Below are 55027 nucleotides of genomic sequence, written 5' to 3'. Positions count from 1 at the left end.
GCTTTTTGCTTCTTGTGTTTTTTTTCCTCTCAGGAAGTTTGATATTTCTATTGATACCTTGGTTGATATTCCTAAGTCTTTCGATATGGCTTTTGCCATGTTCTCTTTCATTCCTTGAAATGCGTATTTTGTTTTCATGTTATGACCTTTATCGTTTGGTTGCTCCTGAGGATGATCTTGTTGCTCCTACTCCTGGTCCTGTGTGTGCTACTCTTTTTCTTGTTTGAGCTAATTCTCCTAGGTAGTATCCTATCATTTCTTCTTGTATTATTATTGGTATGAATTCTTTTCCTGTGTGTATTTTGATTGTTTTTCCTATCATTTCAGGAAGCACTATCATATCTCTTAAGTGTGTTTTAACTCCGTTTTTAGTTTTTAGTTTTTGTAGTAATCCTTTTTCGTTATCTGATAGTCCTCTTTTGATTTTTCTTCTTTGTTTTGAAGGGAAAATTTCTGCTATTTCATTAATGGAAAGTTTTTGTAGTTCCTCTAATGTTTTTCCTCTGTATGTGAATATTTTTTTTGCCATGTTTTACACTCTCATTTAGTTCTTCTTCCTGACCTTCTTGGTCTTATCATTCCCACGTTTCTTCCTGGTGGGGCGTTTCTTGGTGCAGGCCTTGCTTTTGATTTTCTTGATGATCTCTTATTACCGAATGGGTGTGCTACTGCGTTCATTGCTGAGCCTGACACTATAGGGTAATATTGGTTCTTTGATTTTGCTATGTGATGTTTTTTTCCTGCTTTTAGTAATGGTTTTTCTACTCTTCCTCCTCCTGCAACTATGCCTATCATTGCTCTACAGTTTGGATTGAAGTTTTTTTGTTTTTTTGATGGTAATAATATGCTTATTGTTGTTGGTGTTTTACCTACAACTTTTGCGAATGATCCTGATCCTCTAACGAATTTTCCTCCGTCGCCTGGTTTTAGTTCTATGCAAAAAATATTGGTTCCTTCAGGTATATCTTTTAGTGGAATTATGTTTCCTGGTTTTATTTCTTGTGAAGTTAAATCTATTTTGTCTCCTATTGCTATGCCTTCTGGGGCTATTAATAGACTTGTTGATTTGTCTTCGTATTCTGCTTCTATTAGTGGTGCGCTGTGTCCTGGGCATCTTATTAAGTTTTTAACTGTGTATGAAGATTTGTTTAGCATTTTGATTTCTCCTTTGTACCTGAAATCTGGTGCTCTAAATCTTCCGGAGCCTTTTCCACGTCTTTGTTGTATTAAGTTTTTTCCCATTTTTTAACCTTACATTAAGCCTAGTTTGGTTGCTACGTCTATTGCCGGTGTTTCCGGTGAAAATGTTACGTATGCTTTTTTTCTTCCTTTTGTATCTATTAATGTTCTTACTTTAGTTATTTTTACGTTGAATTCATCTTCTATTGCTTTTGTTATTTCTGGTTTTTTTGCGCTTGTTCCTACTATGAAGATTAGTTTGTTTTCTGATTCCATTAGTCTTATGCTTTTTTCTGTTGCTAATGGGTATTTGATTACTGGGTGATTACTCATTTTTTATCTCCTGATTCTTTTTTTGTTACTTTCTTAGTTGTTTTCTTAGTGATTGTTTTTTTTGTTTCTGTTTTTTCTTCTTTTGTTGATTTTGTTGTTTTCATAAATAGTGAGTCTTCTTTTATTTTTTTTAGTGCGGATTCTGTGAATAGTGTTAATCTTCCTGGTACTGTTCCTGGTGCTAATATTTCTGCGTTTAGTTCTTTAACTTTGATTACTTCACATCCTGGCAGGTTTCTTGCTGATTTTGTTAATTCTGAGTCTTGTGATACTACGAACAGTATGCTTTTTTTTGTTCTGTGTTTTCTTCCTCTTGCTTTACCTTTTCCAGCTCTTACTTTTTTTGTTGTTGCTCTTTCTATGTCTTCAATTAGTCCTAATGTTTTTAGTGATTTTTTTAATTCTGATGTTTTGTTTATTGTGTTGTATTCGTCTGATATTGCGAAAGGGTATGTTTGAGGTATTATGTGTCCTCTTGCTTTTACTAATTCTGGAATCATTGTTGCGGATAATGCGCTTCTGATTGCTTTTCTGTTTTCTGTTGTGTTTATTTTCTGAGTCCATATCTTTGATGCTTTTGGTGGGTGTGCTCTTCTTCCTCCTACTGTTTGTGGTACGAATGCTCCTACCCAGTTCATTCTGGTTCCGCTTCTTGATAATACTTTTCTTGGTGTTCTTGATTGTCCTATTCCATACGTGGTTTTGTATGCTCTTCTTCTTTTTGATACATATGCAGATGCTCTTTTACCTGCTTCTGGACTAGCTCCGTATCTTTGTCTATTACTTGCTTGTATTACTAGTACTGCTCTTTTTACTAGATCTGTTCTTACTTGTTCTTTGAATTGATCAGGCAATTTTATTTTGCTTGTTTCTTTCGCTTCTTTGTTTAGTATTTTGAGTTCCATTACTAATCCCTTTATCTTCCTTGATGTGATTCTTTACTCACATATTTTATCATGTCTGTTGTGAAATTTATTTTTCTTGATGGTTTCCTTATTGGTTCTGCTAAGAATAATAGTCTTTTCTTATGACCTTGAAGTGAACCTTTTATCATTATGTACGGTGCTTTTACTAATCCGTAATTTATGAATCCTCCTTTAGGATTTATTTCGTCTGGTTTGTCACTTATTTTCATTATTAGATTGTTATGTTGTGTTCTTACGTGGTAACCTGTTTGTCCTGCTCTTGCAACTCTGTGAGCTACGTGTGCTTGTCCTATCCAGCTTCCTACGGATCCTGGTGCTCTTTGTCCTTTTTCAGATTTATGATTCTTTAATCCTATGCCGAATCTTTTTACTGGTCCTTGGAATCCTTTTCCTCTGGTTACTCCATGTGCATCTATTAATTGTCCTTCTTTTAGTACTTCGTTTACCGTTATTGTTTTGTCTATTTTATTTTTTACAAATTCTAATTTTTCTTGTATTGATCCGCCTAATTCTAATTCGAATAGTTCTGGTGTTTTTTTCAGTTCTGCTTGTTTAGGCATCGTGTATGCTTGAACTGTTAGGTCTGAGTAATCTTCTATTTTTATTGATTCTAAGTCTTTAGAAGATGATATTTTTTCTTCGTTTATTTTTGATATTTTTCTTGATAATTCTTTATCTGTTTTGAAATTGATTTGTGTTGATACTATTTTTTTGTTGTTGGATTTTTTGTATAATCTCATGCTCGCGATTTTTATTGGTGGGCATTCAAGGATTGTTACTGCTTGTGATTCTTCTATTCCAAAGTTTGTTTTGTTTTTGTCCATTCCTAGTACGCCTATTCTTGTCATTCCTGCTTTGTATGCTGGGAAAAATAGTGGTTTGGCTTCTTTTATTTCTGGAAAGGATCTTATTCTAGCATAGGGGCGTGCTGCTCTTTTTCTTGGCCATACACCCATACTTCCATATCTTGGTCTTCCTTTTTTTGCCATTTTAGTCTAATTCTCTTATGTTTTTTTTCAGCTATTGGCTGATTTCTTTTTTTAATGGGCCTATTGTTGAAGTTTTTGTGTAGAAATCACTTGTGATTTCAAAAACCTCTTTTCAGGTCCTGTTTTTCTACGAATCAGTTTTTGTTTTTTGATTTCGTTAAATTCTTGGAAATACTAGTTGATTTAAAAAGGTTTTGTATGTTTTTAGTGCTGTTTTTATTATGTTAGATTAATTATTATGTGTATTTTTGAGCACGTTCGAATAACTGAAGGAGCACTTTTAGAATAAAGGTGCGGGGGAAGGGATTCGAACCCTCGAACCCACTAAGGGACTAGATTCCTCAAACTTTTTGCTTGTTAGCAAAATTTTTTCTTAGTGGAATAAAGCTTGTTGCTTTTTTTTTCATTGTCTTTTTTTGGACTCTTCACTCAAGTTATTATTATTTTAGTTACTTGAGTCTAGCGCATTTGACCAGGCTTTGCTACCCCCGCGTATTTTTTTTTAGGAGTTGTTTTTTGTTTATAAATTTTTATTCTTAGAATTTTTTTAGTTTCTTTTTATGTCTGCTAATTTTTTTTCTATGTTTTGTAGTGTGTATTCGAAGTCTAATAAGTCTAGGGTTCTTGTTTTTGTTATGTTTCTTTTTAGTTCTTCGTTTATTTTTTTTGGTTTGATTGTTTCTTCGTAGTCGTATTCTTTTTTTGTTGTTCTTTGTTCTCTTTCTATTGATTGTTTTATTCCTTGTGTTAGTTCGTCTGGTGTTAGTATTTGTTCTAGTGCTTTTGTTAGTTCTTCTAGTTCTTTTGATGATTTTGTTATTTCATTAAACAAGTCTTTTTTTGCTTGTCTTATTAGTACTAATTTTTCGTGTTCTCCTTGTAATAATAAGCATTCTTTTATACTGCTGATTACACTATATCTGAATTCTTCTGGTTTTTTTATTTCGTAATAGTATCCCATTTTTTTATTCTTTGTCTAGTAGTCTTCTTGCGTCTTCCATGTATGTGTCTGCTCTGTTTAGTGATTCTTCGAAGTCTTCTAGTAGTGATTTTTCTTTTATCATTAGTTTTTTCATTAATTCTATTTTTTGTCTAGTTTGTTCTTTTGTTCTTTCTATTCTGTGGAATAAGTCGTTGACTTCTTTGTATTTTTCTAGTTTTATAAATAAGGATTTTTCTTCCATTTTTTCACCTTTTTTTTATTCGAATAATATTTTGTCTGTGTTTATTAGACTTTCTCGTATTGTGTTCATGTCTTTTTCTGCGTCTTGGAATTGTCTTTTTATCATCACGTCTATTTTTGGGAATTCTGTTTGTTTATCTCTCATTAATTGTGTTTCTTTTCTTGTTAGCATTACTGATGATAGTATTTGTTTGTATTCTTTTTTGGATATGAACCTATAATTATTTTCTGTTGTTACTTTAAATATAGGTAGTTCTTCTTTTTCTTTTGGTTGCTGTTCTGTTGGGTCTTCGTCGAATGGTTCTTCTTCGTATTGTTGTTCTTCTATTTCAAATTCTGGTAATTCGTCATCTGATTCTTCTTGTTCGTTTATTAATACTGTTTTTTGTTCTTCTATTTCTTTATATTTTGGTTTTTCTTGTTCTTCGCTTAGATCTATGCTTAAGTCTAGTTCTTCTTCTGTGAAGTCTGGTATTTCGAATGATACTTCTTGATTTTCTTTTTGTTCTTTGTTTATTGTTGGTTCTTGTGGTTGTTGTTCTTGTTGCATCATGTTTTGATTTGGTTTATCAGGAATTGGTTGTTGAAATGGTTGTTGATTGTTAAATTGTTGTGGGCTTGATTGGTTTGTTTGTTGTTCTTGTTGCATCATGTTTTGATTTGACTGGTCAAGACTTGATTGTGGTGGTTGTTGATTGTTTTGATTGATTACTGGTGGTTTTGGTGGTGCTTTAAATCCTTGTGAGCTAAAATCTTTGTTTTTTGGTTGGTTTTCAGGGTCTTCTGTTTTATTAGACTCTTCTTTTTTCTTATGTAAGAAATCAAACATTAATTTTACCTCTTTTTATTTAATCTTTTTTTCGCGTATACTATTCGATTATTCTCTTTGTTTTTAAATCTTTTACACTCTTCGCGAGGAGTAAAAAGTTTTTTTGTTGTTTTTGCTCGTGTTAAAATGCTTTTTTATTGTATTTCGTGTTGTTCTGTAACTTTTGGTGCGTAGTTGTTTCCTCCTACTTCTTTATCAGCCCATTCTTTTAAGCATAATACTGATTCTTCATCTCCATGTTGAAAAAACACGTGTTTAGGTTTTAATTCTGTTACTAATCTTCGTATTCCGTGATGATCTGTATGTCCTGAAAAATCGTATTTTTCAACTTCGCATTTTACGTACGTTTTCCACCCGTCTAAATATATGTATCCTTCGTCTATTAAGTGTCTTCCGTTCGTTCTTTTACATTGAAAACCCATTAATATTATTTTGTTTTTTTCATCATGCCACATTTCTTTTATGTAACTCATCACAGGTCCTCCTTGTATCATTCCTGAAGTTGTTATGAATATTCCTTGGTTTTTCATTGCGTCTTTTCTTCTTTTTTCAGAATGTATCCATTCTACTTCGTTGTAAAACGCGTCGTTTAATATTTCTTTGTTTCTTAAGTACTTTGAAGGTGATTCTAATATTTGTCGTGTTAGTTTATTGCATAATCCGTCAAAATATATTTTGGTATTAAGTTCTGCTTTTGCTAACATTATTAGTATTTGTTGTGCTCTTCCTAGTGCGAAGGTTGGGATTATTATTGATCCTCCTTTTGCTAGTGTTTGTTTTATTGATTCTATGAATTTTGTTTCTAATTCTTTATTATTTGGTAATTCTCTGTGTCCGTAAGTTGATTCGGTTATTAGTACATCTAATTGTTTTTCTTTTAAAACAGGGTTTATTATTTCATGTTCCATTAAGGCTGTGTCTCTATTGTTAAAATCTCCTGTGTATAGTAATCTTTTGTTGTCTGCTTCTATTAGTATCATCGCGCTTCCTGGTATGTGTCCTGCGTTTAGAAACATGAATTTTATGTCTTTTTGATTGTACCATTTATCAAAATCTATTATTTGTGCATCTTTTTGTACTTCTTTAAGGTCTGAATTGTTATATGCTGGGTGTAAGTGTTTTATTCTTGCTACTTTGTATGAGTCTCTTAGTAGTATTTTTGTTGCTGATAATGTTTGTGCTGTGCAGAATATTGGTCCGTGTAATTGTTTATGTTCGAATAAAGGTAATCCTCCTGAATGATCTAGGTGTGCGTGCGTTATGAATGTTCCGTCTATGTGTGGAACATCTAATACTTTTTCAGGAAAAATTAAGCCGTGTTCTCCGAATTTGATACCTATATCTAATAAGAACCTACTGCCTTGCGTAGTTGTTAGTTCTATGCAACTACGTCCCACTTCTCTCGCGGCGCCGTGAAATTCTAAGCGCATATGAAAATTTATCTTGTGTGTAAGTATATAAAGGTTTTGTTAAGAAAAAAAGGCGCCACGACCCGGATTCGAACCGGGAACTCCCGAAGGAACTGGCTCTCAAGGCCAGCGCAATACCAGGTTATGCGATCGTGGCAGGAACGCTTGTAAGTGAAACGAACGCGACCGAAAATACTTTGATTTTCGTGTGTGTATTCGTGGTGTATTATGTGGTAGACTCTGGTTTTTTTTAAATATGTTTATTTTTTTTTAGTATCTTTTTTATACTTGTTTGTTTTTCTTTGGTTATGGTTCGTAAGTCTCGTAAGGGTCGTGAGGAGTGGAAGATTTTTAAGAATGTTTTTGATTCTTTTACTAATCGGGTTATTTTTGATTTGTCTAATCAGGGTTATTTTGTGGAGTTGACTCAGCCTGTTGCTCTTGGTAAGGAGGCTAATGTTTTTTTGGCTTCTCGCGAGGATGGTTCTTTGGTTGCTGTGAAGATTTATCGTTTGGAGAATTGTAATTTTAATAAGATGTATTCTTATATTAGGTCTGATCCTCGTTTTGTTGGTTTGGAGAATCAGAAGCGTAAGGTTGTTTTTAGTTGGGTTCAGCGTGAGTATCGTAATTTGTTGGTTGCTCGTTCTAAGGTTAGAGTTCCTTCTCCTATTGTTTTTAGGGATAATGTTATTGTTATGGATTTTATTGGTGGTGATGGTGTTCCTTCTCCTATGTTGAAGGATTCTTTTCCTGTTGATGCTATGGCTTTTTTTGATAAGGTTATTGAAGGTGTTATTGGTTTGTTAGAGGTTGGTTTGGTTCATGGTGATTTGTCTGATTTTAATATTCTTAATTTTGAGGAGAATCCTGTTTTTATTGATTTTAGTCAGGCTACTGTTTTGAATGATAGGGATTCTGAGGAGTTGCTTCGTAGGGATTTGAAGAATGTTTTTAGGGCTTTTCGTTCTTTGAGTATTGATGAGGATGTTGTTGTGAAGCGTGTTATTGATAAGTTTTTGGTTGAGAAGAATAAGAAGTAATTGTTTTTTTTGGGAAAAGTTTAAAAAAAGTAGGTGTTATTGTTTTTGTTGAGGTGGAATTTTTTTGTCTTATAATACTTTAAAGAAATTTGTTAAGGAGCAGGCTATTCGTGGTGAGGATCCTTCTCGTTTGAAGCAGGGTTTGCTTCTTAATGGTTGGGATCGTGCGGATGTTGATCGTGTTATTTCTGAGGTTTATGGTTTTAAGAGGAAGGTTTTGAGGACTGGTTTGATTGTTGTTGTTTTGTTAATTGTTGTTTTGTCTCTTAGTTTGTTGTTGATTTATAATGATTTTTCTGGTGTTTCTGTTGATGATTCTTCTGTTGTTGTGCCTAGTGTTGATGTTGTTGATGATTCTTGTTTGTCTTTACGGGAGATTTCTTTGAAGGAAGCTTGTTATTTGGAAGAGATTAAGAATGGTTTTTATTGTGAGGATTTGGATGAGATTGAGTCTTTTTTTTGTAGTCGTGTTTTAGAGAATTATATTATTGAGGAGTATAGTGATTCTTTCTTGTATTAGTTTACCAGTTTAGGGCTTCTTTTTCTTTCATGTTTCTTCTGTTTTTTTCTAGCCATTTATATACGTTTGCGTGTGGACTTCCTAATAGTAAGTTTTCGACTGCTTTTTTGCTTATTATTACGTCTTCTGCTCTTCCTAAGATTCCTATTGTTTTTCCGTACACTGATATATATGTTAGGGTTAGGTTTTCTATTGTTTCTCTGGATTTGCCGTTTGCTCCTATTACTCGTCCTTTTATTCGTTCGAAGTGTCCTTTGTGTTTTACGTAGTCTAGTAGTGATATTATTTCTAGTATGTAATCTTGTTTGAATAGTAGTTTTGCTATTTCTGGGTTAAATCCTCTTCCTATTGCTCTTATTACTTCTTTTGCTGAGTACATTTTTAAGGAGTCAAGACCTGTTATTTTTACGTCACCTTCTTTTGAGTCAATATCTATTTTTGCTTGTGTGTAGTCTTCTAATTCTTTTTTTGTTTCTCCGTTTTTTCCTATTAGAACTGCGACTCTTTCTTTTGGGATTTTTAATTCTAGGCTGTATTCCATTGTTTTTAAGGAATACTTGTTCTTTTTTAAAAGTTGTCTGTGTTTTTAGAATATTTGTTGTTTGAATTCTTCTAATTTGTGTTCGTGCATCATTTGTAGTATCATGTATTTGAATTCTTTGTTTCTGAATTCTTCTGATATTACTTTTTTTATGAATTCTTCAAAGTTTAGTTCGTGAACTGTTATTTTTTCTCCTGCGTCTAATTGGGTTTGGTGTGTTTTTTCGCAGTTTTTTGCTGTATAATAGTATGTGTTCCATTCTATTTTTGTTGAGAATCTTGTTTTTTTCCATAATTTAAATTTTTTTGTTGTGAGTCCTGTTTCTTCTTGTAATTCTCGTTTCGCGTCTTCTTCTGGGTTGTTTGTTTCGCATACTCCTCCTGGTAGTGCTAAGAATTTTCCTGTGAATGGTTGTTCTTCTTCTAGTAATATTATTTTGTTGTTTTTTGTTGCTATTATTTGTACGCTTTCTTTTCTTTTTATTGCTTCGAATGTTTTGGTTGTACCGTTAAATTGTTCTTGTTCCCATTGGTATACGTCGAACATTATTCCTTGAAATACTTTTTTTGCGTTTTTTGGTATTGCCATGTTTGTTTTTGTATTTTTTGTATTTAAAGGTTTTTTGTTTTTGGTGGGTGAAGGAAAGTTTTTTAAATATCTTGGTGGTTCTTTTTGTTGCGCGGAGTTGCCGGAGTGGTCAAACGGGACAGGCTTAGGATCAGGTATGATGAACCTTTTTGGTGATGAATGATAGGATACCTGTTAGCTTAGTGCTTACGCAGGTTCGAATCCTGCACTCCGCACCATTTTTTTGTGTTTTTTTCATCTTTTTTCTTGAGATTAAGTATCTTAAGAGTAATGTTTATATATTAGTATAGCTTTTTGATATACCATGATTGAGGCCCCCGTCACACCAGGAAATAAGGAACATGACATTTTTGAGATGTTATTTGATAAAGACGAGATTACTTGGCAAGATATTATTTATGATTTGATTAAGACTGAAAAAATGGATCCTTGGGATGTTGATGTTTCTGTTTTAGCTGAGAAATTTGTTTCTTTACTTAAAGAAATGAAGAAAATGGATTTTCGTTTATCTGGTAAAATTATTCTTGCCGCCGCTTTCTTTTTGAAAATTAAATCTGATAAGCTTCTTAAAGAAGACATTGTGTTTTTAAATAATCTTATTACTCCTCAAGACGATGATGTTCTGGATTTTTTGGATGATTCTTCTTTTGATGTTGTTGTTCAAAAAGAAAAACCTGTTTTGAAGTATAGGACTCCTCAACCTAGGAAACGAAAAGTTTCTGTTTATGACTTAGTGGAAGCTTTAGAAAAAGCTCTTGAGGGTGATCAGAAACGCCATATAAGAAAGTTAAGTAATGTTGCTAAAAAAGTTAAGGTTCCTAAGAAAGATAAAGATATGACTGTTGTAATTAATGATTTGTATAAGAAGATTCAGAAAACTTTAGAAACTGTTAAGCACGTTCAATTTTCTCAATTATTAAAATCAGAGGATAAAGAAGAGAAGATTTATACTTTTATTCCTCTTTTATATTTGGATACTCAGCGCAGAATTGATTTAGAGCAGGAAGCTCATTTTGAGGATATTACTATTTGTTTGGCTAAATTAAAAAAAGGATTGGTTTCTGCGGAGTGATTATTTGTATTTTTTCTTGATTTTTATTTAAAATTCAAAAATTATTTAAATAAAGCCCCGCTATCTTTTGTTTTAAGGGTTGGAAAATTATTTTATTTGTGTTTCTTTTAGACCTGGAGAAAAAAGGTTCTAATAACAAAAGCAAAGCATGACATATTGTTCGTAAGGATAATCAAAACAAAAAAAGAAAAAAAATTTTTTGAGGTAATGAAATTATGACGGGAGAAAATCTTAAGACAGGTACAACAACCATCGGTATTATTTGTAAGGACGCAGTAGTTTTAGCTGCTGATAAGAGAGCTACTGCTGGTCATTTAATTGCTAATAAGGATATTGAAAAAGTTATTGAGATTATGCCTAATATGGCTTTGACTACTGCTGGTACTGTTTCTGATATTCAGTTATTGGTTAAATATTTGAAGGCTGAGCTTAAGCTTAAAGAAGTTCGTACTAATAGAAAGCCTAATGTGAAGGAAGCTGCTAATTTATTGGCTAATTTTAATTACAGTAATATTCGTAGTTACGGCGGTTTTGGCGGTGTTTGTCATTTCTTGTTTGGTGGTTATGATGTTGAAAATGGTTTTCAGCTTTATGATATTTATCCAGATGGTGCTTTAACCGGCGTTAACAGTAATAGTAAAGCTAAGGGTTATTTAGCTTCAGGTTCTGGTTCTACTTTCGCTATGGGTTTATTAGAGGATGCGTGGCAGTCTGATTTAAGTGTTGAGAATGGTGTTTCTCTTGCTTATCGTGCGATTAATGCTGCTCTTCAAAGAGATTCTGCTAGTGGGGAAGGAGTGGATGTTTTTGTTATTGGTAAAGATGGCATTAAGAAGCATAACAAAATGATTAGTGGTTCTTTGAACTAATTGTTTTTATTTTAATTTTTTTTAATAAAATAATTTTATAAAAAATAATGGAACAACATATAAATGAAAAAAAAATTTTTTGAGAGGTAATTCTATTGACTACAGATATTTTAAAAGAAATCCTTAAGGATATCCCGGATGGGAAGATTAGTGATGCTGTTTTTGAGGGTGCTAATATTGTTTTGTATACTAAGAACAAAGATTTTGTTTTTGATGGTGTTAGTATTATTAAGAGTATTGTTAATAAGATTAAGAAACGTATTGAGTTGAGGCCTGATCCTGAGCTTTGTATTGATCAGGAAAAAGCTGAGAAAATCATTAGGGATATTATTGGGGAAGAGGCCGCGGTTGATCAGGTTTTGTTTGATCCTCAGCGTTCTGTTGTTATTGTTGAAGCTGAAAGGCCTGGTTTGGCTATAGGTAAAAATGGTGAATATTTGCATAGGATTAAAGCTGAGACTTTTTGGGTTCCTGTTATTAAGAGGAATCCTTTGATTAGAAGTCAAATCATTGAGAATATTCGTTCTGTTCTTTATCAGAATAGTGATTACCGTCGGAAGTTTTTACATAAAACTGGTGAGCGTATTTATAATGGTTGGATTCGTGAGAAGAGAAATCAGTGGATTCGTATTAGTTATTTAGGTGGTGGTCGGCAGGTTGGTAGGAGTTGTATGCTTCTTCAAACGCCTGAGTCCAGAGTTTTGTTGGATTGTGGTATTGATGTTTCTTCTCAGGATGAGGCTTATCCTTTTCTTGAGGCTCCTGAGCTTAAGATTTCTGAGTTAGACGCGATTATTGTTAGTCACGCTCATGTTGATCATTCTGGTCTTGTTCCTTATTTGTTTAAGTTTGGTTATCGTGGTCCTGTTTATTGTACGCATCCTACTCGCGACATTATGAGTTTGCTTCAGTTGGATGTTGTAAAAATTCAGCGCGGCGAGGGTAAGGATCCTATTTATACTAGTGATGAAGTTAAAGAAATGGTTAAACATAGTATTTCTTTGGATTATGAAGAAGTTACGGATATTACTCCTGATGTAAGGATTACTTTATATAATGCAGGTCATACTCTTGGTAGTGCCATGGTTCATATTCATATTGGTAATGGTTTGCATAATTTGCTTTATACAGGAGATATTAAGTTTGCGAAGACTCGTTTGTTGAGTCCTGCGGCTACTCAGTTTCCTCGTTTAGAGACTGTTATGGTAGAAGCGACTTATGGTGGTAGAGATAATATTGCTGCTTCTATTCGTGATCAGGATAAGATTTTGGAGCAAATTATTGTTGATACTGTTAAGCGAGGGGGTAAGGTTTTGATTCCCACTCTTGGTACTGGTCGTGGTCAAGAAATCATTGTAATGGTTGAGAAGCTTGTTCAGGACGGGGTTATTCCTAGTATTCCTATTTATATTGATGGTATGGTTTGGGATATTACTGCTATTCACACCGCGTATCCTGAGTATTTGAATAGTACTATTAGGCAACAAGTTTTTCATAGGGAGAATAATCCTTTTTTGAATGAGAAAATTAAGCAAGTTGGTAGTTCTAAGGAAAGAACTTATATCATTGAGGAAGAGGGTTCTTGTGTTATTCTTGCTACTAGTGGTATGCTTCAAGGAGGTCCTTCTGTTGAGTATTTGAAACAGCTTGGTGGTGATAAGCGTCATAGCTTAGTTTTTAGTTGTTATCAGGGCGAGGGTACTCTTGGTCGTAGGATTCAACGTGGTGAACGTGAAATTATTTTCCGTGAAGGTCAAAGAGAGGAAGTTCTTAATATTAAGATGGAAGTTCTTAAGATCGAGATTTCGGGTCACGCTGATCGTCGTGAATTGATGAGTTTCTTGCAGAAGCTTAATCCTAGGCCTAAGCGTGTTTTGGTGAATCATGGCGAGAGTAGTCGTTGTACTGATTTGGCGAGTTCTATTCATAAGCAGTTCAGGATTGAAACTGATGCTCCTAGGAATTTAGAAGTGGTTCGTCTTAAGTAATTTTTCATAGTAATATTGTCGCTAATCCTAGGAATGAGAAGAATCCGAATATGTCTGTTGCTGTGATGATGAACATTATTGCGGATGACGCGGGGTCTTTTCCTAATTTTTTTATTATTAATGGTATTAGTGAGCCAAATAATCCTGCGATGAATAAGTTGAATATCATTGCTAGTCCTATTACTACGCCGAACATGATTGTTTGGTTTAGTATTGCTGATATTATTCCTACTATTATTCCTACTATCATTCCGTTTATTATTCCCGCGGTTATTTCTTTTAGTATTATTTTTTTGGCGTTTTTGGAATTGATTTGATTTAGTGTTAGTCCTCTTATTACTACTGCTAGTGTTTGTGTCGCTGCATTTCCTCCCATCATTGCTACGATTGGTAAGTATATTGCTAGTAGTACCATGTTTTCTATTGTTTTTTCGAAGGGTATTATTGTTGCTGCTACGACGAAGGATGCTATTAGGCTTACTATTAGCCATTTGTATCTGTATTTTACTTTTTCTTTTATTGTGTCGTTGATTGTTTCTTCTCTTTTTAGTCCTGCGAATGAATATAGGCTTTTGTCTGGTTCATCTTGTATTAGTCTTAGTATGTCGTCTGAATAAATTATTCCTAGTACGAAGTCAGTGTCGTCCATCACTATTATTTTATCGTGTCTTGTTTCTCTGAATTTTTTTATTACTTCTTGTTGTGACTCGTCATATTTGGTTGTGTGTATTTTTATTAAGTGATTTTTTATTTTTTCTTTTGGTTTTTTTGTTGTTAAGAAGTGTCCTGGTAGTTCCCCTATTATTTCTCCGTTTTCTTCTACTAATATTGTTGGGAATTTTCCTGTTCTTTTTTCGTGTTTTACTACTAATTTGTTAACGGTTAATAGTGTTTGTTTGCTTGATGCTACTACATAATCTAAGCTCATCAGCCCTGCTGCTGTTTCTGGGTGGAATCTTAATAAGAATTCTACTTTGTGTTTTGTTTCTTCTTGTAATTCTTCTAATATTTTTTTTCTTTTTGTTTCTTCTGATACTCTTTGTAAGACATCTGTTACTTCGTCAGGATCCATGTATTTTAGTAAATCTAGTATTTCTTCTTTTTTTAGTAAGAATAGTATTTCTTTTTGTGTTGTTACGTGAAGTCTTAAAAATACTCTTGATTTTATTTTTTCGTTTATTTGTAATAATTTATTTTTTTTATTTTCTGTGTTTGTTTCTTTTTCTATTTCTTGATATAATAAGTGTTCTGATTCTTTATTGTTCATAAATAATGTTTTTGTGGTATGAGTTTTTATATTTTGTCATCTTTTTTTATGGGGTCGGGAGGATTTGAACCCCCGATCACGTGCGCCCCGGGCACGTATCATACCAAGCTAGACCACGACCCCTTCTTTTTTTGTTGTAGACTTTTAGTTAATAAATAAGTTTATGAAGTTGGTGAACCATATCTTTACATATCCTAAGTAAGGTATTCTTGCGTATGCTTTTCCTATTATTAAGTCTCTTGTTATGTTTTCTTCGTTTAGTTCCGAGTCCATTATTAGTCCTGCGTTATTATCTCCTTTTGTTTTTATCATTTCGTTTTTTTCTATTATTCTGTGTATTATAGGGTATGGTTTTTTTGATTCGAATACTATTATGTCGCCTACACTTAATTTTTTTGTTCCTCTTAGAAGTATTATATCTCCTTTGTTAAAACCATTTTTTAGTGGAAACTTTTCAAAGTCTTGTAGTGTTATTTCTGTGTTTATTTCGTACCAGCTCCCACATTCAATCCACCAATCTTCTAAGTTTAATTTTCCTTGTTTGTCTGTTGGTCCTCCGCATATTATGGGAGTGCTTGTTTCTGTTGAGACGCGGTGTTCCATGCTAGGACTTATTACTGCTACTAAGGGAAGTGGTGTTCCCGTAATTATGCTTAGTCCAGGGTAAAATATGAATTTTACTATTAAGAAAGCCAGTATTACGTTTACTATCCAACTTATTATTGAGTCGTCATGCCATATGAAGTACCATATTTTTTGTGGTATTGTGTCTCGTTTAGGTTTTTTCTTTTTCATCTTTAGTATTGAATCCGTGTTACATTTATATATTCTTTTATATTTCTGTGTTATTATGAATAAGTTTTGTCCTAAGTGTGGAATTAGTATTAGTAAGGGAGTGTTTTGTAATGATTGTGATCCTGTTACTTTGGAATTTAAGCCTATTAATATTAAGCTTTGTCCTAGTGGTAAATATTTTTTTAAAGGTAAATGGTCTTTTTTTGATGATTTAAGAAAGGTTTCTGAATTAGTTGTTAGTAAATCTTTAAAGAAAAAAGTGCGTGTTTTGAAGGGTCTGGATGAGTATGATGATATTATCGGTAAAACTGGTATGAAGAAGGATTTTGATGTTGTTGTTCTTGTTGATGATAATGAATTTGTTATTCCTGTTAGTGTTGAGATTACTTCTTCTCCTGGTTTTAGTAAGGTTGGTTCTAATTATTTTGAAGGTATCCTTCAGTTAAGAAATGCTGATAAAAGCGTTAAGATTTTTGTTAATAATTTGATTGATTCTATGAGTGAAGTTTACGTTAATAAAATAATTGATAAGAAAGATAGTGTTGATTATTATTTTGTTAGTAAGAAGTTTCTTGGTAGAGTCGCTGAGAAAATTGTTGAGGAATACGGTGCTTTTATGGATTCTAATGCTCAGTTATTTACGCAGGATAAAATTAGTAGTAAAGAATTGTTCAGAGTTAATGTTGTTGTTCATATTCCTCCTTTTAAGAAATTTGATGTTGTTGTGTTTATTGATGATTTAATTTTTATTAATAATCTAGGTAAGTTTAATAGGTGTATTAATTTGAGAACTGGTAAGAAATTTTCTTTGAAGTATAATCCTGTTGATTTTCATAAATATGAAATTCTTAAGAAGCAGAAGACCTCTGTTATTAGCACTCATCCTGTTAGTGTTTTGAGTAAGAATTCTTATGAAGTAGTTGAGGTTCTTAATCCTTTAAATATTGTTGTTGGTAAAGACGATTCTGTTTTTTTGGTTGAACATGAAGGTGTTGCTTACTTGGTTAAGTGACTTCTTTCTAGTATTTTTGTGTGTGCATAATATATCATTGTTCCTATTGGTGCTATAGGGAAAAATATTGCTCCGTATCCTGATGTTATTATGATTATTATTGCAAACATTACTTGTTCCCATGTTGGTATGGATTCTTTTGAAAAAGCATCTATTATGAATACTATCGCGAAGTATATTGTTAATGTGAAGAATATTATTGCTAAGTTGAAATGTGTGTAATCTATGGTGCCTGCGAAGTAATGTATTAAGTAGTATATCCAGAATAATATGTACGCGTAATATAGTGGTTCGTACCATCTTATTTTATTTGTTGGTTGTTCTGGTTTTAGTTTTTTTGTGAATGGCTCATATGCTTTTTTTGGTTCGTGTATTGCTAGGTGTTGCATGTGTTCAGGTATTGGTTCTGCTTTTGTCATGCTTATCATTGATGATATAAACATTATTACGAAGAATAAAGTCATAGTGAATCCCCACGTCGCGGATAAGTCCATTATTAACCATATTGATATGAAAAATCCTAGTATGCTTGTTAACATGAATCCTGCACTTAACGGAGCCCAATTATCTCTTATTTTTTTCAACGCGAACACCTCTTTTTTTACTTATTAGTATTGTTTTTTTTGTTTTATTTAAAACTTTATAAAATTTAGCGTGTTTATTTCTTTTCTTGCTTTTTCTAGTTTTTGGTTAAAATTATTCATGAATTCTTCCATTTTTTCATATGTTAGTTGTTTTAATTCTCCTGAGAGCATTCTTCCTGATTTGTATTCTTCGTATATTTTTTGTAATTCTTCATCATCTTCTATTAAGTGTTGTTTTAGTAATTCGAAGCACATATCTTTTTCTATTATAGCTCCAAGTTTTCTGTGTTCTTCTAATGTGTCTCTTCCTCCGCTTAATGCGCGCATTATTTTCTTTTTTACTGTTTTTAGATCTTCTGGTAAACTAATTGCATATTCTGGTTTTGATTTACTCATTTTTAAGTCCCCATCTAAGGATGGTGTGAATTTGTTGTATAGTGATGATGGCGCGAAGAATTTGTATTTTTTGAATCTGGAAACTATGTCTCTTGTTAGTCTTATGTGAGGATCTTGGTCTATGCCTACAGGTATTATTCCAGGCATTTTCTGTTTTAGTTGTGGAAATAATATGTCGCCTGCTTGTGTTACTGCAGCCATTATTCTTCCCGGTTCTGCTACTCCGTATAGTCCTTTGAATTCATTGAGTGTTATTTTTTGTGCAAATTCAAATCCTAGTTTTACTACTTCTATGTTTTCTGATTGAAAATAAAAAAATGTTTTTTTGGGATCTAATCCTAATGCTATGTATGCAGGCACGTGAAAATTTAATGCTCTTTTTTTGGCTTCTTCTAGTGTTATTCCTCTTGTTACCATTGATTCTAGGTCCGCTATTAATATGTATACTGTTGCTCCTTGGTCTTGAAAGTATCTTAAGTTTTCTACTACTAATTTGTTTCCTAGGTGTATTTGTTCGTTTGAAGGCATTATTCCTGTTAGTGCGTAGAATGGTTTCTTGTTTTTTATGCAGTCACTTATTATTTTTAGGTCTCTTCCTGCGAATATTACTTCTCTTCTCATTGCCCTGTTTGGTTTTGGGAACATGTTTTTTGAGAATTGTTCTAATCCGAAGTCTTTCATGATTTTTGTGTAATCAGATGGTAGTGTGCTTCCCCAAGGATCTATTATTTTCATTTTATGTTATGATTTTTTTTGTTTTTTAAAAACTTTTCCTGATTGATAATTATTTTAAAAAAGTTTATATAATTTTTTATCTTTATTACTTTAAGAAGGATGTTTATTATGGATGAATTATTTATTAATGGAGGTGCTGAGGGTGTTTTTGCGCTTTTGGCTGGTTTGATTTTTGTTGCTATAATTATTGGTTTGGCTTTTTATGTTTATCTTGGTTTTGCTTATATGGCTATTGGTAGAAAAGCTAAATTGAAGTCGCCTGAACTTGCTTGGATTCCTTTTGTCGGTCCTTTAATTATTGCTTATCAAGCTTCTGGTTTACATTGGTGGCCTTGGTTGTTAATCATAGGGATGTTTATTCCTTATGTTAATGTTCTTGCCAGTGTTGCTTTTCAAGTAATGGTTATTGTTTGGATGTGGTATTTGTTTAAAAAAATTAAGAGACCTGGATGGTGGGCTTTGTTGTTCTTGATACCTTTTGTGGGTTTGGTTATGATTGGTGTTGCTGCTTGGAGTGATTCTAAATAATATTATTTTTTTGTTTTTTTTTCTAACACATTTTATAAATAGAACTCTTATTCTACTTGTTTAGGGACTTGTTTCAAAAATTTTTGATTTTTTTGTCGGTTTCTAAAAGTGAAGGAAGGTTAGTAATAAAATGAGAAGAGAAAATAATAACAGAAGAGATTCTGGCTTTGGAAGACAAGGCGGATTTAATAACAGACAAGGTGGTTCATCAAGACCTTTTGGTGGTCCTAGAGAAATGCATAAAGCTGTGTGTGCAGGTTGTCAGGCAGAATGTGAAGTTCCTTTTAAGCCGTCAGGTGATAGGCCTGTTTATTGTAGAGATTGTTTTGCTAAGAATAAGCCAACTAGGAGTTTTTAGTAATTTATTTTTTTTATTTTTTTTTCGTAAGCTTTATTAAGGGTTTATTGGTTTCTTGTTATTCATGGAAAAGGATGTTTCTCTTTCAAATTTTACTAATAATGATACTGGCGTTCCTCGGAGTAATGGTTCTGCCACTGCTAAAGCTCATGAGTTGGCTAAGGCTCAACGCGATATTAGTATCGCTGAATTCTTTGAAAAGAATCGTCATTTGTTAGGTTTTGATAATAAGCGTAAGGCTCTTCTTACTACTATTAAGGAAGCTGTTGATAATAGTATTGATGCTTGTGAAGAATCTGATATTCTTCCTGAGATTATTGTTGAGATTATTGATCTTGGCAATGATAAATATCGCGTCGTCGTTGAGGATAATGGTCCTGGTATTGTTAAGGCTCAGATTCCTAAGATTTTTGCGAAGCTTCTTTATGGGAGTAAGTTTCATAAATTGAAGATGCAGCGTGGTCAGCAAGGTATTGGTATTAGTGCCGCTGTTATGTATTCTCAGCTTACTACTGGTAAAGCTACTAAGATTGTTAGTAAGATTCATCCTGATGAGCCTGCTCATTACTATGAGTTGAAGATTAATACGCAGAAGAATGAACCTGAGATCTTGGTGGATTCTGTTAGGGATTGGCATAAGGATCATGGTACTCGCGTGGAGATGGAGTTGGAGTCTTCTTATATGAAGGGTGCTCAAAGCGTGGATGAGTATTTGAAGGAAACAGCTATTATTAATCCTCATGTTACTATTATTTATCAGCCTCCTAAGGGTGATCAGTTATTGTTGGTTAGGGTTACTGATGATAAGCCTGTTCAGCCTAAGGAGATTAAGCCTCATCCTTATGGCGTTGAAGTAGGGATGATGATTAAGATGCTTTCTGTTACTAAAGAAAAAACTGTTAAGAGTTTTTTGATGAGTGATTTTTCTCGTGTGAGTTCTAGTGTTGCTGAGTCTATTCTTGAGAATGCTGCTATTCTTAGTAAAGATAAGCCTTCTAAGATGTCTCGTGATCATGCTGAGAAGCTTGTTAAGGCCATTAGGGATACTAAGATTATGATGCCTCCTACTGATTGTGTTGTGCCTATTGGTTCTGAGCTTCTTGAAAAAGGTTTGAAGAAGGAGGTTAATGCTGAGTTTTATGCTAGTGTTAGTCGTTCTCCTCAGGTTTACAGAGGTAATCCTTTTCTTATTGAGGGTTCTATTGCTTATGGTGGTTTGATTCCTAAAGAGGGTTCTCTTAATTTGATGAGGTTTGCTAATCGTGTTCCTTTGTTGTATCAGCAAGGGGCTTGTGCTATTAGTGAAGCTGTTACTAGTACTTCTTGGCGTCAGTATGGTTTGCAGCAGTCTGGTAGGAATATGCCTCAAGGTCCTGTTGTTTTGGTTATTCATGTTGCTAGTGTTTGGGTTCCTTTTACTAGTGAGGCTAAGGAGGCTATTGCTCATTATCCTGAACTTATTAAGGAGATTAAGTTGTGTATTCAGGAGCTTGGTAGGAGTCTTGGTAAATATGTTAATAAGAAGAAACGCGTGGGGGATGAGTTGAAAAAGCGTAGTTACATTGAGACTTATATTCCTCATATTAGTGATGCTATTTTTGAGATTATTGGTGATTTTGATAAGGTTTCTTTTGAGGATAAGCTTCGTGAGACTTTAGAGAAGACTCGTGGTAAAGTTGAGGATTTGAAGTTTGATCCTTCTAAGAACTTGGATTATGATGAGGATCTTGCTAGTATTGGTAAAGATAGTGATGGTGATAATGATGAATGATGCTCTTAAAAAGATTAAGTCTTCTGCTGATAAGCTTAAGGATGATGTTCTTAAGGGTAATAAGGCTGAGCTTGAGGCTCCTGTTCGTAGTCTTAATAATGTTATTTATAATAAGAATGATGGTTTTTTTGAGCTTAAGGGTTTGATGAAGAAGAGAACTCTTACTGCTAATACTGTTAAGACTTTTGCTCAGACTCTTCGCGTGATGTCTTTGTCTAAGAGTTTGATTGAGACTGAGGACATTGCTACTAAGAGGGAAGCTTATTATGTTAGTAAGAATTGGGATGAGGCTCGTTTTAAGGAGCAAAATGAGTCTGACGCCGTGATGGATGATATTGAGGCTATGTTTTCGGTTAATAGGGAACAGCTTGGTTTTATTGCAGATGAGCATGGTGGTAGTGTTGCTGGTGAATTAGTTGTTATTGATAAGGATCCTAATAGTGGTGAGGAGTTACGTATTGATTGTACTAGGTTTGGTAGTGGTGCTTATTCTATTCCTAGTGATGTTGAGCATTTGCGTTTTGAAACGAAGGCGAAGAGTATGATTGTTATTGAAACTAATGGTATGTTTGAGCGTTTGAATAAGCATGGTTTTTGGAGGACTGCTAATTGTATAATTGTTAGTATGGGTGGTGTTCCTACTCGTGCTTGTCGGCGTTTTATTCGTAGGTTGAGTGATGATGCTGATCTTGATGTGTTTGTTTTCACTGATGGTGATCCTTATGGTTATTTGAATATTTATAGGACTTTAAAGGTGGGTAGTGGTAATGCTGCTCATATTAATGAGTTTTTTTGTGTTCCTCGTGCAAAATTTTTAGGTATTACTCCTGATGATATTGCTGATTATAAGTTGCCTACTCATCCTTTGAAGGATGTTGATATTAAACGTATTAAGGATGGTATTAAGAATGATCCTTTTGTTCATGCTCATAAGTCTTGGCAGGATGCTTTGTCTAAGCTTATGAAGAATGGTAAGAGGGCTGAGCAGCAAGCTTTGGCGAAGCATGGTTTGAACTTTGTTGTTAGTGATTATTTGCCTGAGAAGCTTAAGAAGCCTGATTCTTGGCTTGATTAAATTCTTTTTTTAAGAATAATATTTATAAATGCGTGTTTATTTCTGTGTTTAAAACCGACCTTGAGACTTGTTTGTTTCGAGAATGCCGTGTGAGGTAAAAAATATTCACGGATTTATTCTTAGGGGTTTGTTTTGGAGGATGTTAAAATGAGTGATGAAGCTTTATTGATTCCTAATGATGAGTACTTGAAGTCTGGTATTCATATTGGGACTAAGTTTAGGACTAAGTACATGGATAATTTTATTTATAAGACTAGGCCTGATGGTTTGTCTGTATTGAATGTTCAGAAGATTGATGAAAGGATTAAGTTGGCTGCTAATCTTCTTTCTAATTATGCTCCTGAGGACATATTAGTTGTTTGTAGGCGTGAGACTGGTTGGAAAGCTGTGAAGTTGTTTTCTCAGATTACTGGTACTAAGCATTTTGCTGGGAGGTATCCTCCTGGGGTTTTGACTAATCCTTCTTTGAAGAATTTTATTGAGGCTAAGATTGTTTTAGTTGCTGATTCTTGGCCTGATAAGAACGCTGTTGAAGATGCTATTAAGATTGGTTTGCCTGTTATTGCTTTGTGTGATACTAATAATCAAACTAACAATATTGATTTTGTTGTTCCTTGTAATAATAAGGGTAAGAAGAGTCTTGGTTTAGTTTTTTATTTGTTAGCGAAATTATATACTGAGAAAAAGGGTTTGATTAAGCCTGAAGATTTTAAGTATAACGTTGTTGATTTTGCTGATGAATGATTATTTTTTTTCTTTTTTTTATTCGTTTTCTGCTTCGTAAATTCCTGTGTCTTTTATTGTGAATTTGATTTCTTTTCCTTCTGGTAGGCTTCTGTGTTTTCTAAGGATCGCTTTTTTTTCTGTGTCTGTTCTTTGTAGTTCTATTAGGCATTTGCTTGCGTATCTTAGTATGTCTCCTCCGACCATGTTTATTTTGTTTTTGTCTTCAAAGTCGGCGTAGACTTGGTTTGTTATTATTACTGGTATTTTGAATTTTCTTGCTATTTGTATTAGGTTTACTAGTTGTACTCCTAGGTCTCTGTTTACTTTAAATATGTCTTTCGTTATTCCTATTTCTAGTCTGTATAGCATGGCTATGCTGTCTATTATTATTAGTCCTATTTTGTCTGTTACTAGGTTTTTTAGTTTTTCGAATACTTTTTTTTGTTCTTCGAAATTTGTTGGTGTTAGTACTATTATTTTTTTTAGTATTTCTTCGTAGTTGTCTGCTAGTTGTTTTATTCTTGATATTGAGAATGATCCTTCTGTGTCTACGTATATTATTTTTTTGTTGTAATTATTTACCATGCATAGTAAGCAAAAATTTGTTTTTCCTGTTCCTGGTGGTCCGTATATGGTTGTGATTACTTCGTTTTCGTATCCTCCTTCTAGTAGCCAGTCCATTATGTCGGATCCTGTGCTTATTTTTGTTTCTTGCGAAGTCATATGTTTAGAAATATTATTTGTTTTATTAATTTTGGGTTGTTTTTTTGGTTTAAATTTCCGGTATTGATTCTAGTAATGTTTTTAATCCTTGTTTTAGGGCTGTTTTGTCTGTTATTCTGTCGTGTAGTTTTGGATTTAATGACCAGTGCATTGCTTTTTTGGGGTTTGCGAATAAGAATATTGTGTCTGTGTTTTTTATTTCTTGCCAGTTTTTTATTACCCAATCAACATTTTTTTTTGTGTTTAAGCAGGATACTCTGTTGTTTTTTATTTTTTGTGTGTCTTTGTCTTCTAAGTTGTCTTTGCATATGTATGTGTGTATTGTACCGTCTTTTAGTTCGCAGATTAGTTCTTCTTTTTCTGGGTTTTTTGTTATTTTTGTTATTTTTCTTTGAACTGTGTCTTTGTATTTGAGATATGTTTCAGTCCAGTCCATTATGTTTAAGTTCATTTTTTATCGCTCTTTTTTGTAGTAGTGGTAAGCGTAAGGTATTAAAAAGCTTATTGTGAATATTAGCGCGCTTAGTATTGAGAAATGTATTGATTTGTTTATGTGTATTGTTAGTGCTGTTGTTAAGGATACAAAGTTGAGCATTGCTGCTATTAGTACTATTATTATTAGTCCTGCGTGATGTTTGTGTGTTAGTTCGTCTAGGTCTTTTAGGAATCCTTTTAGGAATGCGCCTAGTGTTACTCCTATTGTCATTAGTACTATGTATACGTAGAAATAGTGTCCGAAGAATAGTATTGGGCTTATGAAGAATAGCATGGCTGATATGAATATTATTGTTATTAATACTGTTAGGTAGTATAGTGCTTCGTGTATTTTTTTTCTTTTTGGTTTTGCCACTTCTTATTAGTATTGGTGTGATTATTTAAATATTTAGTTTGTGCTTAGAAAGGTAGACAGCTTTCCGGGTCTCCCACCCTTGAAGGCAGTACGCGCCGGAACGTATACGTGCTTGACTTCCGTGTTCGAAACGAGAACGGGTATATCCACGTAGCTTTGACCGTCTATTATTTAGGAATACATTTTGATTTATAAAGATTTTCATGTTTTTTTATTTTTTTGTTGTTATCAAAAAGCTTTAAAACGTTTAGTATTTATTGTTTGTTTATGGATAAGGTTTTTGTTGTACTTCCTGGTTTTAATGAGGAGAAGCACGTTAAGAAAGTTGTTGAGTCTGTTAAGGAAGAGGGTTTTTTGAATATTGTTTATGTTGATGATGGTAGTTTTGATTCTAGTGTTGATGAGGCTCTTAGTGCCGGTGTTGTTGTTTTGAGGCATAGAGTTAATCTTGGTAAGGGTGCTGCGACGAGGACTGGTTGTGATTTTGCTGTTAGTAAAGGTGCTCGTGTTATTGTTTTGATGGATAGTGATGGTCAGCATGAAGCTAAGGATATTAAGAAGTTTGTTTCTGCTTTGAAGGGTAATGATGTTGTTTTTGGTTTTCGGGAATTTGGTAGAGATATGCCTTTTACGATGCGTTTGGGGAATATTTTTCTTACGCGTGTTTCTAAATTCTTGTTTTCTATGAGTGTTAGGGATACTCAGTCTGGTTTTAGGTGTTTTTCTTCTGATGCTTATAAAAAGATTAGGTGGTTTTCTTCTGATTATGGTATGGAGAGTGAGATGATTGCTAGGGCTTCTAAGCATGGTTTGAAGTTTTCTGAGGTTAAGATTAGAACTATTTATCATGATGCTCATAAGGGTACTACTCCTTTGGATGGTGTTAAGATTTTGTTTAATATGTTGCGTCATCGTTTTTTTTGATTTGTTTATTCGATAATTTTTTAATGAAAAAAGTATTTGTTGTTTTATGGCGTTTGAAATATCATCTACTTTGTTGTTTTTTTTATCTAAGGAATTGCAGGTTTTGAAGGGTGGTAAGGTAGAGAAGGTTTATCAGTTAGATAAGGATAATATTATTTTTAGGATTTATAATGATGGTTCTAAGTTTAATTTGAGAATTTGTGTTCCTAGTCTTATTTGTTTGACTAATCAAGATTTTGATGCTCCTGTTAGTCCTCCTGGTTTTTGTATGTTTCTTCGTAAGTATTTGTCTAATGCGAGGATTGAGTCTGTTGAGCAGAGGGATTTTGAGAGGATTCTTGTTTTTAAGTTTTCTAAGAAGGATGGTTTTTATTTTTTGATTGTTGAGTTGTTTAAGCCTGGTAATGTTATTCTTTGTAGGGAAGATGAGGATGGTTCTTTGTTGGTTATTAATTCTAAGGATCGTCAAAGATTTAAGGATAGGTTGGTTCAGGCTAGGAAGCCTTATGTTTTTCCTCCTGCTTTGTTAAATCCTTTGAGTGTTGGTGTTGATGACATTGTTAGTTTGGTTAATTCTTCTGATAGGAACTTGGTTAAGAGTATGGCTTCTGGTTTTGGTTTTGGTGGTGTTTTTTCTGAGGAGATTCTTGTTCGTGCAGGGATTGATAAGGATAAAACTGTTATAAACTTGGTTGATGCTGGTAAGATTAAGGGTGCGATTGTTGATTTTTTTTCTGAGGATTTGAAGCCTTTTGTTTTTGGTGATGTTGTTTTTCCTGTTGTTATGAAGACTAAGAAAGGTGTTTTTTTTAATAGTATTAGTGAGGCTGTTGATTCTTTTAATTTGTTAAAAAAAGATATTGAGAATAAGAGTGTTGTTTCTTTGAAGAAAAAGGAGAAAACCGATTCTTTGGTTGATATTCAGGAGCGTATGATTAAGAATTTAGAGCAGTCTATTTCTGAGAATAAGGAGAAGGGTGAGTTTATTTATAGTAATTATCAAGATTTTGATAAGTTGTTGAATTTTGCTAATAGTGTGCGTTCTAAGGATGGTTTGGATGTTTTGGAGAGGGAAATGAGGAAGAATAAGCGTTTTGTTTCTTTGAATAAGAAGACTAAGGAGATTTCTTTTAAGTTTTGATTGGTCAATTTTTTATGACTTAAATATTTATATAAAGGTTAGTATTTCTTTTTTTTATGAGTGATATTAGGAAGCATATTTTGAGGAAGTTTATGTATAATGAGTCTTTGCGTTTTAATGAGATTCTTGATAAGGCTTTTCCTTCTAATAAGTTTGATTATCATTTGAAGTTGTTGCAGAAAGAAAATCTTGTTGTTAAGAATGATGATAAGTATTGTTTGACTAGTAAGGGTGTTCAAGTTATTAGTTCTATGGATGGTGTGGTTATTGAGGAAAAGAGGAAGCCTATTACTTGTGTTTTTGTTCTTGGTTATGATGAGGTTAATGATTTGATTTTGGTTAATAAAAGAAAGAAGCAGCCTTTTATGAATTTTGTTGGTATTCCTGGGGGTAAAGTTGAGTATGGTCATTCTCTTCCTAGGCAGGCTCGTGAAGAGTTTTTTGAGGAGACTGGTCTTAGTGCTGAGAATGTTGAGTTGAAGTTGGTTACTAATTATAGGACTGTTGATGAGGATTCTGGTGAGTTGACTCATCACGTTGTGGGTTTCTTTTTTCTTGCTACGGGTTTATCTGGTGATTTGGTTAAAGAGAATAGGGAGGGTCATAACGTGTTTATTAAGTTGAGTGATGCTTCGTCTTTGGAAAAGTATCCTGATTTTGATTTTTTTACTGAGGTTTTGTTGTCTGATAATAAGAATATTGTTTTTCAGGAAGCTGATAGGTACGTTAAGGATGGTAAATTTACTAAGATTGATTTTCTTTGATTTTTTATAGGAATTCTTTTGAGAAGTTGGTTGCTACGTTTGTTGCTCCGAACAGTGTTAGTTCTTCGTCGTCTGCTAGTAATATTGGTATTTTTTCTAGTGTTTCTTTGTGTGTTGGGCTGTTTAAGAAGTCTTTCATGAAGTATTCGTGAATTGTTGTTTTTGCTGCTAGTGCTACTTTTCCTGTTAGGAATAATCCTGAGTATGGTTGTGTTGCTATTGCTAGGTTTCTTGCTGTTTTTGCGTAGTATGATACAAATAGTTCTATTGCTCTTTTGCAGTATATGTCTTCTTTTAGTTCGAATATTTTTTTTACTTTTTCTTCTTCTTTTGTTTTTTTAAGGTTTTGTAATGGTTCTCCGTATATTTTTTTTGTTATTAGGAAGTCATATATTAGGCATACTCCTTTTCCTGATACTGCGTATTCGGCGCTTATTGGTACGTTTGTTCCTGCGAAGAATTCTTCTCTTATGTAATTTATGAATTCTAGGTCGAAGTATATTTCTACTGGTAGTGACATGTGGCCTGCTTCTGATGGTATTGGTATTTTTAGGTGTTTTGTTGTGTCGTAGTATGTTATGCTTGCTCCTAGTCCGTGGCCCGCGCCTAGTATTGCTGATGTTGTTATTTGTGATTTTATGTCTGTTCTTCCTATTCTTGATATCTTTTTTTTGTTTATGAAGTCTAATCCGTATCCTTCTGCTTCGAAATTATTTAATAGTATGTAGTCTTTTAGCATTGTGTGTTTTCTTAGATTTTCTATGTTTATTTCTAGGTTGTTAGATGTTAGTTTTATGTTGTGTCTGTCTTTTGATACTGCTCCTGCTCCTGCGATTACCGCTATGGATATTTCTATTTTGAATAGTTTGTGTGCTTCTTCTAGTAGGTTGTTTATTATTTTTGGCAGTTCTTTTATTTCTGTTGTTTTTATGTGTTGTTTCATTATTATTTTGAATTCTTTTTTTGTTATGCTTCCTGTTATGGCGAAGTATGAGTTTTCTCCTCCTATGTCTGCTACTAGTGTGAATGATTTGAAGTCTTTTATGTTAAATGATTCTTTTCCTAGTTCGAATGGTTTTTCCATTTGTTTTGTAATATTTTTATTAGAATATAAACATAAGTAATAACTTGTTAATAACAAAAATTAGAATAGCATTGGTAGGAATATGCTTGTTATTGTGTTTAGTATCCATATTGTTAGTGCTATTAGTGCTGTTCTTATCCATCTTGTTTTGTATAGTGTTTTTAGTATTATTAGCCATGTTAGTCCTGCTATTGTTGATGATAGTAAATTGTTTTGTATGAAGTAGTAACTTGTTGTGTATATTATTGATCCTATTAGTGCTGTTACCATTGCTGTCCAGAATCCTTTTCTTTTTCCTAGTATGCTCGCTGATAAGTGTATTATTATTGCTGATATTAACCAACTTATTAAGAATAATATTATTACTAAAGTTATTATTGATATCATCTTTATTTTAGAAATGTTTGATTTAATTTAAATATTATTGAAAAAAAAATAAAAAAAGGTTTTATGCGTCTTCTAGTCTGTTTTCTGTTACGTTAAAGATGCATTCTGCGTCTGGTAGATTAGGTGAGTCTACTAGTTTTGCGACTCTTGTGTTTTTCTTTCCTCTTCGTAGATATATTCTGAATGTACTGTTGTGTCCTACTATGTGTCCTCCTATTGCTTCTGTTGGGTCTCCGAAAAACGCGTCTGGTTTTGCCATTACTTGGTTAGTTACGTACACGCATAAGTTGTGTTTGTCTGCTAGTAGTGCTAGGACGTGCATGTGTTTGTTTAGTTTTTGTTGTCTGTCTGCTAATGTTCCTCTTCCTACGAATTCTGCTCTGAAGTGTGCTGTTAAAGAATCTACTATTACTATTTTTACTTTGTTTCCTTCTTTTATTAGGTCTTCTACTTTTTCTGCTAGTAGCATTTGGTGGTCTGAGTTGAATGCTCTTGCTACTTTTATGTTTCCTAATACTTTTTCTGGGTCTAATCCGAATCCTTCAGCGAATTGTGTTATTCTTTCTGGTCTGAATGTGTTTTCTGTGTCTATGTATACTGCTATTGCTTCTGAATCGTCTTTTTGACAGCTTACTGCTAGGACGTGTCCTATTTGTGTTTTTCCTGATCCGTATTGTCCGAAGCATTCGGTTATTGCTCCTGATTCAAATCCTCCTGATAACATGTTGTCTATGTTTTCACTGCCTGATTTTATTTTTATTACTTTGTTTCTTTTATTTAGCATGTCTGTTCCTGATTGGAATCCCATGTCTAGTCCGTCGCGTGCAGCTTGTATTATTTTTCTTGCTACTGCTTCGGATACTCCTGCTGCGTCTGTTAGTGTTCCTATGCTTGCTACTGCTATGCTTAGTAAGTCGTCAAATCCTGCTGATGCTAGTTTTTCTGCTGTTGCTGCTCCTACTCCTGGTAGGTCCATCACGTTTATTTCTTTTTCTTTTTTTTCTGATTTTGCCATTTTTTTCTCCTTTAATCTTCGTCGTGTTGTTCTCCGTCTGTTAGTGATAAGTATTCGTATGCTTTGTTTAGAACTAGTACTGCTTTTGGTAAGTCTGTTGTTCTTAGGCTGTTGGTTGTTTGCCAGTTGCCTTCTTTATCCATGTAGCTTCTTTCAAAAGATATTGTTTTGTAGGTTGTTTCTTTTCCTTCTTGGTCTTTGCCGTGGTTCACCCATATTGTTGCAGAAACTGGGCCTGCTCTGAATTTTTTTTCAGGTAGTTTTTTTCCCATTATGTCTTGTACGCTTGGTACGTTCATATCTGGCCTTCCGGCTTCGTCTAATTTTTTATCCATGTTTATCACCCTTGCTTTCGCGTTTTATTTCAAATCATCCTTTGTTATGAGCTGCTAGGGCTCCAGATGACGGGTTCTAAGACTTGGTAATACTTCTTTATTTAAATATGTTGAGAGCGTAATTGTCCAGTGAGTTTATTTTTATATTTTTTCTTTTCCTTGACAGTATATTTTGCTTGAATTATTTTGTTTCGAGATTAGAACGTGGTAAAAATGGTTTTTTGATTGGTATGTTACTATTTTCGTTTGTGTTGTTTCCGTGTTTATTTCGTTATTTTTTAGAAGTTGTAATAATTCTTTTGTGTTATCTGCATATATTGAGCTTAGTAGTACTTTGGTTTGTTCTTGTTCTATTTTTTTGAATTTTATTTCTTCGCTGTCTGAGAAGTATCCTTGTAAAACTTTATTGAAAGCTACTGGTATTTCTTTTTGTATTACTTTTTTCCTGTTTATATTTTTTAAGGATATGTATGTTTCATAATGTTTAGCGATGAATTTTTCTATCATGAATTTGTAAAATCACAACAATTTATAAAATTTATTATTTTTTGTTACTTTTTAGTGGTGTTTGATTCGAAGTATTCTATTACGCGATGAACAGGCCCTAACACAGTTAATTCACTACCATATAATTTGAAGTTGTTAACTTTAATATTTAATTCTTTTAGATTAATTTCTTTGATTATTTTTATTAATTCTTTTTTATCTTCTTTTGTTAATTTTTTTATTCTCGCCAAAGTTATGTGTGGTTTGTATTCTTTGTTTAAATCAAATATTTTTGATATTTTTTGTTGTAAATTTTCTAAATCTTTAGATTTTTGTAGTTCTATCCAAACAAGTCTTATTCTTAATTCGTCAGGAAATAATACTATATTTGAAGTTTTTATTTTGAATGGTTCAAATTTTATTTTTTTTAATTGGTCTATTTTGTTTTTTGCTCCGTTTTCCCCTAGAAATAATAAAGTTAAATGCATATTATCAGGGCTTACTAATCTTGTTCCTTTTATTTTTGATATTTCTGTGTTTAAAGAATGTAGTTTTTGTTTGATTTCTTCTGGTAAAGGAATTGCAAGGAAGTAACGCATGTTATTTTCTTTGTTTTATGAGTATATAAATTTATTTTTTTTAAAAAAAATAAAAAAGTAAAAAAATTTATTAGTTTTGTTCTACTAATGTTTTTAAGTCTTCATCAGTTTCTTCTAATATTTGTTCGTTGTTTTTTAGAATTGCTTCGTAATAAGCCATTGGTTTAATGTTTATTAGTTCAGTCCTATGTATTAGGAATCTGCCATCTTTGCTTTTGCTTATTTTATTTTTTATTAAAGGCATTTGCCTTAGTTGTTCTTCTTTCTTGTTGGTTAATCCCATTTTTTATCACCTGTTTTTGTTAAAGTACAACTACAAAATAATAATTGCTAAGAAAATTTCGGATAAAAAAAGGTTTTAGAGTAAGAATTTCGAAATAATTATTGCTGTTACTCCTGAAGCTGTTCCTAGTATTGAGCTTAGAATTACTTTTGTTAAATTTATGGGTCTTGTTCTCATTATTTCTAGTATTACTAAAGCGCAGAATATGGTTGTTGGTATTAACAATACAGGATTATAAGTGAATAGTGTTGTTCCTATTAAGAATGATCTGCTTATGTGTCCTGATAAGTATTTGTTTTGGACTTTATTTGAAAAAAGTCTTGCGTGTTGTCTTGTCATTCCTTTTTGTCTCGCGAATGATTTTAGTGCTATTCTTTTTCTGAAACTTACTCTTGTTATTAGTAGGAAAAAAGATATTATTATCAAACCTATCGCTATTGTGTATGCGTACGTTTCTCCGAGTGTGAAGTAGAATATAGTTGCGAATATTAGTGTTCCTATGAATGATGATAAAAAACCGAATAATCTTAGTATTGATGATATCATACCCATTTTTTTAGCCTCGCGACGAAGAATCCGTCCGTGTTTGTTTGGTGTGGCCAGAATCTCTTCGTTAATTTTAAGTCTTTATTTAACTTTAAATTTTTGTATTCTGTTATTCCTGGGCTTCCTATATTTAAATTTGTTTCTACTATTTTCATTTCTTTGAATTCTTTTAAGAACCAATCTATCACTAATTCATTTTCTTCTGGTTCTAATGAACACGTGCTATATATTAGTATTCCTTCTTTTTTTAGGGATAAATAAGCTGATCTTAGTAATTCTTTTTGTGTTCTTGATTTTGAATCTAGGTCTTGTTGTGTTCTTTTTTTGAAGTAATCTTTTTCTACGCAGAAGTTTCCTCCGCATGGCGCGTCTAGTAATATTTTGTCGAATTGTATTCCTAGGTCTTGTGAGAATCTGGCGTCTTTTTTGAATATTGTTGTGTTTGTTACGCTTAATCGTTCTATGTTGTTAATTAGGCTTTGCATTCTTGATTTGTTTTCTTCGAGTGCTATTATTATTCCTTTGTTTTTCATTAGTTGTGCTATTTGGGTGCATTTTCCTCCTGGTGACGCAGCCATATCTAGTATTATTTCTTCCTGTTCAGGGTTTAGTACTTCTGCTGGTGTTTGTGCTGCTGCGTCTTGTATGTAAAAGTATCCTTGTAAGTATTCTTGTGTGCTTGCTAATGAGAAGTCTGCTTCGTAAAAATATCCGTGTTTTAAGAATTTTATTTTTTCTAGTTTTACTTTTTTCTTTGTGAGTCTTTTTATTAGTTCTTGTTCTGTTATTTTTAGTGTGTTTATTCTTAGGGCTTTTTTTTGTTTTGTTTTTTCAGGATTGAATGTTTCGCCCATTAATTCATATTTTTTTAAAAAGTCCATAAATTCATAAATGTATAGATGTTTAAAAATTTATCATTTTTAAAAAAGAAAAAAAAGAAAAAAGGTTATTTTGAGATTTATTTTTTTTCTTCAGGTTCTTCTGAGAAATCTTCTGAGTCTTCTTGTTCAGGTTCTGAATCTTCTTCCTGCTTAGGTTCCTCATCGGAAACTTCGTGTTCAGGTTTTTCTTCAGGAGTTTCAGCTTCAGGTTCTGAATCTTCCTGCTTAGGTTCCTCATCAACTTCAGGAGCTTCAGGTTCTTCTGAGAAATCTTCTGAATTTCCTTGGTCAGGGTCTTCTCCGAAATCTTCTGAGTCATCTTCTGATGGTTGGAATTCTTCTTCAGGTTCTTCTCTTGGTTTTTCTCTTCTTTCTTCTTGATGAGTTTCTGGTTCTGGTGTTTGTGCTTCGCCTACTACTTCTGCGAATCCTACTTTTTTTAGAACTCTTGTGACTTTTACGCGTACGTAGTCTCCTTCTTTAACGTTTGGAACAAACAAAACGAAACCGTTTTTTTTAGCTACTCCGTCTCCTTTTTCGCCTACAGCTTCTATTTTGACGTCTAATTCTTCGTCCACTCTTACTGGTGGGGAGAATCTTTGTCTGTCGTTGTGTCCGTACCTAGACCTATTTTCAAATCTGTCATTCATTTTTTTATTTCACCTATTTCAAGATTCTGCTTTTTGCAGAATTAACGAATTAAAAGATTAGTTTATTTAAAAAGTTTTAGATAAAATTGTTTTTTTTATGGTTTGTTTAATATATGGTATTCTTCGTTTCCTAGGTTAATAAAGGTTATTTTTGTTCCTTGTTGTTTTTGTTCGTCGAGTATTTTTTTGAACCATTTTCTTTCTGATGTTATTTTTTTTCCGCTTATTGTTGTTTTTGAGAATGATATTATTATTGTTTCTGAGTTTATGTTTTTTATTATTGTTTTTGATATGTTTTTTTGTATTGATTCTAGTCCGTCTAATACTTTGAATAAGAAGCAATGAGTTGTTTTTTTTGTTTTGTTGTTTATTATTTTTAGTGTTTCTTCTTTTGTTAAGTCTAGTGTTTGTGCTTCTCCTTTGAATGGTGTTTTTTCAAAGTATTTGTTCAAAAAATTTATTTCTTCTTCGTTTATGTCTGTGCAAAAACAATTTCTTAGTTTTTTTAGTAATGAATATGATAAAGGGTTTAGTCCGCATCCTAGGTCTGCTAGAGTAGTTATTGGTTTTTCTTTTTCTAGTTCTGTGTAGAGTGTTTCATAATTGTTTAGTCTTTCTTTTGTTGAGCGGTGTGATTTTAAGAATTTTTGAGTTTTTTCTGAGTGAAAATTAAAATCTTTGTTTTTTAGTAAGTCTTCTTGCTTTTTTGGGCTTAGTTTGTTTTTTTGAAATACTCCATGTAATTCTCTTAGTCTTTTTCTTACGTATTTTTTTAGTGTTAAGTATTCTTTTGATTTTTTGTTATAATTATTTTGTTCTAATTTTTTGTGTGTTGTTTCATTTTGTTTTTTGTGTTCTTGTATTATTTTTCTTATTATTTCTTTGTTTATTCCTCTTAGTTCTTTCTTGTTAGTTATTTCTATGAATGTTTCTTCTGTTATTTTCACTTTTTTCATCTCATATTTTCCATCTTAGAATTCCTGCTATTCCGCCTAATCCGTCTATTTTAGTTATTGGTTCTTTTTGTGTTATTATTATTACTTCTGAGTTTGTTCCTTCGGCTGTTCTTAGTAATTTGTCTATTTCTTTGTAATTTCCTTTATCTCTTGATTCTTTTAGGAATTTCTCTGATATTATTACTTGTGATGTTGCTCCTAGATTTATTTTTTCTGTTGCTTCTTTTATTCCGTAGAATGCTTTTTCTTCGCTTATTGCTTTCATTAATTCTTCTATGTGTTTTTCTTCTAGTGCGGATCTATCATCATCTAGTGTTTTTCCTAATTCGGGACTTTTTAATAATTCTTTTATGGATGTTTCTGAAACGTTTGATATTGTGCAAGTCATTGTTTTTTTTCTTGTTTCTTCTGGTAATTCTTTTAATACGTATTCTTTCCAAAACGCGGGGCTTCCTAATATTATTCTGTCTGTTTTTAATCTTTCTTTGTATTCGTGTATTGTTTTTGCTAGTTCTTTGAAAAAAGAGTCTGAGCCTGATGAATTTTCTATTTTTTTCTTGACGTCTCCTTTTATTTCTGTTAGTTTCTCGAATCCTTTTTGTGTTAGTATTCCTATTATTGCTTCTTCTCTGTCAAATATTGTTAGTAAGCTTTTTTTTCTTGGTATTGTTGATTCTTTTAATCTTTTTATTTGGTAATTTGACCATGTTTTTTTTGTTAGTGTTATTATATCATTTATTTCCAGATTGAAAGAATGATAGCTTCCTAGAGATACGTCATCTGGGCCTTCTTTTATAGGCCCTAGTATTCTTAGTGAATTATTTTCTGGTACGTATTCTGTTTTTTCTGTTTCTAATTTGAGATATACTTTTTTTCTGACTACTTTGAAGTTGTCTTCAGACCCTATTTTTATTTTTCTTTCAGTTTGTCCTTTAACTAAGTCTTCTGGTTCTATTAAGTGGCTTAAGTGCCATAAGTCTTCTTCATCTGTTATTCTTATGGTTGCTTCTCCTGTTTTGTAATCGTGTTTTATTATATCCATTATTTGTACAAATACGTTTTAGTAAATAAAACTTACTAAGGTTTTTTATTTATTTTAAGGAAAAACACCACTTATTATAAATTACAAAAAAACGACACTGTGTAGTAATCAACACAGAAGCACGATTAGTGAATAGTAAAAAAAAACAAAATTATATAAAGTAGTAGTGAATTATATGTTATAAAAAGAGGGGGGCTTGTCCCTAGGGGGTATGATGAAAATGATAGTAAAAGATGAATTTTTAAATAAACTAAGACGGTATTTTTCGCTTAATTTGTATGAAGTAAAGATTTGGACTGCTCTTCTTTCTCGTGGTGTTAGTACTGCTGGTGAGTTGTCTGATATTGCGAATGTTCCTAGAAGTAGGAGTTATGATGTTCTTGAAACTCTTGAAAAGAAGGGTTTCGTGGTTATGAAGATTGGTAAGCCTATTAAGTATATTGCTGTTCCTCCTAAAGAAGTTTTAGAGCGTGTTAAAAAAAATATTAAATCTGAAGCTGATCAGCACATTAAGTTATTAGATGAATCTAAGAATACTGATTTAGTTGATGAACTTAATTCTTTGCATACTCAAGGCGTGGAATTAGTGGAGCCTGCTGATTTATCTGCTTCTTTGAAAGGAAGACATAATTTGTATAATCATATCGATATGACTATTAGGAATGCTGAGAGTTCCGTTTCTATTATGACTACGTCTCAAGGTTTTCTTAGGAAAGTTGAGGGTCTTAAGCCTGTTTTTGAACAACTTAAGAAGCGAGGTGTTTCTATTAGGATTGCTACTAGTATGAATAAGGAAACTGAGAATGCTGCTCTGGAGCTTAAGGGCGTTGCCGAGGTTAGACATACTGATGCTAATGCTCGTTTCATCGTTGTTGATGGTCGTGAAATTATTTTTATGATTATGGATGATAAGGAGATTCATCCTACGTATGATTTAGGTATTTGGATTAATTCTCCTTTTTTCTCTGCGACTATTGATAATTTGTTCGAGATTGCTTGGAAGGGCATGAAGGAAATAAAAATTAAAAAATAATTTTTTTTTCTTTTTTATTTTTTTTTAATTATTGATGGTTTGATGGGTTATGAATTTTAGCGAAGTTATAGAGGGTCTTAGTGCTTCTGAGAAGAAGGTTTTGCGTTTTGTTAAGAAGAAATCTTCTTTGTTAGATATTGTTGAGAATACTGGTTTAAAGGAAATTGTTGTTATGCGTAGTTTGCAATGGTTGTCTAATAAGGATTTGGTTGTTTTGGAGAAGAAAGATGTTAATGTTTTAGTTCTTGGTAAAAATGGTTTGATTTATGTTTCTAAGGGTTTGCCTGAGCATTTATTTCTTAAGACTTTGGTTGATAAGGACGAGGTTAGTATTGGTGATTTAAGTAAGGTTATTTCTAGGGAAGAAATTAATGCTTGTACTGGGTTGTTAAAGAAGGATGGTTTTATTTCTATTGATAAAAAGGATGTTTTGTATTTTTCTATTACTAATATTGGTGTTAATAAGCTTAAATCTGGTTTTTTAGAAGAAGATTTGTTGAAGAAATTGCCTTTGAATGAGGATTCTTTGAGTAAGCAAGAAGTTGTTCTTGTTAATAATCTTTTAAAACGTAAAGATGTTATTGTTAAGGATAAGAAGAGTGAGTGGTTTGCTAGTGTAACTGAGGAAGGTAAAAAGGTTTGTGAGTCTGATAAGTTTGATCAAAATTTTGAGGAAAAAGTTACTTCTAGTGTCATTAAAAGTGGAAAGGATTATTCTTTTAAGAAATACGATGTTAGTGGTGATGTTCCTAGTGTTAGTGTTGGTAGGAAGCACTTCGTTAATGAGGCTAGATATTATATTAAGAGCATTTGGTTAGAACTTGGTTTTGAGGAAATGGATGGTGATCAGGTTCAGAACGCGTTTTGGAATTTGGATGCTTTGTTTGTTCCTCAGGATCATCCTGCTAGGGAGATGCAAGATACTTTTTATCTTGATGGTAAGCGTTCTGTGAGTAAGGTTTTTTTTGATAAGGTTAAAAGTGTTCATGTCAGTGGTGGTGATACTGGTAGTAAGGGTTGGGGTGGTTCTTTTTCTAAGGATGTTTCTGAAGATTTGGTTCTTAGGACTCATACTACTGTGTTGAGCGCAATTAAATTTTCTGAATTGAAGAAGGAGGATTTGCCTAAGAAGTTTTTTGTTATTGGTAAGAATTTTAGGAATGAGGCTTTGGATTGGAAACATTTATTTGAGTTTTATCAGGTTGAGGGTATTGTTGTTGATCCTGATGGTGATTTGCCTAAGCTTAAGGGTTATTTGAAAGAGTTTTTTAAGAAGATGGGTTTTTCTGATGTTAGGATTAGACCTGCTCATTTTCCTTATACTGAGCCTAGTGCTGAGGTTGATGCGTATAATCCTGTTAAGAAGCAGTGGGTTGAGATGGGTGGTGCTGGTATTATGAGACCTGAAGTTACTAAGACTTTGCTTGGTTTTGAGTGTCCTGTTCTTGCTTGGGGTCTTGGTATGGAGCGTATTATTTCTAAATATTATGATATTACTGATATTCGTGATATTTATAAAAATGATTTGGAGTATTTGAAAAAAATTAAGGTTTTTATTAAGTAAGAAGGTGAGATGATGAAGAAAGTTAAAGTTGAAAAAAGTATGGATTATGATAAGGTTAAGTACATTAATAGTGTTGTGAAGAAGTCTAAGCGTCCTTTGCAAATCGCGGTTCTTGGTTCTAGTGAGGTTATTTGTTCTGTTAGGGGTTATAATATGGCTTTTGAGGTTGGTCAGGAGATTGCTAAGCGTAAGGCTGTTACTTTAACTGGTGGTGGTTTGGGTGTTATGGAGGCTGCTCTTAAGGGTGCTAAGAAAGAAGGAGGGGTTACATTGGCTATTGTTCCTTGGGAGAGTATGAGTAAGGTTAATAATTATGCTGATATCGTTGTTGCTACTGGTATTGGTTGGAGTCGTAATAGTATTAATTTGAATAGTTGTGATGGTGCTATCATTGTTCAGGGTGGTGCAGGTACTCTTAATGAGGCTACTTATGGTTATATGATGAGTAAACCTATTGTTGCTCTTACGACTAGTGGGGGTATGGCTGAGGAGATTTCTGATAAGTATTTTGATGAGCGTAAGACTGAATTTGTTTATGGTGCTGTTACTCCTAAGGAAGCTGTTAAGAAGATTTTTGATTTGGTTAAAAAAGCTGAAGATAAAGGTAAGCATTTGTCTGAGCTTGATAAGGATTTGTTGTCTAGGGAGGAGAAGCAGGATTGGAAAATTATTATTAAGGATGCTAAGAAAACTTTAAAGAAAAAGTCTTCTGGTAGAGTTGTTAAGAAGAATGTTAAAAAATCTAAGAAGAGGGTGTTTGAGTAAATGCCTAGTGTTGTTTTTAGTAAGGATCGTGTATTAAATATTCTTGGTAGGAAAGTTGATGATGTTTCTTTGAGTAAGCACATTAGTTATCTTGGTACTGATTTGGAAGAAGTTAATAAGAAAGATATTGTTGTTGAGATTTTTCCTAATAGGCCTGATTTGTTATCTGAGGAGGGTTTTGCTAGGGCTTTGAAGACTTTTCTTGGTTTTTCTAAGGGTCTTAAGTCTTATGTTGTGAATAAAAGTGATTTTGAGGTTGTTGTGGATAAATCTGTTTCGGGTGTTAGGCCTTTTACTGCTTGTTTGGTTGCTAAGAATCTTAGTATTGATGAGTCTGTTCTTAATAATATTATTAATCTTCAAGAGAAGCTTCATGTTACTTTTGGTAGAAACAGGAAGAAGTGCGCGATTGGTGTTTATCCTTTTGAGAATATTGTTTTTCCTATTCATTATAAGGCTTTGAGTCCTGATAAAATTAGGTTTGTTCCTTTGGGTGAGACTAAGGAGATGAATGGTTTTGATTTGCTTAAGAGTACTAAGGCTGGTAAGGAGTATGCTCATTTATTAAGGGATGAAAAAGTTTTTCCTTTATTTACTGATTCTAATGATAGTGTTATGAGTGTTCCTCCTATTCTTAATTCTAGGAATACTGGTACTGTCGGTGTTGATACTAGGCATGTTTTTGTTGAGTGTTCTGGTCATGATTTTGGTGTTGTTAGTAAGGCTTTGAACATTATTGGTTGTGCTCTTGCTGATATGGGGGGGGATATTTTTGAGGTTAATATTAATTATAAAAAAGAGGGTGTTGTTAGGGTTACTCCTGATTTTAGTCCTGATGTTTTAAGGGTTGAGTTTGATTATCTTAGGAAATATCTTGGTTTGGATCTTAAAGATGATGTTCTTATTGGTTTGGTTGAAAAGATGGGTTTTGGTATTAAGAATAAGTCTGGTAAGTTTGTTGATGTTTTGGTTCCTTGTTATAGGGCTGATGTTATTCATCCTGTTGATGTCGTTGAAGATGTTTGTATTGCTTATGGTTTTGATAAAGTTGAAGGTGTTATGAGTGGTTCTTTTTCTGTTGGTAAAGAGATTTTTAAAGAAAAGGTTCAGGATAAAGTTAGAGATGTTCTTGTTGGTGATGGTTTAGTTGAAGTTGTTAGTTATTCTTTGGTTAAATTTGATGATCAAAAATTTTTAGGTTTTAATAATGTTTTAAGTATTAAGAATCCTACGTCTTCTGAGTTTGATTCTCTTCGTGAATTCTTAGTTCCTAGTGTTTTGAAGACTTTTAAAAGTAATAAGATGAATGAGTATCCTCAGAGATTATTTGAGGTTGGTAGGGTTTTTAGAAAAGTTAAGGGTGTTGTTGAGGAAAATAATGATTTGTGTGTTGCGATTTGTTCTGATAGTGCTAGTTATACTTGGGCTAAGCAACGTTTGGAGTTGTTGGGTTCTTTATTTGATTTGGATTTGAAATTTGAGGCTAAGTCTTTTAATTTTTTTATTAGTGGTAGGAGTGCTGAAGTAAAGGTTAAGCATAATGATAAGTGGTTATGTGTTGGTTTTATAGGTGAGGTTTCTCTTGATGTTCTTAGGTATTATGATTTGGAGCATGGTGTTTCTTTGTTTGAGTTAAATATTGATTTGGTTAGTAAAATTATTGAGGAAAGAATTGTTTAGTTTTTAGAATAGTGCTTCTAGTTCTTCGTCTGTTTCTTCTTTGATTTCTTCTTGTTGTGTTATCCAGTCTCCTAGTCCTGTTTGTTTTTCTTTTTCTTTTCCGAATACTCCTTCTATTCTTCTTTTTGTTAGTTCTAGTGTTTGTTTTATGTATGGACTAACTTGGTATTTTTCTCCTAGCATCATGCTTAGTTCTAAGTATTTTATTATGCTTCCTTGACTTATTGTGAATATTATTTTTCCTGCGCATTGTGTGCATTTCCCTGTTAGGGGGGGTCTTCTGTATTTTTCGTTGCAATTCACACATCTGAATTCTTGTGTTGAGAATTTTCTTAGGTTTCCTTTTGTGTCGCGTATGAAGTGTTTTTCTATTACTAGTCTGGCTACGTCTGATACGTCTACCGCTCTGATTTTTTCTGCTATGTCCATTTGTTGTTGTACTTTTTCTTGCATGCTAGGTAATAATTTGTATGCTGAGCATAATACTCCTGCGTTTAGGTTTGTTGTTTCGTGAGTAAACATGAATCCTTCGTATTGTTCGTTTGTTCCCATTACGTCTGATACTTTTTTTATTTTTACGTCGAATGGCATTTTTAGATTATTCGCTGCTTCGTATAATTCTAGAGGATACTTGTTTGTTATGTCCATGTTGAATACCATGTCATCTACTTCCGCGGGTAGTATTACTGATGTTAGTACTAGTGGCGCATCCATTGTGCTTCCTCTTGAGCTTGGTAAGTATAGTTTTGAGAAGTTTAGGAACGCGTCTAATAATAGTAGTATGCATGATTCGTCTCCGTCGCAGTCTCTTCTCATCGCTGCGTGTACGTATGGGTGTGCTAGAAATCCTTGTGTTTTTGAGAAACCTATTATTCTTGTTACTATTCCTGCTGATGTGTGTGGTGCTAATCCTATTGTTAGGTGTCCTATTAAGTCTTCTTTTTTTTCTAAGTTGTAAAATGATTCTTGTCCGTATAATTTTTGTAATGTTTCATCTACGAATTTTGTTGTTCTATACAGTATTTCATCTGCTGGTTCTTCTGGTGAATCTGGGCAACAAGGTAATAATATGTCTTGTACTTTTAGTTCTATTATTTGGTCTTCTTTTTGTATTGGTTCTCCATTTATGTCTAAATCATATCCTAATTCTTTTAATTTTTGTATGCTTGTTCCTATTTCTAATGGTTTGAAATGTGTTATTGGTAGTTCTGAACAATCGTATCTTACTGTGCCGTCTTTGTTTACTGATAAGTTATGTTTTGCTCTTAGTATTCCTTTTATTAAGTGTTCTGGTACGTGTTCTTTGTTTGCTAATCCTCTTACTCCTTTTATTAAATCAGGTATTATGTTTGTTCCTAGTTTCTTTTTTAGTTCTTCGAATATTGTTTTTATATCTATTTTTACTTTTCTGCTTGAGTATTTGTTTTCTTCTTCTTTTTCTATGTCTTGGGTTTTTTCTTCGCAAGTTTCACATATTTTTAGTGGTGTGTTTTTGTTACATTTTTGGCAGTGTCTCATTTCTACGTCCGCTATTATTGTTCCTGATTCTAGTGCTGATTGAAAACTTCTTAGTCTTCCTCCTTGATCTCCTACTGGGAATAATGCGTGTGGACTACCTGTTAGTTTTCTCATTTTTGCTTTTTCTGGTCTTCCCATTCTTGCTCCTATGAATGTTCCGCATTTATCTCTTAGTTGTATGTTTGTTTTTTTTGTTAAGAAATCTGTTATTGTTTTTGATTGTTCTAATTCTTTTTTTAGTTCTTCTTCTGGTTCTTTGTGTGTTAAAAAAATGTTTAGTAGTTCCGCGTCTTCATTTTGTATTACTACGAATTCGTTTTTTATGAATTGATGTGGTACGCCTATTATTTCTAGGTGTCTTTTTGCTTGGTTTTTTCTTAGAATTATTCTGTTTTCATCTCTTCTTGCTTTTTTAAACCAAGCTATTAGTTCTGTTAGTTCTTCTTTTTTTATTGATTCCCAATAATATAAGTATTCTGGGTGTAATGGTATGTTTGTTATTTTGGATATTGTTAATGCTTGTTTCAGTGTTGGTTTTTTCTTTAATGGGTTTTTGAATAATTGTTCAAATTCTTCTTTTTCTATGTTTAATTTTTTGATTAATTCTTCTACGTTATGATTTTTTATTTCTTTTTCTAGTTCTTGTATCCATATTTCTTCGCAATAACCTGCTGGTACTAATTTGTGTGCTCTGTCAAAGAAGTCTCCGTAATTTATTAATACATCTCCTAAGTATAATATTTCTTGTGTTTCTTTTTTATGTTGTTTTGCTTCGTTTTCTGTTCTTATTTTTATTACGTCACCATTAACTGTTTTTATTATTGGTCCTTCTATTGTGTCACAAGGTGTAAACGCTGCTGCTTTTCCTGGTCTTTCTACTTTTAGTTGTGTTCCTGTTGCTACGAAGTTGTTTGATAATATCATTGTTGCGGGGTGTATTGATTGTCCTGAGAATCCTGATATTCTTGAGCGTCCATATCTTAGTCTGAATCCTCCATTTCTAAGAGGGTGTCCTAGTACTGGTCTTCCTCCTACTAAGTCTGATATGTATGTGTAATCCGGTGTTAATCCTGTATTTGTTGTTGTTTTTTTTGTTGATTTTGATTTTGTTTTTGTTTGTATTTTTAAGAATTCTTCCATGAATTCCCAGTGTTCCATGTTCATTTCTTCTTTCCATTTTTTTATTTTTGCCCAAAGTTTTGGTCCTTTTAGTGGAATGCAAGAACTGTGTATTAAGCAATATCCACTTCTTAATTTGTTGGTTGGTATTCTTGGTAAATCTTTTAGTAAAGCGCTTGATATTTCATATTTTTCTGATGGGTCTCCTGATATTTCTACTGGTAAATTTTTTAGTAAGAATTCTGATTCTTCTTTTGATGGAAAATATTGTAAATTAGTTATGTATTCGTGATAATCTTCTAATTCTGCGTGGCATCTTTGAACTTCTTTTTCTGTTGGATCATAAACTGCGTATCCTAATTTTTTTCTTACGTAGTCCGCGATTATTACTGATACTGCTGCTGCTGTTCCTCCTGCTGCTCTTATTGGTCCTGCGTAATTTAAGCAAAAGTATTCTTTTCCGTCTTTTCTGTTTTTTATTTCTAATGATGTGAATCCTTCTAGTGGCGCAGATACTACTCCTAGTGTTACGTATGCAAATCCTGTTCTTATTCCTATTTCTATTGCTTCTTTTTTGTCTTTAAACGTGCAAAATTTTTCTTCACTTATTTCATGTGCTATTTTTAGTGCTACTCTCCAATCTAGTGGTTGGTATTGTTCTTCTAGTTCTATTATTCTTTTTATCGCGTCAGTATCTGCTATTTGTGGTGCTACTGCTGATATTAGTCCTATTACTCTTTCTGCTAGGTTTTCTGCTATTTTTATTTCTACGAATTCTTTTGGGTCGTAGCCTTTTTTTCTTGCTTGCGTAGCTATTTGAAATTGTTTTAATGATTCTTTTTTTAGTGAATCAAAGTATTTCTTGGTTTTTTCTGAGGCTATCATTTTAGTTTAATTTTTTTAGTTCTTCTACTTCTTTTGTTACTTCTTTTTCTTTTTCTTTTGATTTTTTTGATAAAAAATTTATTATTTTTACATCTCTTGTTTTCAAGTTCACTATTGGTATTCTTGCTGGTAGTGGTTCTAGTCCTCTTTTTATTTGGTCTTCTGTTGTTTCTGTCCAGCATGAAGCGTTTATTATTGTTATGTTTCTGTAGCTTGATATGTTTGATCTGTGAATGTGTCCTGTTATGAAGAAATCGGGAACTATATCTATTAGTAAAAAGTCTTCTTCTGCGTCTGGTAAGTATAGTGTTGATTTATGTGTTGGTGCTAGGTGTCTTTTTTGTAATAAGTGTTTCATTATTTGATCTGATTTTTTTTGTCCTCCTGCCGCTCTTATTTTTGGTATGTTATCTGCGTAATATATGAGTGATCCTCCATGGTATAATAATAAATCAAATCCTGGAAATGTTTCTGTTTTTCCTATGTTTACGTATGCTGGATTTGATACTAGTGTTATGTTTGGTAAGTCCCATAATGGTTTTGCCATGTCTTTAAATGGTGCTTCTTGTGGTTCTGATAATCTTCCTGCGTCGTGATTTCCTGATTGTGTTATTATTTGTATGTGTTCTGGTATTTTTTTTAACCAACGTGCTGCTTCTTCGTATTGTTCTACTATGTTTAGTATATCTAAATCTTTTTCTTGATTAGGGTATATTCCTACTCCTTCTACTATGTCTCCTGTTAGTATTGCGTATTTTACTTTTGATGCTATTTTTTTTTGTTCTTCGTTTCCTAGTTCTTGATTTATCCATTTTATGAATCTTTCAAAATCTTCTTTCATGAAGTGGTTTGATCCGAAATGTGTGTCGCCTATCATTATTGCGTATTCTTCTTCTTTTTGTTTTTTTAATTCTTTATTGAGTGGTATATCTGGAAATATTATTTTATCTACGAATATTGCTTTGTTTAGGTATGTTCCTGTTATTCCTATTACTTCGTCTAGAACTATGTTTTCTGCTGTTTCATATATTTCTTTTTCATCATCTGTTTTTCTTATTATTGCGTTGCAGGTTCCTGTTGTGTCTTCTAGTGTTAATATTATGTTGTTGTTTTTTGTTAGTTGTTTATCTAGAATCATTCCTATTATTGCTGTTTTATCATTTTGGTTTTTTGTGTTTAATCTTGATATTGATGTTGTGCTATCTAGTTCTTTTCTGTTTTTTAGTAATTCTGATAATTTTTTGAATCTGTTGTTGAATACTGATACGAAGTCTTGGAATGTTCTTTTTTTTGGTTCTTTATCATATGATTTTATTATGTTTACTTTTGTATTGTTTTTATTTTTGTTTTCTTCTATGTATTTTTGTATTGTTTCTTCATCTAAGAATTCTGGTTTTTTTGTTTCTATTATTTTTTTTATGAATTCTTCATCATAATTTTTATCTAATATGTCTGGGCTTACTAGTATTTGTTTTTCGTTTAGAAAATTTATTGTTGATTCTTTCATTTTTTATCATGTTTTTTATAAAAAAATTGGTTAATTTGTTTTTATGTCTAATTCTTCTTCTAATATTAATAATACTTTTTTCTCTATTGTTTTTGGTAGTGATAGTGTTATTTCTCTTGTTCTTCCGAAGCGTCCTTTACTTATTACTTTGCTATTTATTATTCCTAGCATATCTAATTCTGCTAGTATGTCTGATACTCTTCTTTGTGTTAGTGGTCTTAGTCCTATTTTGTTGCATAATTCTTTGTATAATTCGTATACGTCTCCTGTTAGGATTTCTGATTTTTTGTCTGTTCCTAGTGATAGTATTGAGTATAGTGTTGCTTGGAATTGTTTTGGGTGTTTTTTTACCATGTCTGTTATTCTATCTCTTTCTATTTTATCTTCTGCTGCGTCTATATCTTCTATTTTTACTATGGTTTTGTCTTTTCTTTCTGCTAGTTCTCCTGCTACTCTTAGTAGTTCTAGTGCTCTTCTTGCATCTCCGTGTTCTCTAGCCGCGTATGCTGCGCATTTTTGTATTACTCCTTCTTCTATTGTTCCTTCTTTGAATGCTATTTCTGTTCTTCTTCTTAGTATGTCTTGTATTTGTAATGCGTTGTATGGTGGGAATACTATTTCTTCTTCTGATAGTGATGATTTTACTCTTGGGTCTAAGTTGTTTGCGAACATTAAGTCGTTGCTTATTCCTATTATGCTTAGTTGTGATTTTTTTAGTTCTGAGTTTATTCTTGTTAAATTGTATATTATTTCGTCGCCTGCTTTGTTTACTAGTTGGTCTATTTCATCCATTATTATTATTATTATTTTTTCTTCGCTGTCTAGTGCTTGAAAGAATATGTTGTATACTTCGTCTGTTGGTAGTCCTGTTGTTGGTACTGCTTTTCCGAAGAATCTTGATAGTTCCGCTATCATTCTGTATTCTGTGTCTGCTATTTTTTTTAATTTGCAGTTTAAATAAAATATTTGTAGTGGTAGTCCTTTTTCTTTTGATATATTCTCCATTTGTTCTGCTACGTATTTTGCTACTAGTGTTTTTCCTGTTCCTGTTTTTCCGTAAATGAATAAGTTTGATGGTTTTTCTCCTTTTAGTGCTGGTGCTAGTATATTTGCTATTATGTTGATTTGTTCGTCTCTGTGTGTTATTTCTCCTGGTATATATGTTGATTGTAATACTTTTTTGTTTTGAAATAAGTTTTCTTTTTTTAGGAATTTTTCGAAGAAATTGTTTAAATTGTTTTGTACCATTAATTCCAGAAGAAATGGAGGTTTTATAAATATTTTTCTTTTGGAAAGTATTTGTTGTAAAATATTGTTTTAGAAGAGTTTTATTGATTTGATATGTTTATTTTATTATGTATTGGAAAGGTTGTAGCCCTCCCCTTCATTTCCTATGGAATTTATTTATTAAAAAAATGATTTTTGTTTTATTTTTATTTGATTTTTATTAATAATTTTTTGTTGATTCTGAAGATTTTTTGAATTTTATGTTGAACTTTTTTATAAATAATGTTGTAAATGTATTGTAAAAATTATTTAATATAATTAATTATGTGTTATTCATTAAATTTTGTTTTTTATCGTCTAAAATTATTTTTTTATTTGAATAAGAATTGGTTTTGATTTTTTGATTTCAATTTTTTAATTTTTAATTTTTAATTTTTTGATTTTTAGAAAATGTTTAATTAATAATTAATAATTTGTATTTAATATATATAATAATAAAAATAATTTAATTATATATAATATAATAATAAATTAATAACAACATAATTAATTTCAATATAGAAAATAATTGTTTTGTTTTTTTATCTATTTTTTTTTTATAATATAAAATATAAATAACATTTAATATAATAATAAATATAATATAAATAATAATAATAAATATAATATCAAAAAATTATTAATTAATACAAAATCAAAATTAAAAAAAATATAATATAAAAAAATATAATATAAAAAAATATCATTTAAACATAAATATTTAAAAATAATAATTTAAATACAACATTTTAATATATTATATCATTAATATTTATTATAAAAAATATTCAAAAACAAATTTAATTTTAATATTAAAATAAAATATTCATCATCAAAACATAAAAACTTTTTTTCTTAATTTTTTTTCTATGAGAAATCAACGGGTCAGTCCTTCTGCTTTTTTTTTAATAAATATTTATTAAATTAAAATTTTCAAAAAAATTATTTCAAACATAATCAAAAAATTTATTTGATTAAAAATCATATTTTAGAATAAAAACTATGACGAGCTCCACAAGCTTGACACTTTATGTAATATATATCTCCTTCTTTTACCATTTTAGTATCAGGACCATTACATTCTTTACAGAAAACAAATTCATCAACATAACTACTTATTTTCTCATTTATTTTAGTAGCTGGTATTTTAGATCCGAAAACAACTGTTTGATTTTTTAAATTTCCTGGTGTTGCTAATTCTTTTAAAACATATTTTAGTAAGTGTTGGGGTTTTCTTCCTATCGTGTCTGCTATTTGAAAAAAATTACTTATTACTGTTTTATTTCCTTCTATTCTTCCTTTTACTTTTGGAACTTCGAATCTAGATGTGGTATTAACTTTTTCAGGAAGAACTTCTCTTGCTTTCCCCAACATATCTTCATAATTCATAAAGAAAAGAATTGATTAATTGTTTATAAATCCTTTGCCTTTTCTTTTAATATTTGAGCTTTATCTGTTTTTTCCCAAGAAAAATCTCGGCCAAAATGTCCATAAACAGATGTTTTTGAATATATTGGTTTTTTCAAATCCAGCGTTTTTATTATTCCTTGAGGGGTTAAATCAAAAACATTTCTTACTAATTTATCAAATTGTTTTTCACTTAATTTTCCTGTATTAAATGTATCTACTAAAATACTTGTTGGTTCTTTTACACCAATCGCGTAGCTTATTTGTACTTCGCATTTTTCACACAGTTCAGAAGCTACTAAGTTTTTCGCTATGTATCTAGCCATGTACGCGGCGCTCCTATCTACTTTGCTAGGATCTTTTCCTGAGAATGCTCCTCCTCCGTGTCGCCCCATTCCACCATATGTGTCTACTATTATTTTTCTTCCTGTTAATCCAGCATCTCCTACTGGTCCGCCTATGACGAATTTCCCTGTTGGATTAATAAAAATTTTTGTTTCATCATCAATTAGTTTTCCACATATAGGTATTATGACTTTTTGTTTTATAAATTCTTCAAGGTTCTCTACGTCTTCGTCGTGTTGTGTGCTAACCACGACTGCATCTATTCTTGTTGGTTCTCCATCATCATATTCTATTGTTACTTGGCTTTTAGAATCAGGTCTTATGAAACTATTTTTATCTTCTTTTCTTACTTCTGCTAATTTTTTAACTAATTTATGTGCTAGCATTATAGGTAAAGGCATTAATTCAGGTGTTTCTTTGCATGCGTATCCAAACATCATTCCTTGGTCACCTGCTCCTCCTGGATTTACTCCTTGTGCTATGTCTGGGCTTTGTTTTGATATACTTATTATAACTCCGCAAGTTTTAGGATCAAATCCTGATTTTGAGTCGTAACCTATTCTTGTTATTGTTTTTCTTACAACTTTTTCAATATCTACATGTATTGTGCTTGTTACTTCTCCCGTAACTAATACGAAACCTGTTTTTACTAAGCACTCAACAGCAACTCTTGATTCAGGATCTTTTTCTAAGTAAGCATCTAATATCGCGTCACTTATTTGGTCACACATTTTATCTGGGTGACCTTCACTAATACTTTCTGATGTGAAGAATTTTTTTATTTTTTCCATTCATTTGAGCGAATTCGCTTTTTTTATAAAATTTACTGTGTTTTAACTTGTTCAAGAATTATTCTTTTTTTGAAACTTCCTCTTTTTTTTAGTTTTTCTTTTCTTACTTTTTCTATTTCTTTTTCTTGTATTTTGTAAAATTTGTTTATTGCTTTTAAGACTTCTTTAATATCTGCTAGTTCTTCAACACAAGGTTTTTTTATGAATTCTTCTACTTCTTCTCTTAGTTTTTCTTTTAATTTTTTTTCATACTCTTCTTTTTTTGCTATTCTAATTATAGGTGTTTCTCCGTTTTTCTTTATTATTTCATGTATTTTATCTCTTGCTAATTTTTCTTATTTCATTTCTTTTCTTTTTTTGTTTCTTTGTTTATGTTGTTTCTGTTTTTTCGAATTAAAAAAACAAATTTTATAAAGAAAAGAATTAATCTTTGTGTTAATGACAGCACACACTTGGTATAATTCGTGTATTATTAGTTTAGTTAGAGTGCTGTTTATTAAGAAACACAATAAACTCTATTTGCTTTAAATCCACTTTTTTTTCTTGGGGTTTCTGAAAGCAAATAAAGAGTTATTAAGAAATTCTATGAATTAATTTTTGGATTAAGGCACTTAGGGTTATTAAACCAGAGGTGGTAAAAATGCAAGAATGTGTTTTGTGTGAAGAATACATAACGAATCCATTATGTCCTGAGTGCATAGGTGCGCAGATTAAGACTTGGTTGCTTGAAGCTAAGCCTGAGTTGATTGACTTGTTAGACTTAGAGACTTCTAAGCTGTCTCAGCATTTGTTTAATAAGAATTTTTGCATCTCTTGTAAGAAGGATATGGATGTGTGTTCTTATTGTTATACTGAGCATGTTCTTGAGTGGTTGGAAGATAAGTTGTCCAAGGAGTTATTATCTGACTTCGTAAAGTTTTTTCATTATGACTTTCATAGAAAAGGTTATTTTGAGAAAGCTAGAGTTAAAGGTTTAATTTAATTTTTTTATTTTTTTATTTTTTTTCTTCTTTTTTTCACATTTTCCATAGGAAATGAAGGGGTGTTTTGTGTATACTGGTTTACTCTCAGCTTTGTTTTTTCCGTCTTTAAAGGTTTAAATTAATATTTTCCATAGGAAATGAAGGGGGTTTATGTTTTGTGTTGTGTTCTTTTCAAAAAGCATGTGGAAACATAAAAGCATTTATAAAGGAGCTATCATTTCCTTTTTAAATAAGTAAGTTATTTTTTTATTTTTTTTAGTCAAAACCACTTTTTTTTTTAAGAGGTTTTAGGGGGTTGGAAAAAATGGCTTCAAAAAAAGCTACAAATAAGAAAGAGGGTTTTGATCCTCATGAAAACATAACAGTTGTTAACATCGTTGTTTCTTCAAGTTTGGAACATGACATTCCTTTGGAGAAAATGGCTGCTACTCTTCCTAACACAGAGTATAATCCTGAGCAGTTTCCTGGTTTGGTTATCAGGATTAGGGAGCCTAAGACTTCTGCTTTGATTTTTAGTTCTGGGAACATTGTTTGTACTGGTGCTAAGAGTCTTGATAAAGTAGAAGAGAGCATTAAGAAAATTATTGAGAGCTTAGAAAAAATAGGTATTAAAATTAAGATAAAGCCTAAAATTAGTGTTCAGAACATTGTTGCTAGTGGTAGTATAGGTATGGATTTGAATCTTAATACTTTAGCTATGAAGCTTGATAACACTGAGTATGAGCCTGAGCAGTTTCCTGGTTTGGTTTACAAATTAATGGAGGCTAAGGCGACTTTCCTTTTGTTTAGTAATGGTAAAATTGTTTGTACAGGCACTAAATCTGAGGAAATGGTTCATGCAGCTGTTGATATGTTGTTAGAAAAATTAAACAAAGTAATGAAAAAATAATCCTTTTTTTCGTAAATTTAAAGGTTTTATTTTAGTAATACTTTTATTCTTTTTTTCTTTTTTTTTTTATAAAATTCAGGAGTTAAAATGGATGCGCAAGAACAAATAACTAAATTTCAAGAATTCTTAGAGGAGCATTATCATGAAGATATGGTTAGAGCTGTTGCTAAGGGTGCTGAGTCTTTAGTTGTTAATTTTTCTGATCTTGCTAGGTTTGATATTTATTTGGCTGAGGAATTATTAGAGCGTCCTGAGGATTCTTTGAAAGCGATTGAGTACGCTGTTTCTCGTTTTGATTTGGGTGATGGTGTCACGTTACGTTTAAGGTTTAGGGAGTTGCCTGAATCTTCTCAATTATTAATTAGTGAAATAAGAAGTAAGAATATTGACAAGTTGTATCAGTTTAGAGGTATCGTTCGTCAGAAAACTGATGTTAGGCCTCAAGTTACTAGTGCGAAGTTTGAGTGTCCTAGTTGTGGTAATGTTATTTCTATTTTGCAAGTGGATACTAAGTTTAAGGAGCCTACGTCTTGTAGTTGTGGTCGTAAGGGTAAGTTTCACATGGTTAGTAAGGATTTGGTTGATGCTCAAAAAATTGTTCTTGAAGAAGCTTCTGAGGATCTTGATGGTGGTGAGCAACCTAAGCGTATGAATATTTTTTTGAAGCAAGATTTGGTTAGTCCTTTATCTGATAAGAAGACTAATCCTGGTAGTAAAATAGTTGTTGTGGGTATGTTAAAAGAGATTCCTATTGTTTTAGCTACTGGTGGTAAATCTACTAGGTTTGATTTAATTATTGAGGCTAATCATGTTGAGCCTGTTCAAGAAGAATTTTCTTCTTTGGAGCTTAATCCTGAGCAAAGAGAAGAAATTTTGGAGTTGTCTAAGGATCCTAAGATTTATGAAAAAATTGTTCAGAGTATTGCTCCGACTATTTATGGTCATGATCGTATTAAGGAAGCGTTGGTTCTTCAATTGTTTGGTGGTTGTAGGAAGAGTCAGGATGATGGTGTTAAAAGAAGAGGAGATATTCATATTTTGTTAGTTGGTGATCCGGGTAGTGGTAAGTCTCAGCTTCTAAAGAGATTGTCTATTGTTGCTCCTAAATCTCGTTTCGTATCTGGTAAAGGTGCTTCCGGTGCGGGTTTGACTGCTTCAGTTGTTCGTGACGAATTCTTAAGGGGTTGGGCTCTGGAGGCGGGAGCGTTGGTTCTGGCTAATAAGGGGTTGGTTTGTATTGATGAGTTAGATAAGATGACTAAGGAAGATACTAGTGCGATGCATGAGGCTTTAGAGCAGCAAACTGTTACTATTAGTAAGGCTAATATTCAAGCTACTTTGCGTTCTGAAACAACTGTTTTGGCTGCTGCTAATCCTAAGCTTGGAAGGTTTGATCCTTATGAGATTTTAGCTAAGCAGATTGATTTGCCTTCTACTCTTATTAATAGGTTTGATTTGATTTTTCCTGTGAAGGATTTGCCTGATGAAACTAAGGATGAGAAGCTTGCTCATTTTATTCTTAATCTTCATAAAGGTGAGCGTGGTGAAGAAGAAGTTCAATTAATTGATACTGATACTATTAAGAGGTATGTTGCGTATGCTAAGCAATTTGTTAATCCTAAGCTTACTGATCCTGCTCTTAATGAGATTAAGCGTTATTTTGTTAAGATGCGTAATTCTGGTTCTCAAGAGGGTAAAGTTCAAAGTATTCCTATTAGTGCGCGTCAACTAGAGGGCTTGGTTAGGTTGGCTGAGGCTTCTGCGCGTGTTCGTTTGTCTAAAACAGTTACTAAGAAGGACGCAGGTGTTGCTATTGATTTATTGCATCATTGTTTGCAACTTATTGGGACTGATAAATCAGGCAAGTTTGATATTGATCGTATAGCTACTGGTATTAGTGCGTCTCAGAGAAACGCGTTAGTTGTTGTGAAGCAAATAATTGCTAATTTGGAGCAAGTTCTTGATAAGAAAGAGGTTCCTGTTGAGGATGTTATGCGTGAAGCTGAGATTCAGGAGATTCCTCAGGAAAAAACAGCTGAGATTATTGATAAGCTTAAAAGAGGAGGGGATCTTTATTCACCTAAGCACGGTTTTATTAGTAGGATATAATTGTGTTTAAACGCTTAATGTTTAAGAATTTAAAAGGATTAAAAGGTTTAAAATGAAAGATTCAAAAAACAAAAAAGATTCTAAGTCTCATTTATCTAAGTTAAAAAAGACTAGGAAAGAGTTTAGAAAAGAATTTAATAAACAACTTCTTACTGCTATTTCTGCGGCTTTTGCGTTTCTTATCGCGTTGAGTTGGAGGGAGCCTATAAGTGAAGCTCTTAATTTGCTATTAGAACCTTTAGGAGAAAGAAAAACTATTTTGATTAAATTTTTAGGCGCGGTTATTATAACTTTGATTGCTGCGCTTGTTCTTTATTTTTTGTCTAAGAAATTAAAAAAAGAAGAAGATACTAAAAAATAACAAAAATTAAAAAAAATAAGAATTTTTATTTGTTTTCAATCATCCAGTCAATACTCATGATTGTTCCTGGTGTTAAATCAACACCTTCTAAGTCATCCAGAGTAACTGTTGATATATTAACATCATTTTCTATGTCTAATAATTCATTCATTTCTTTGTTGAATTCATTATTCTTTTTAAGTTTGAAAACTCCTTCTTTGTTTCCTTCACTTATAGGGTTTCCATCTTTGTCTTTTTCAACCCATTTATCAAAGACTTGTTTTTTTATTTTTTCTATGTCTTCTAAGATTTTTGATAATTCCCTGATGTTCTTAGCTATTACGTAAGAAGTTTTCACTGGTAGTTTAACATCTGATAAATTATTTAGTGCTGGTATTGCTTCAATAACAACTCTGTTTTTTAATTTCATATCGTTATCCCCCCTAATTAATTATTTTTATTAGTAAGGAATGTTTTTTTCTTTTTAAAGTATTACTTTTTTTTCATGACCTACGCGTATAGATGGATCAACCCATATTTTGTAGCCTTTTTTTCTTATAGTCATACAAAAAGAAACATCTTCCATTGAATAATCAACGAAGTCACCAATCACAAATTTTTCTTGTCTGAACCAAGGATAAGTTAATGATTCGAAGACGCCTTTTTTTATTAATATAAAACCGAACCCTGTGTAAGCCACATCTAATAATTCTCCTTCTTTCAAGTCTTTACAATCTTCAGGTTTTAAAAAAGTGAAGTAACCATTTTTCTTGAAGAATTCTTCATCCCATTCCTTAACCGTTGCGTATTCAATCCCGTTAGACATCATGTAAACACCGGAAACAATATCTTTGTCATGTTCTAATAACTTATCAAATTGTTGAGGTGTAAAAACAGAGTCAGAATCAATCCACATCAAATAATCATAATCAAGCTCCTCGTTAAAAGGCTTCTGATTCTCCCCTCTAAGAACGTTACCTCCTAAACACATGTTTCTAACATAGTAAATATTACAAGATTCTTGCCGACTAACATAAAATCTTATTCCTTTATTTACACAATGCAATAATAATTCACTCCACCTATCTAAGAATTGTCCAGAAAAATTATTCCCTGGCAAACAAAAAACAACGGTTAAAGGCTTATCAGATTTCTCCTCTGTTTTCTTTTTCATATTTAATCACCCAAATATTAATTAACAATAATTAAACGTACTTAAATCTTTTTCTCTAATAAGTCTAAACGCTTCTTCACAGTTTCAAAATCATTACTTAATTCTTTTATAGCTTCAATTATAGGTGCTACGAGGTTTCCGTATTGTATTGATTTGTGGCTGTTTTTTGGGGTGTTTACTATTTCAGGAAATACTTTTTCTACGTCTTGTGCTATTAGTCCTATTGATTCTTCGTTGTTTTGTTTCCATTTGAATTTTATTCCTTCAATT

61 protein-coding genes, 4 tRNA genes and 1 rRNA gene (1 of these 66 cut by a window edge) are annotated in these 55027 nt (G+C 32.3%); 23 read left to right on the top strand and 43 right to left on the bottom strand.

The genetic code is table 11. The features are described 5' to 3' along the window. The 12 genes from rplV to KO361_05665 all read right to left on the bottom strand — a co-directional run. Window positions 1-138, bottom strand: partial view of a 50S ribosomal protein L22 gene (gene rplV / locus KO361_05720; GenBank protein ID MCC7575061.1) — the beginning only. 492 nt of this gene lie to the left of the window's left edge; the window shows 138 of its 630 coding nt (coding positions 1-138); its start codon is at window positions 136-138; its stop codon lies beyond the left edge, outside the window. Between the two features lie 10 nt (window positions 139-148). Then, window positions 149-529: a 30S ribosomal protein S19 gene (locus KO361_05715; protein ID MCC7575060.1), complete on the bottom strand. Its 381-nt coding sequence runs from the start codon at window positions 527-529 to the stop codon at window positions 149-151. Between the two features lie 11 nt (window positions 530-540). Beyond that, window positions 541-1242 (bottom strand): 50S ribosomal protein L2, encoded by a 702-nt coding sequence (locus KO361_05710; GenBank protein ID MCC7575059.1) that lies wholly within the window; start codon window positions 1240-1242, stop codon window positions 541-543. 9 nt (window positions 1243-1251) lie between these two features. Continuing rightward, the gene (locus tag KO361_05705) at window positions 1252-1512 is read right to left on the bottom strand and encodes a 50S ribosomal protein L23 (GenBank protein MCC7575058.1); all 261 of its coding nucleotides are present in this window, start codon (window positions 1510-1512) and stop codon (window positions 1252-1254) included. Next, the gene (rpl4p, locus tag KO361_05700; protein MCC7575057.1) at window positions 1509-2417 is read right to left on the bottom strand and encodes a 50S ribosomal protein L4; all 909 of its coding nucleotides are present in this window, start codon (window positions 2415-2417) and stop codon (window positions 1509-1511) included. Before rpl4p ends, KO361_05705 begins: the two co-directional genes overlap by 4 nt. Window positions 2418-2428: 11 nt before the next feature. Next, window positions 2429-3427: a 50S ribosomal protein L3 gene (gene rpl3p / locus KO361_05695; protein MCC7575056.1), complete on the bottom strand. Its 999-nt coding sequence runs from the start codon at window positions 3425-3427 to the stop codon at window positions 2429-2431. 292 nt (window positions 3428-3719) lie between these two features. Beyond that, window positions 3720-3919, bottom strand: a tRNA-Leu gene (locus tag KO361_05690). A 55-nt stretch (window positions 3920-3974) separates the two neighbouring features. Continuing rightward, window positions 3975-4388, bottom strand: a complete 414-nt coding sequence (locus tag KO361_05685; GenBank protein MCC7575055.1) for a hypothetical protein — start codon at window positions 4386-4388, stop codon at window positions 3975-3977. 4 nt (window positions 4389-4392) lie between these two features. Then, window positions 4393-4611 carry a hypothetical protein gene (locus KO361_05680; protein MCC7575054.1) on the bottom strand — a complete coding sequence of 73 codons (219 nt, stop codon included), beginning with the start codon at window positions 4609-4611 and terminating at the stop codon, window positions 4393-4395. 15 nt (window positions 4612-4626) lie between these two features. After that, entirely contained in the window at window positions 4627-5439 is an 813-nt protein-coding gene (locus tag KO361_05675; GenBank protein ID MCC7575053.1) for a hypothetical protein, read from the bottom strand. A gap of 134 nt (window positions 5440-5573) precedes the next feature. Then, window positions 5574-6869, bottom strand: coding sequence for an MBL fold metallo-hydrolase (locus tag KO361_05670; protein MCC7575052.1), 1296 nt, complete (start codon window positions 6867-6869; stop codon window positions 5574-5576). A gap of 53 nt (window positions 6870-6922) precedes the next feature. Beyond that, window positions 6923-7005, bottom strand: a tRNA-Ser gene (locus KO361_05665). Window positions 7006-7156: 151 nt separating this feature from the next. Here KO361_05665 and KO361_05660 point away from each other — a divergent pair. Then, on the top strand, window positions 7157-7891 hold the full coding sequence (locus KO361_05660; protein MCC7575051.1) for a serine protein kinase RIO: 735 nt from the start codon (window positions 7157-7159) through the stop codon (window positions 7889-7891). Window positions 7892-7955: 64 nt separating this feature from the next. Beyond that, window positions 7956-8411, top strand: coding sequence for a hypothetical protein (locus tag KO361_05655; protein MCC7575050.1), 456 nt, complete (start codon window positions 7956-7958; stop codon window positions 8409-8411). A 1-nt stretch (window position 8412) separates the two neighbouring features. On the opposite strand, the gene KO361_05650 is transcribed toward KO361_05655, so the two are convergent. Both KO361_05650 and KO361_05645 read right to left on the bottom strand, forming a co-directional pair. Continuing rightward, complete coding sequence (locus KO361_05650) at window positions 8413-8952, bottom strand: KH domain-containing protein (protein MCC7575049.1); 540 nt, start codon at window positions 8950-8952, stop codon at window positions 8413-8415. A gap of 45 nt (window positions 8953-8997) precedes the next feature. Then, window positions 8998-9540 (bottom strand): NUDIX hydrolase, encoded by a 543-nt coding sequence (locus tag KO361_05645; protein MCC7575048.1) that lies wholly within the window; start codon window positions 9538-9540, stop codon window positions 8998-9000. 91 nt (window positions 9541-9631) lie between these two features. On the opposite strand from KO361_05645, the gene KO361_05640 reads away from it, so the two are divergent. The 4 genes from KO361_05640 to KO361_05625 all read left to right on the top strand — a co-directional run bounded on the left by KO361_05640 (window position 9632) and on the right by KO361_05625 (window position 13469). Beyond that, window positions 9632-9758, top strand: a tRNA-Leu gene (locus KO361_05640). Window positions 9759-9844: 86 nt separating this feature from the next. Then, window positions 9845-10612 carry a segregation/condensation protein A gene (locus KO361_05635; GenBank protein ID MCC7575047.1) on the top strand — a complete coding sequence of 256 codons (768 nt, stop codon included), beginning with the start codon at window positions 9845-9847 and terminating at the stop codon, window positions 10610-10612. Between the two features lie 215 nt (window positions 10613-10827). Then, window positions 10828-11481 (top strand): proteasome subunit beta, encoded by a 654-nt coding sequence (locus tag KO361_05630; GenBank protein MCC7575046.1) that lies wholly within the window; start codon window positions 10828-10830, stop codon window positions 11479-11481. 95 nt (window positions 11482-11576) lie between these two features. Next, entirely contained in the window at window positions 11577-13469 is a 1893-nt protein-coding gene (locus KO361_05625) for a beta-CASP ribonuclease aCPSF1 (GenBank protein MCC7575045.1), read from the top strand. A gap of 4 nt (window positions 13470-13473) precedes the next feature. Here the strand turns inward: KO361_05625 and KO361_05620 are convergent, their stop codons facing one another. From KO361_05620 to KO361_05610, 3 genes are all read right to left on the bottom strand, one after another. After that, on the bottom strand, window positions 13474-14736 hold the full coding sequence (locus KO361_05620) for a magnesium transporter (GenBank protein MCC7575044.1): 1263 nt from the start codon (window positions 14734-14736) through the stop codon (window positions 13474-13476). A 49-nt stretch (window positions 14737-14785) separates the two neighbouring features. Continuing rightward, window positions 14786-14859: transfer RNA gene (locus tag KO361_05615), tRNA-Pro, on the bottom strand. A 21-nt stretch (window positions 14860-14880) separates the two neighbouring features. Then, complete coding sequence (locus tag KO361_05610; GenBank protein ID MCC7575043.1) at window positions 14881-15531, bottom strand: signal peptidase I; 651 nt, start codon at window positions 15529-15531, stop codon at window positions 14881-14883. 55 nt (window positions 15532-15586) lie between these two features. On the opposite strand from KO361_05610, the gene KO361_05605 reads away from it, so the two are divergent. Continuing rightward, window positions 15587-16543: a hypothetical protein gene (locus KO361_05605; protein MCC7575042.1), complete on the top strand. Its 957-nt coding sequence runs from the start codon at window positions 15587-15589 to the stop codon at window positions 16541-16543. On the opposite strand, the gene KO361_05600 is transcribed toward KO361_05605, so the two are convergent. Then, window positions 16528-17127 (bottom strand): hypothetical protein, encoded by a 600-nt coding sequence (locus KO361_05600; protein MCC7575041.1) that lies wholly within the window; start codon window positions 17125-17127, stop codon window positions 16528-16530. The two genes, KO361_05605 and KO361_05600, sit on opposite strands and share 16 nt — an antisense overlap. 48 nt (window positions 17128-17175) lie before the next feature. Beyond that, window positions 17176-18258, bottom strand: coding sequence for a tryptophan--tRNA ligase (gene trpS / locus KO361_05595; protein ID MCC7575040.1), 1083 nt, complete (start codon window positions 18256-18258; stop codon window positions 17176-17178). A 108-nt stretch (window positions 18259-18366) separates the two neighbouring features. Here trpS and KO361_05590 point away from each other — a divergent pair, with 108 nt between their 5' ends. The 5 genes from KO361_05590 to rpsB all read left to right on the top strand — a co-directional run bounded on the left by KO361_05590 (window position 18367) and on the right by rpsB (window position 22734). After that, window positions 18367-18786: a hypothetical protein gene (locus KO361_05590; protein MCC7575039.1), complete on the top strand. Its 420-nt coding sequence runs from the start codon at window positions 18367-18369 to the stop codon at window positions 18784-18786. A 130-nt stretch (window positions 18787-18916) separates the two neighbouring features. Further along, complete coding sequence (locus KO361_05585) at window positions 18917-19144, top strand: DNA-directed RNA polymerase (GenBank protein ID MCC7575038.1); 228 nt, start codon at window positions 18917-18919, stop codon at window positions 19142-19144. A gap of 64 nt (window positions 19145-19208) precedes the next feature. Further along, the gene (locus KO361_05580; GenBank protein ID MCC7575037.1) at window positions 19209-20915 is read left to right on the top strand and encodes a DNA topoisomerase VI subunit B; all 1707 of its coding nucleotides are present in this window, start codon (window positions 19209-19211) and stop codon (window positions 20913-20915) included. Next, window positions 20896-21990 carry a DNA topoisomerase IV subunit A gene (locus KO361_05575; protein MCC7575036.1) on the top strand — a complete coding sequence of 365 codons (1095 nt, stop codon included), beginning with the start codon at window positions 20896-20898 and terminating at the stop codon, window positions 21988-21990. Before KO361_05580 ends, KO361_05575 begins: the two co-directional genes overlap by 20 nt. A gap of 147 nt (window positions 21991-22137) precedes the next feature. After that, window positions 22138-22734: a 30S ribosomal protein S2 gene (rpsB, locus tag KO361_05570; GenBank protein MCC7575035.1), complete on the top strand. Its 597-nt coding sequence runs from the start codon at window positions 22138-22140 to the stop codon at window positions 22732-22734. A gap of 18 nt (window positions 22735-22752) precedes the next feature. Here rpsB and radB read toward each other — a convergent pair whose 3' ends face one another. The 4 genes from radB to rrf all read right to left on the bottom strand — a co-directional run bounded on the left by radB (window position 22753) and on the right by rrf (window position 24457). Further along, a complete protein-coding gene (radB, locus tag KO361_05565) occupies window positions 22753-23439 on the bottom strand; it encodes a DNA repair and recombination protein RadB (protein ID MCC7575034.1) in 687 nt (228 codons plus the stop codon). A 49-nt stretch (window positions 23440-23488) separates the two neighbouring features. Beyond that, window positions 23489-23890, bottom strand: coding sequence for a hypothetical protein (locus KO361_05560; protein MCC7575033.1), 402 nt, complete (start codon window positions 23888-23890; stop codon window positions 23489-23491). A 3-nt stretch (window positions 23891-23893) separates the two neighbouring features. Beyond that, entirely contained in the window at window positions 23894-24289 is a 396-nt protein-coding gene (locus tag KO361_05555; GenBank protein MCC7575032.1) for a hypothetical protein, read from the bottom strand. A 51-nt stretch (window positions 24290-24340) separates the two neighbouring features. Next, a 5S ribosomal RNA gene (gene rrf / locus KO361_05550) occupies window positions 24341-24457 on the bottom strand. Window positions 24458-24556: 99 nt separating this feature from the next. On the opposite strand from rrf, the gene KO361_05545 reads away from it, so the two are divergent. Genes KO361_05545 through KO361_05535 form a run of 3 tightly spaced genes read left to right on the top strand, consistent with a single transcriptional unit; the run spans window position 24557 to window position 27118 of the window. After that, the gene (locus KO361_05545; protein MCC7575031.1) at window positions 24557-25213 is read left to right on the top strand and encodes a glycosyltransferase family 2 protein; all 657 of its coding nucleotides are present in this window, start codon (window positions 24557-24559) and stop codon (window positions 25211-25213) included. 46 nt (window positions 25214-25259) lie between these two features. Further along, window positions 25260-26354, top strand: coding sequence for an NFACT family protein (locus KO361_05540; protein ID MCC7575030.1), 1095 nt, complete (start codon window positions 25260-25262; stop codon window positions 26352-26354). A 56-nt stretch (window positions 26355-26410) separates the two neighbouring features. Further along, on the top strand, window positions 26411-27118 hold the full coding sequence (locus KO361_05535) for an NUDIX domain-containing protein (protein ID MCC7575029.1): 708 nt from the start codon (window positions 26411-26413) through the stop codon (window positions 27116-27118). Window positions 27119-27122: 4 nt separating this feature from the next. Here the strand turns inward: KO361_05535 and KO361_05530 are convergent, their stop codons facing one another. The 12 genes from KO361_05530 to KO361_05475 all read right to left on the bottom strand — a co-directional run bounded on the left by KO361_05530 (window position 27123) and on the right by KO361_05475 (window position 35382). Beyond that, on the bottom strand, window positions 27123-28202 hold the full coding sequence (locus KO361_05530) for a glucokinase (GenBank protein ID MCC7575028.1): 1080 nt from the start codon (window positions 28200-28202) through the stop codon (window positions 27123-27125). 60 nt (window positions 28203-28262) lie between these two features. Then, window positions 28263-28589 (bottom strand): hypothetical protein, encoded by a 327-nt coding sequence (locus KO361_05525; GenBank protein MCC7575027.1) that lies wholly within the window; start codon window positions 28587-28589, stop codon window positions 28263-28265. A gap of 61 nt (window positions 28590-28650) precedes the next feature. Continuing rightward, window positions 28651-29604, bottom strand: coding sequence for a DNA repair and recombination protein RadA (radA, locus tag KO361_05520; GenBank protein MCC7575026.1), 954 nt, complete (start codon window positions 29602-29604; stop codon window positions 28651-28653). Window positions 29605-29615: 11 nt separating this feature from the next. Continuing rightward, on the bottom strand, window positions 29616-29939 hold the full coding sequence (locus tag KO361_05515) for a hypothetical protein (GenBank protein ID MCC7575025.1): 324 nt from the start codon (window positions 29937-29939) through the stop codon (window positions 29616-29618). A gap of 141 nt (window positions 29940-30080) precedes the next feature. After that, a complete protein-coding gene (locus KO361_05510) occupies window positions 30081-30446 on the bottom strand; it encodes a hypothetical protein (protein ID MCC7575024.1) in 366 nt (121 codons plus the stop codon). A 44-nt stretch (window positions 30447-30490) separates the two neighbouring features. Further along, window positions 30491-31024: an RNA 2',3'-cyclic phosphodiesterase gene (gene thpR, locus KO361_05505; GenBank protein ID MCC7575023.1), complete on the bottom strand. Its 534-nt coding sequence runs from the start codon at window positions 31022-31024 to the stop codon at window positions 30491-30493. A gap of 70 nt (window positions 31025-31094) precedes the next feature. After that, window positions 31095-31307, bottom strand: coding sequence for a hypothetical protein (locus tag KO361_05500; protein MCC7575022.1), 213 nt, complete (start codon window positions 31305-31307; stop codon window positions 31095-31097). Window positions 31308-31382: 75 nt separating this feature from the next. After that, a complete protein-coding gene (locus tag KO361_05495) occupies window positions 31383-31859 on the bottom strand; it encodes a hypothetical protein (GenBank protein ID MCC7575021.1) in 477 nt (158 codons plus the stop codon). Beyond that, window positions 31850-32734, bottom strand: a complete 885-nt coding sequence (locus KO361_05490) for an RsmB/NOP family class I SAM-dependent RNA methyltransferase (GenBank protein MCC7575020.1) — start codon at window positions 32732-32734, stop codon at window positions 31850-31852. Before KO361_05490 ends, KO361_05495 begins: the two co-directional genes overlap by 10 nt. Before the next feature lie 77 nt (window positions 32735-32811). Then, complete coding sequence (locus tag KO361_05485) at window positions 32812-33384, bottom strand: TRAM domain-containing protein (protein MCC7575019.1); 573 nt, start codon at window positions 33382-33384, stop codon at window positions 32812-32814. A 95-nt stretch (window positions 33385-33479) separates the two neighbouring features. Next, a complete protein-coding gene (locus tag KO361_05480; GenBank protein MCC7575018.1) occupies window positions 33480-34340 on the bottom strand; it encodes a hypothetical protein in 861 nt (286 codons plus the stop codon). Between the two features lies 1 nt (window position 34341). Next, the gene (locus KO361_05475) at window positions 34342-35382 is read right to left on the bottom strand and encodes an mRNA surveillance protein pelota (GenBank protein ID MCC7575017.1); all 1041 of its coding nucleotides are present in this window, start codon (window positions 35380-35382) and stop codon (window positions 34342-34344) included. Between the two features lie 220 nt (window positions 35383-35602). On the opposite strand from KO361_05475, the gene KO361_05470 reads away from it, so the two are divergent. From KO361_05470 to pheT, 4 genes are read left to right on the top strand one after another with little or no spacing between them, the layout of a single operon-like run. Further along, window positions 35603-36415: a hypothetical protein gene (locus tag KO361_05470; GenBank protein MCC7575016.1), complete on the top strand. Its 813-nt coding sequence runs from the start codon at window positions 35603-35605 to the stop codon at window positions 36413-36415. A gap of 49 nt (window positions 36416-36464) precedes the next feature. Continuing rightward, complete coding sequence (locus KO361_05465) at window positions 36465-37979, top strand: phenylalanine--tRNA ligase subunit alpha (protein ID MCC7575015.1); 1515 nt, start codon at window positions 36465-36467, stop codon at window positions 37977-37979. Window positions 37980-37991: 12 nt separating this feature from the next. After that, window positions 37992-38744: a TIGR00725 family protein gene (locus KO361_05460; protein MCC7575014.1), complete on the top strand. Its 753-nt coding sequence runs from the start codon at window positions 37992-37994 to the stop codon at window positions 38742-38744. Further along, the gene (gene pheT, locus KO361_05455; protein ID MCC7575013.1) at window positions 38745-40424 is read left to right on the top strand and encodes a phenylalanine--tRNA ligase subunit beta; all 1680 of its coding nucleotides are present in this window, start codon (window positions 38745-38747) and stop codon (window positions 40422-40424) included. A 3-nt stretch (window positions 40425-40427) separates the two neighbouring features. Here pheT and KO361_05450 read toward each other — a convergent pair whose 3' ends face one another. The 5 genes from KO361_05450 to metK all read right to left on the bottom strand — a co-directional run bounded on the left by KO361_05450 (window position 40428) and on the right by metK (window position 49262). Further along, window positions 40428-43946: a DNA polymerase II large subunit gene (locus KO361_05450; GenBank protein MCC7575012.1), complete on the bottom strand. Its 3519-nt coding sequence runs from the start codon at window positions 43944-43946 to the stop codon at window positions 40428-40430. Between the two features lies 1 nt (window position 43947). Continuing rightward, complete coding sequence (locus tag KO361_05445) at window positions 43948-45453, bottom strand: metallophosphoesterase (protein ID MCC7575011.1); 1506 nt, start codon at window positions 45451-45453, stop codon at window positions 43948-43950. Window positions 45454-45483: 30 nt separating this feature from the next. Further along, window positions 45484-46701 carry an ORC1-type DNA replication protein gene (locus tag KO361_05440; GenBank protein MCC7575010.1) on the bottom strand — a complete coding sequence of 406 codons (1218 nt, stop codon included), beginning with the start codon at window positions 46699-46701 and terminating at the stop codon, window positions 45484-45486. Between the two features lie 999 nt (window positions 46702-47700). Further along, on the bottom strand, window positions 47701-48108 hold the full coding sequence (locus tag KO361_05435) for a translation initiation factor IF-2 subunit beta (protein MCC7575009.1): 408 nt from the start codon (window positions 48106-48108) through the stop codon (window positions 47701-47703). A gap of 23 nt (window positions 48109-48131) precedes the next feature. Continuing rightward, a complete protein-coding gene (gene metK / locus KO361_05430) occupies window positions 48132-49262 on the bottom strand; it encodes a methionine adenosyltransferase (protein MCC7575008.1) in 1131 nt (376 codons plus the stop codon). Window positions 49263-49902: 640 nt separating this feature from the next. On the opposite strand from metK, the gene KO361_05425 reads away from it, so the two are divergent. The 4 genes from KO361_05425 (at window position 49903) to KO361_05410 (ending at window position 53604) form a co-directional block, all read left to right on the top strand. After that, window positions 49903-50244 carry a hypothetical protein gene (locus tag KO361_05425; GenBank protein ID MCC7575007.1) on the top strand — a complete coding sequence of 114 codons (342 nt, stop codon included), beginning with the start codon at window positions 49903-49905 and terminating at the stop codon, window positions 50242-50244. A 305-nt stretch (window positions 50245-50549) separates the two neighbouring features. Next, the gene (locus KO361_05420; GenBank protein ID MCC7575006.1) at window positions 50550-51134 is read left to right on the top strand and encodes a TATA-box-binding protein; all 585 of its coding nucleotides are present in this window, start codon (window positions 50550-50552) and stop codon (window positions 51132-51134) included. Between the two features lie 87 nt (window positions 51135-51221). Then, complete coding sequence (locus KO361_05415) at window positions 51222-53243, top strand: minichromosome maintenance protein MCM (GenBank protein MCC7575005.1); 2022 nt, start codon at window positions 51222-51224, stop codon at window positions 53241-53243. Between the two features lie 52 nt (window positions 53244-53295). Next, window positions 53296-53604 (top strand): hypothetical protein, encoded by a 309-nt coding sequence (locus tag KO361_05410; protein ID MCC7575004.1) that lies wholly within the window; start codon window positions 53296-53298, stop codon window positions 53602-53604. A gap of 25 nt (window positions 53605-53629) precedes the next feature. Here the strand turns inward: KO361_05410 and KO361_05405 are convergent, their stop codons facing one another. From KO361_05405 to KO361_05395, 3 genes are all read right to left on the bottom strand, one after another. After that, window positions 53630-54013, bottom strand: coding sequence for a hypothetical protein (locus KO361_05405; protein MCC7575003.1), 384 nt, complete (start codon window positions 54011-54013; stop codon window positions 53630-53632). Between the two features lie 54 nt (window positions 54014-54067). Next, entirely contained in the window at window positions 54068-54757 is a 690-nt protein-coding gene (locus tag KO361_05400) for a hypothetical protein (protein MCC7575002.1), read from the bottom strand. 41 nt (window positions 54758-54798) lie between these two features. Further along, the coding region (locus KO361_05395) for a tail fiber domain-containing protein (protein ID MCC7575001.1) at window positions 54799-55027 on the bottom strand (229 nt) is incomplete at its 5' end.

The sequence above is a fragment of the Candidatus Woesearchaeota archaeon genome (assembly GCA_020854775.1).
Lineage (GTDB): Archaea > Nanobdellota > Nanobdellia > Woesearchaeales > 21-14-0-10-32-9 > 21-14-0-10-32-9.
This window is presented reverse-complemented; position numbering and strand designations above follow the sequence as displayed.

What these genes read in the sequence shown, in the direction of transcription:
- KO361_05715 (MCC7575060.1), bottom strand. Translation starts at nt 529, where the DNA reads ATGGCAAAAAAAATATTCACATACAGAGGAAAAACATTAGAGGAACTA.
- KO361_05710 (MCC7575059.1), bottom strand. Translation starts at nt 1,242, where the DNA reads ATGGGAAAAAACTTAATACAACAAAGACGTGGAAAAGGCTCCGGAAGA.
- KO361_05705 (MCC7575058.1), bottom strand. Translation starts at nt 1,512, where the DNA reads ATGAGTAATCACCCAGTAATCAAATACCCATTAGCAACAGAAAAAAGC.
- rpl4p (MCC7575057.1), bottom strand. Translation starts at nt 2,417, where the DNA reads ATGGAACTCAAAATACTAAACAAAGAAGCGAAAGAAACAAGCAAAATA.
- rpl3p (MCC7575056.1), bottom strand. Translation starts at nt 3,427, where the DNA reads ATGGCAAAAAAAGGAAGACCAAGATATGGAAGTATGGGTGTATGGCCA.
- KO361_05685 (MCC7575055.1), bottom strand. Translation starts at nt 4,388, where the DNA reads ATGGGATACTATTACGAAATAAAAAAACCAGAAGAATTCAGATATAGT.
- KO361_05680 (MCC7575054.1), bottom strand. Translation starts at nt 4,611, where the DNA reads ATGGAAGAAAAATCCTTATTTATAAAACTAGAAAAATACAAAGAAGTC.
- KO361_05675 (MCC7575053.1), bottom strand. Translation starts at nt 5,439, where the DNA reads ATGTTTGATTTCTTACATAAGAAAAAAGAAGAGTCTAATAAAACAGAA.
- KO361_05670 (MCC7575052.1), bottom strand. Translation starts at nt 6,869, where the DNA reads ATGCGCTTAGAATTTCACGGCGCCGCGAGAGAAGTGGGACGTAGTTGC.
- KO361_05660 (MCC7575051.1), top strand. Translation starts at nt 7,157, where the DNA reads ATGGTTCGTAAGTCTCGTAAGGGTCGTGAGGAGTGGAAGATTTTTAAG.
- KO361_05650 (MCC7575049.1), bottom strand. Translation starts at nt 8,952, where the DNA reads ATGGAATACAGCCTAGAATTAAAAATCCCAAAAGAAAGAGTCGCAGTT.
- KO361_05645 (MCC7575048.1), bottom strand. Translation starts at nt 9,540, where the DNA reads ATGGCAATACCAAAAAACGCAAAAAAAGTATTTCAAGGAATAATGTTC.
- KO361_05635 (MCC7575047.1), top strand. Translation starts at nt 9,845, where the DNA reads ATGATTGAGGCCCCCGTCACACCAGGAAATAAGGAACATGACATTTTT.
- KO361_05630 (MCC7575046.1), top strand. Translation starts at nt 10,828, where the DNA reads ATGACGGGAGAAAATCTTAAGACAGGTACAACAACCATCGGTATTATT.
- KO361_05620 (MCC7575044.1), bottom strand. Translation starts at nt 14,736, where the DNA reads ATGAACAATAAAGAATCAGAACACTTATTATATCAAGAAATAGAAAAA.
- KO361_05610 (MCC7575043.1), bottom strand. Translation starts at nt 15,531, where the DNA reads ATGAAAAAGAAAAAACCTAAACGAGACACAATACCACAAAAAATATGG.
- KO361_05605 (MCC7575042.1), top strand. Translation starts at nt 15,587, where the DNA reads ATGAATAAGTTTTGTCCTAAGTGTGGAATTAGTATTAGTAAGGGAGTG.
- trpS (MCC7575040.1), bottom strand. Translation starts at nt 18,258, where the DNA reads ATGAAAATAATAGATCCTTGGGGAAGCACACTACCATCTGATTACACA.
- KO361_05590 (MCC7575039.1), top strand. Translation starts at nt 18,367, where the DNA reads ATGGATGAATTATTTATTAATGGAGGTGCTGAGGGTGTTTTTGCGCTT.
- KO361_05585 (MCC7575038.1), top strand. Translation starts at nt 18,917, where the DNA reads ATGAGAAGAGAAAATAATAACAGAAGAGATTCTGGCTTTGGAAGACAA.
- KO361_05580 (MCC7575037.1), top strand. Translation starts at nt 19,209, where the DNA reads ATGGAAAAGGATGTTTCTCTTTCAAATTTTACTAATAATGATACTGGC.
- KO361_05575 (MCC7575036.1), top strand. Translation starts at nt 20,896, where the DNA reads ATGGTGATAATGATGAATGATGCTCTTAAAAAGATTAAGTCTTCTGCT.
- rpsB (MCC7575035.1), top strand. Translation starts at nt 22,138, where the DNA reads ATGAGTGATGAAGCTTTATTGATTCCTAATGATGAGTACTTGAAGTCT.
- radB (MCC7575034.1), bottom strand. Translation starts at nt 23,439, where the DNA reads ATGACTTCGCAAGAAACAAAAATAAGCACAGGATCCGACATAATGGAC.
- KO361_05560 (MCC7575033.1), bottom strand. Translation starts at nt 23,890, where the DNA reads ATGAACTTAAACATAATGGACTGGACTGAAACATATCTCAAATACAAA.
- KO361_05545 (MCC7575031.1), top strand. Translation starts at nt 24,557, where the DNA reads ATGGATAAGGTTTTTGTTGTACTTCCTGGTTTTAATGAGGAGAAGCAC.
- KO361_05540 (MCC7575030.1), top strand. Translation starts at nt 25,260, where the DNA reads ATGGCGTTTGAAATATCATCTACTTTGTTGTTTTTTTTATCTAAGGAA.
- KO361_05535 (MCC7575029.1), top strand. Translation starts at nt 26,411, where the DNA reads ATGAGTGATATTAGGAAGCATATTTTGAGGAAGTTTATGTATAATGAG.
- KO361_05530 (MCC7575028.1), bottom strand. Translation starts at nt 28,202, where the DNA reads ATGGAAAAACCATTCGAACTAGGAAAAGAATCATTTAACATAAAAGAC.
- KO361_05525 (MCC7575027.1), bottom strand. Translation starts at nt 28,589, where the DNA reads ATGATATCAATAATAACTTTAGTAATAATATTATTCTTAATAAGTTGG.
- radA (MCC7575026.1), bottom strand. Translation starts at nt 29,604, where the DNA reads ATGGCAAAATCAGAAAAAAAAGAAAAAGAAATAAACGTGATGGACCTA.
- KO361_05515 (MCC7575025.1), bottom strand. Translation starts at nt 29,939, where the DNA reads ATGGATAAAAAATTAGACGAAGCCGGAAGGCCAGATATGAACGTACCA.
- KO361_05510 (MCC7575024.1), bottom strand. Translation starts at nt 30,446, where the DNA reads ATGATAGAAAAATTCATCGCTAAACATTATGAAACATACATATCCTTA.
- thpR (MCC7575023.1), bottom strand. Translation starts at nt 31,024, where the DNA reads ATGCGTTACTTCCTTGCAATTCCTTTACCAGAAGAAATCAAACAAAAA.
- KO361_05500 (MCC7575022.1), bottom strand. Translation starts at nt 31,307, where the DNA reads ATGGGATTAACCAACAAGAAAGAAGAACAACTAAGGCAAATGCCTTTA.
- KO361_05495 (MCC7575021.1), bottom strand. Translation starts at nt 31,859, where the DNA reads ATGGGTATGATATCATCAATACTAAGATTATTCGGTTTTTTATCATCA.
- KO361_05490 (MCC7575020.1), bottom strand. Translation starts at nt 32,734, where the DNA reads ATGGACTTTTTAAAAAAATATGAATTAATGGGCGAAACATTCAATCCT.
- KO361_05485 (MCC7575019.1), bottom strand. Translation starts at nt 33,384, where the DNA reads ATGAATGACAGATTTGAAAATAGGTCTAGGTACGGACACAACGACAGA.
- KO361_05480 (MCC7575018.1), bottom strand. Translation starts at nt 34,340, where the DNA reads ATGAAAAAAGTGAAAATAACAGAAGAAACATTCATAGAAATAACTAAC.
- KO361_05475 (MCC7575017.1), bottom strand. Translation starts at nt 35,382, where the DNA reads ATGGATATAATAAAACACGATTACAAAACAGGAGAAGCAACCATAAGA.
- KO361_05470 (MCC7575016.1), top strand. Translation starts at nt 35,603, where the DNA reads ATGATAGTAAAAGATGAATTTTTAAATAAACTAAGACGGTATTTTTCG.
- KO361_05465 (MCC7575015.1), top strand. Translation starts at nt 36,465, where the DNA reads ATGAATTTTAGCGAAGTTATAGAGGGTCTTAGTGCTTCTGAGAAGAAG.
- KO361_05460 (MCC7575014.1), top strand. Translation starts at nt 37,992, where the DNA reads ATGAAGAAAGTTAAAGTTGAAAAAAGTATGGATTATGATAAGGTTAAG.
- pheT (MCC7575013.1), top strand. Translation starts at nt 38,745, where the DNA reads ATGCCTAGTGTTGTTTTTAGTAAGGATCGTGTATTAAATATTCTTGGT.
- KO361_05450 (MCC7575012.1), bottom strand. Translation starts at nt 43,946, where the DNA reads ATGATAGCCTCAGAAAAAACCAAGAAATACTTTGATTCACTAAAAAAA.
- KO361_05445 (MCC7575011.1), bottom strand. Translation starts at nt 45,453, where the DNA reads ATGAAAGAATCAACAATAAATTTTCTAAACGAAAAACAAATACTAGTA.
- KO361_05440 (MCC7575010.1), bottom strand. Translation starts at nt 46,701, where the DNA reads ATGGTACAAAACAATTTAAACAATTTCTTCGAAAAATTCCTAAAAAAA.
- KO361_05435 (MCC7575009.1), bottom strand. Translation starts at nt 48,108, where the DNA reads ATGAATTATGAAGATATGTTGGGGAAAGCAAGAGAAGTTCTTCCTGAA.
- metK (MCC7575008.1), bottom strand. Translation starts at nt 49,262, where the DNA reads ATGGAAAAAATAAAAAAATTCTTCACATCAGAAAGTATTAGTGAAGGT.
- KO361_05425 (MCC7575007.1), top strand. Translation starts at nt 49,903, where the DNA reads ATGCAAGAATGTGTTTTGTGTGAAGAATACATAACGAATCCATTATGT.
- KO361_05420 (MCC7575006.1), top strand. Translation starts at nt 50,550, where the DNA reads ATGGCTTCAAAAAAAGCTACAAATAAGAAAGAGGGTTTTGATCCTCAT.
- KO361_05415 (MCC7575005.1), top strand. Translation starts at nt 51,222, where the DNA reads ATGGATGCGCAAGAACAAATAACTAAATTTCAAGAATTCTTAGAGGAG.
- KO361_05410 (MCC7575004.1), top strand. Translation starts at nt 53,296, where the DNA reads ATGAAAGATTCAAAAAACAAAAAAGATTCTAAGTCTCATTTATCTAAG.
- KO361_05405 (MCC7575003.1), bottom strand. Translation starts at nt 54,013, where the DNA reads ATGAAATTAAAAAACAGAGTTGTTATTGAAGCAATACCAGCACTAAAT.
- KO361_05400 (MCC7575002.1), bottom strand. Translation starts at nt 54,757, where the DNA reads ATGAAAAAGAAAACAGAGGAGAAATCTGATAAGCCTTTAACCGTTGTT.